44 protein-coding genes and 1 tRNA gene (2 of these 45 cut by a window edge) are annotated in these 57,671 nt (G+C 67.6%); 20 read left to right on the top strand and 25 right to left on the bottom strand.

Going from position 1 to position 57,671, the window contains the following annotated elements; all coding sequences use genetic code 11:
- On the bottom strand, nucleotides 1–621 hold the start of the coding sequence (locus AC5WJ1_RS17020; protein WP_494476236.1) for an efflux RND transporter permease subunit. The gene continues 2,532 nt to the left of window position 1, outside the view; 621 of the gene's 3,153 nt are visible here — the first part of the coding sequence; its start codon is at nucleotides 619–621; the stop codon falls past the left edge of the window.
- Nucleotides 622–692: 71 nt separating this feature from the next.
- A complete protein-coding gene (locus AC5WJ1_RS17015) occupies nucleotides 693–1,943 on the bottom strand; it encodes an efflux RND transporter periplasmic adaptor subunit (protein WP_135706182.1) in 1,251 nt (416 codons plus the stop codon).
- Nucleotides 1,944–2,511: 568 nt separating this feature from the next.
- Between AC5WJ1_RS17015 and AC5WJ1_RS17010 the strand changes: the two genes are divergently transcribed.
- Nucleotides 2,512–3,252: a TetR family transcriptional regulator gene (locus AC5WJ1_RS17010; protein WP_133096619.1), complete on the top strand. Its 741-nt coding sequence runs from the start codon at nucleotides 2,512–2,514 to the stop codon at nucleotides 3,250–3,252.
- Nucleotides 3,253–3,291: 39 nt separating this feature from the next.
- Here AC5WJ1_RS17010 and AC5WJ1_RS17005 read toward each other — a convergent pair whose 3' ends face one another.
- Entirely contained in the window at nucleotides 3,292–4,353 is a 1,062-nt protein-coding gene (locus AC5WJ1_RS17005) for an ABC transporter substrate-binding protein (RefSeq protein ID WP_205751643.1), read from the bottom strand.
- Nucleotides 4,354–4,669: 316 nt separating this feature from the next.
- On the opposite strand from AC5WJ1_RS17005, the gene AC5WJ1_RS17000 reads away from it, so the two are divergent.
- Both AC5WJ1_RS17000 and AC5WJ1_RS16995 read left to right on the top strand, forming a co-directional pair.
- Nucleotides 4,670–5,344: a response regulator gene (locus AC5WJ1_RS17000; RefSeq protein ID WP_063239986.1), complete on the top strand. Its 675-nt coding sequence runs from the start codon at nucleotides 4,670–4,672 to the stop codon at nucleotides 5,342–5,344.
- A gap of 28 nt (nucleotides 5,345–5,372) precedes the next feature.
- Nucleotides 5,373–6,836: a sensor histidine kinase gene (locus AC5WJ1_RS16995; protein WP_135706181.1), complete on the top strand. Its 1,464-nt coding sequence runs from the start codon at nucleotides 5,373–5,375 to the stop codon at nucleotides 6,834–6,836.
- A gap of 23 nt (nucleotides 6,837–6,859) precedes the next feature.
- On the opposite strand, the gene AC5WJ1_RS16990 is transcribed toward AC5WJ1_RS16995, so the two are convergent.
- The 13 genes from AC5WJ1_RS16990 to AC5WJ1_RS16930 all read right to left on the bottom strand — a co-directional run bounded on the left by AC5WJ1_RS16990 (nucleotide 6,860) and on the right by AC5WJ1_RS16930 (nucleotide 23,544).
- Complete coding sequence (locus AC5WJ1_RS16990) at nucleotides 6,860–8,341, bottom strand: dihydrolipoyl dehydrogenase family protein (RefSeq protein WP_133096616.1); 1,482 nt, start codon at nucleotides 8,339–8,341, stop codon at nucleotides 6,860–6,862.
- A 66-nt stretch (nucleotides 8,342–8,407) separates the two neighbouring features.
- A complete protein-coding gene (locus AC5WJ1_RS16985; RefSeq protein ID WP_135706179.1) occupies nucleotides 8,408–9,325 on the bottom strand; it encodes a patatin-like phospholipase family protein in 918 nt (305 codons plus the stop codon).
- Complete coding sequence (locus tag AC5WJ1_RS16980; protein ID WP_116320087.1) at nucleotides 9,325–9,747, bottom strand: PaaI family thioesterase; 423 nt, start codon at nucleotides 9,745–9,747, stop codon at nucleotides 9,325–9,327. The genes AC5WJ1_RS16985 and AC5WJ1_RS16980 overlap by 1 nt, the downstream gene beginning before the upstream one ends.
- A gap of 61 nt (nucleotides 9,748–9,808) precedes the next feature.
- Nucleotides 9,809–10,867: an AbrB family transcriptional regulator gene (locus tag AC5WJ1_RS16975; RefSeq protein ID WP_135706178.1), complete on the bottom strand. Its 1,059-nt coding sequence runs from the start codon at nucleotides 10,865–10,867 to the stop codon at nucleotides 9,809–9,811.
- 114 nt (nucleotides 10,868–10,981) lie between these two features.
- Complete coding sequence (locus AC5WJ1_RS16970; RefSeq protein WP_133096613.1) at nucleotides 10,982–12,496, bottom strand: tripartite tricarboxylate transporter permease; 1,515 nt, start codon at nucleotides 12,494–12,496, stop codon at nucleotides 10,982–10,984.
- A gap of 28 nt (nucleotides 12,497–12,524) precedes the next feature.
- On the bottom strand, nucleotides 12,525–12,998 hold the full coding sequence (locus AC5WJ1_RS16965; protein WP_135706177.1) for a tripartite tricarboxylate transporter TctB family protein: 474 nt from the start codon (nucleotides 12,996–12,998) through the stop codon (nucleotides 12,525–12,527).
- A 274-nt stretch (nucleotides 12,999–13,272) separates the two neighbouring features.
- On the bottom strand, nucleotides 13,273–14,241 hold the full coding sequence (locus tag AC5WJ1_RS16960; protein ID WP_029046453.1) for a Bug family tripartite tricarboxylate transporter substrate binding protein: 969 nt from the start codon (nucleotides 14,239–14,241) through the stop codon (nucleotides 13,273–13,275).
- A gap of 376 nt (nucleotides 14,242–14,617) precedes the next feature.
- Nucleotides 14,618–15,454, bottom strand: a complete 837-nt coding sequence (locus AC5WJ1_RS16955) for a ChaN family lipoprotein (RefSeq protein ID WP_434033285.1) — start codon at nucleotides 15,452–15,454, stop codon at nucleotides 14,618–14,620.
- A gap of 56 nt (nucleotides 15,455–15,510) precedes the next feature.
- Nucleotides 15,511–18,708 carry an efflux RND transporter permease subunit gene (locus AC5WJ1_RS16950; protein ID WP_133096610.1) on the bottom strand — a complete coding sequence of 1,066 codons (3,198 nt, stop codon included), beginning with the start codon at nucleotides 18,706–18,708 and terminating at the stop codon, nucleotides 15,511–15,513.
- A gap of 3 nt (nucleotides 18,709–18,711) precedes the next feature.
- Nucleotides 18,712–19,983: an efflux RND transporter periplasmic adaptor subunit gene (locus AC5WJ1_RS16945; protein WP_195427713.1), complete on the bottom strand. Its 1,272-nt coding sequence runs from the start codon at nucleotides 19,981–19,983 to the stop codon at nucleotides 18,712–18,714.
- Between the two features lie 262 nt (nucleotides 19,984–20,245).
- Nucleotides 20,246–20,884: an MOSC domain-containing protein gene (locus AC5WJ1_RS16940; protein WP_135706173.1), complete on the bottom strand. Its 639-nt coding sequence runs from the start codon at nucleotides 20,882–20,884 to the stop codon at nucleotides 20,246–20,248.
- 171 nt (nucleotides 20,885–21,055) lie between these two features.
- On the bottom strand, nucleotides 21,056–22,240 hold the full coding sequence (locus AC5WJ1_RS16935; RefSeq protein WP_133096607.1) for an MFS transporter: 1,185 nt from the start codon (nucleotides 22,238–22,240) through the stop codon (nucleotides 21,056–21,058).
- A gap of 278 nt (nucleotides 22,241–22,518) precedes the next feature.
- Complete coding sequence (locus tag AC5WJ1_RS16930) at nucleotides 22,519–23,544, bottom strand: D-2-hydroxyacid dehydrogenase family protein (protein WP_135706172.1); 1,026 nt, start codon at nucleotides 23,542–23,544, stop codon at nucleotides 22,519–22,521.
- A gap of 522 nt (nucleotides 23,545–24,066) precedes the next feature.
- On the opposite strand from AC5WJ1_RS16930, the gene AC5WJ1_RS16925 reads away from it, so the two are divergent.
- On the top strand, nucleotides 24,067–25,923 hold the full coding sequence (locus tag AC5WJ1_RS16925) for a phosphoenolpyruvate carboxykinase (GTP) (RefSeq protein WP_135706171.1): 1,857 nt from the start codon (nucleotides 24,067–24,069) through the stop codon (nucleotides 25,921–25,923).
- Nucleotides 25,924–26,052: 129 nt separating this feature from the next.
- On the opposite strand, the gene AC5WJ1_RS16920 is transcribed toward AC5WJ1_RS16925, so the two are convergent.
- On the bottom strand, nucleotides 26,053–26,727 hold the full coding sequence (locus AC5WJ1_RS16920; protein WP_135706170.1) for a response regulator: 675 nt from the start codon (nucleotides 26,725–26,727) through the stop codon (nucleotides 26,053–26,055).
- Complete coding sequence (locus AC5WJ1_RS16915) at nucleotides 26,724–28,142, bottom strand: cache domain-containing protein (protein ID WP_434033289.1); 1,419 nt, start codon at nucleotides 28,140–28,142, stop codon at nucleotides 26,724–26,726. The genes AC5WJ1_RS16920 and AC5WJ1_RS16915 overlap by 4 nt, the downstream gene beginning before the upstream one ends.
- A 391-nt stretch (nucleotides 28,143–28,533) precedes the next feature.
- Here AC5WJ1_RS16915 and AC5WJ1_RS16910 point away from each other — a divergent pair, with 391 nt between their 5' ends.
- The 3 genes from AC5WJ1_RS16910 to AC5WJ1_RS16900 all read left to right on the top strand — a co-directional run bounded on the left by AC5WJ1_RS16910 (nucleotide 28,534) and on the right by AC5WJ1_RS16900 (nucleotide 31,509).
- Complete coding sequence (locus AC5WJ1_RS16910) at nucleotides 28,534–30,606, top strand: carbon starvation CstA family protein (RefSeq protein WP_133096602.1); 2,073 nt, start codon at nucleotides 28,534–28,536, stop codon at nucleotides 30,604–30,606.
- Nucleotides 30,607–30,631: 25 nt separating this feature from the next.
- Nucleotides 30,632–30,826 (top strand): YbdD/YjiX family protein, encoded by a 195-nt coding sequence (locus AC5WJ1_RS16905; RefSeq protein WP_012354346.1) that lies wholly within the window; start codon nucleotides 30,632–30,634, stop codon nucleotides 30,824–30,826.
- A gap of 227 nt (nucleotides 30,827–31,053) precedes the next feature.
- The gene (locus tag AC5WJ1_RS16900) at nucleotides 31,054–31,509 is read left to right on the top strand and encodes a hypothetical protein (RefSeq protein ID WP_133096601.1); all 456 of its coding nucleotides are present in this window, start codon (nucleotides 31,054–31,056) and stop codon (nucleotides 31,507–31,509) included.
- A 294-nt stretch (nucleotides 31,510–31,803) separates the two neighbouring features.
- Here AC5WJ1_RS16900 and AC5WJ1_RS16895 read toward each other — a convergent pair whose 3' ends face one another.
- Nucleotides 31,804–32,091 (bottom strand): hypothetical protein, encoded by a 288-nt coding sequence (locus AC5WJ1_RS16895; protein WP_494476235.1) that lies wholly within the window; start codon nucleotides 32,089–32,091, stop codon nucleotides 31,804–31,806.
- Between the two features lie 202 nt (nucleotides 32,092–32,293).
- Between AC5WJ1_RS16895 and AC5WJ1_RS16890 the strand changes: the two genes are divergently transcribed.
- Nucleotides 32,294–33,235, top strand: coding sequence for a LysR family transcriptional regulator (locus AC5WJ1_RS16890; protein ID WP_133096599.1), 942 nt, complete (start codon nucleotides 32,294–32,296; stop codon nucleotides 33,233–33,235).
- A 49-nt stretch (nucleotides 33,236–33,284) separates the two neighbouring features.
- Nucleotides 33,285–34,592, top strand: a complete 1,308-nt coding sequence (locus tag AC5WJ1_RS16885) for an IS4 family transposase (protein WP_494476234.1) — start codon at nucleotides 33,285–33,287, stop codon at nucleotides 34,590–34,592.
- A gap of 39 nt (nucleotides 34,593–34,631) precedes the next feature.
- Here AC5WJ1_RS16885 and AC5WJ1_RS16880 read toward each other — a convergent pair whose 3' ends face one another.
- From AC5WJ1_RS16880 to AC5WJ1_RS16865, 4 genes are all read right to left on the bottom strand, one after another.
- Nucleotides 34,632–37,346 (bottom strand): DNA topoisomerase III, encoded by a 2,715-nt coding sequence (locus AC5WJ1_RS16880; RefSeq protein WP_195427878.1) that lies wholly within the window; start codon nucleotides 37,344–37,346, stop codon nucleotides 34,632–34,634.
- Nucleotides 37,347–37,494: 148 nt separating this feature from the next.
- Nucleotides 37,495–37,899, bottom strand: coding sequence for a thioredoxin family protein (locus AC5WJ1_RS16875; RefSeq protein ID WP_494476233.1), 405 nt, complete (start codon nucleotides 37,897–37,899; stop codon nucleotides 37,495–37,497).
- A gap of 94 nt (nucleotides 37,900–37,993) precedes the next feature.
- Nucleotides 37,994–39,154 (bottom strand): DNA-processing protein DprA, encoded by a 1,161-nt coding sequence (dprA, locus tag AC5WJ1_RS16870; RefSeq protein ID WP_243736962.1) that lies wholly within the window; start codon nucleotides 39,152–39,154, stop codon nucleotides 37,994–37,996.
- Nucleotides 39,155–39,173: 19 nt separating this feature from the next.
- Nucleotides 39,174–40,343, bottom strand: a complete 1,170-nt coding sequence (locus AC5WJ1_RS16865; RefSeq protein ID WP_135706168.1) for a LysM peptidoglycan-binding domain-containing protein — start codon at nucleotides 40,341–40,343, stop codon at nucleotides 39,174–39,176.
- Between the two features lie 161 nt (nucleotides 40,344–40,504).
- On the opposite strand from AC5WJ1_RS16865, the gene def reads away from it, so the two are divergent.
- The 9 genes from def to AC5WJ1_RS16820 all read left to right on the top strand — a co-directional run bounded on the left by def (nucleotide 40,505) and on the right by AC5WJ1_RS16820 (nucleotide 49,836).
- Nucleotides 40,505–41,011, top strand: coding sequence for a peptide deformylase (def, locus tag AC5WJ1_RS16860; protein WP_133096595.1), 507 nt, complete (start codon nucleotides 40,505–40,507; stop codon nucleotides 41,009–41,011).
- Between the two features lie 189 nt (nucleotides 41,012–41,200).
- Nucleotides 41,201–42,214 (top strand): methionyl-tRNA formyltransferase, encoded by a 1,014-nt coding sequence (fmt, locus tag AC5WJ1_RS16855; protein WP_133096594.1) that lies wholly within the window; start codon nucleotides 41,201–41,203, stop codon nucleotides 42,212–42,214.
- A gap of 175 nt (nucleotides 42,215–42,389) precedes the next feature.
- Nucleotides 42,390–43,250, top strand: a complete 861-nt coding sequence (htpX, locus tag AC5WJ1_RS16850; protein ID WP_133096694.1) for a zinc metalloprotease HtpX — start codon at nucleotides 42,390–42,392, stop codon at nucleotides 43,248–43,250.
- A 191-nt stretch (nucleotides 43,251–43,441) separates the two neighbouring features.
- On the top strand, nucleotides 43,442–44,869 hold the full coding sequence (rsmB, locus tag AC5WJ1_RS16845) for a 16S rRNA (cytosine(967)-C(5))-methyltransferase RsmB (RefSeq protein ID WP_133096593.1): 1,428 nt from the start codon (nucleotides 43,442–43,444) through the stop codon (nucleotides 44,867–44,869).
- A gap of 9 nt (nucleotides 44,870–44,878) precedes the next feature.
- Nucleotides 44,879–45,760, top strand: coding sequence for a DUF4390 domain-containing protein (locus AC5WJ1_RS16840; protein WP_494476232.1), 882 nt, complete (start codon nucleotides 44,879–44,881; stop codon nucleotides 45,758–45,760).
- Nucleotides 45,757–48,195: a sensor histidine kinase gene (locus tag AC5WJ1_RS16835; RefSeq protein WP_135706165.1), complete on the top strand. Its 2,439-nt coding sequence runs from the start codon at nucleotides 45,757–45,759 to the stop codon at nucleotides 48,193–48,195. The genes AC5WJ1_RS16840 and AC5WJ1_RS16835 overlap by 4 nt, the downstream gene beginning before the upstream one ends.
- A gap of 54 nt (nucleotides 48,196–48,249) precedes the next feature.
- Complete coding sequence (locus AC5WJ1_RS16830) at nucleotides 48,250–48,960, top strand: response regulator (RefSeq protein ID WP_135706164.1); 711 nt, start codon at nucleotides 48,250–48,252, stop codon at nucleotides 48,958–48,960.
- A gap of 60 nt (nucleotides 48,961–49,020) precedes the next feature.
- Nucleotides 49,021–49,096: transfer RNA gene (locus AC5WJ1_RS16825), tRNA-Phe, on the top strand.
- 275 nt (nucleotides 49,097–49,371) lie between these two features.
- Nucleotides 49,372–49,836 carry a hypothetical protein gene (locus tag AC5WJ1_RS16820; protein WP_135706163.1) on the top strand — a complete coding sequence of 155 codons (465 nt, stop codon included), beginning with the start codon at nucleotides 49,372–49,374 and terminating at the stop codon, nucleotides 49,834–49,836.
- 31 nt (nucleotides 49,837–49,867) lie between these two features.
- Here AC5WJ1_RS16820 and AC5WJ1_RS16815 read toward each other — a convergent pair whose 3' ends face one another.
- Nucleotides 49,868–51,649, bottom strand: coding sequence for a diguanylate cyclase (locus tag AC5WJ1_RS16815; protein WP_494476231.1), 1,782 nt, complete (start codon nucleotides 51,647–51,649; stop codon nucleotides 49,868–49,870).
- A gap of 364 nt (nucleotides 51,650–52,013) precedes the next feature.
- Between AC5WJ1_RS16815 and AC5WJ1_RS16810 the strand changes: the two genes are divergently transcribed.
- On the top strand, nucleotides 52,014–52,805 hold the full coding sequence (locus tag AC5WJ1_RS16810; protein WP_240745912.1) for an aquaporin: 792 nt from the start codon (nucleotides 52,014–52,016) through the stop codon (nucleotides 52,803–52,805).
- Here AC5WJ1_RS16810 and AC5WJ1_RS16805 read toward each other — a convergent pair.
- On the bottom strand, nucleotides 52,789–54,483 hold the full coding sequence (locus AC5WJ1_RS16805) for a carbohydrate porin (RefSeq protein ID WP_434033953.1): 1,695 nt from the start codon (nucleotides 54,481–54,483) through the stop codon (nucleotides 52,789–52,791). The genes AC5WJ1_RS16810 and AC5WJ1_RS16805 overlap by 17 nt on opposite strands.
- Nucleotides 54,484–55,972: 1,489 nt before the next feature.
- On the opposite strand from AC5WJ1_RS16805, the gene ltrA reads away from it, so the two are divergent.
- Nucleotides 55,973–57,671, top strand: partial view of a group II intron reverse transcriptase/maturase gene (gene ltrA / locus AC5WJ1_RS16800; protein ID WP_171516278.1) — the 5' portion only. Its footprint extends 14 nt past the window's final position; the window shows 1,699 of its 1,713 coding nt (coding positions 1–1,699); it begins with the start codon at nucleotides 55,973–55,975; its stop codon lies off the right edge, out of view.

The raw sequence follows: 57,671 nt of genomic DNA, 5'->3' as shown, positions 1-57,671 counted from the left end.
CACCGCGGCGGTCACGTCCAGCGGCGTCAGGTTGTAGCCGGTCAGCTTGGACGGGTCCAGCCAGATGCGCATGGCGTACTCGGTGCCGAACAGGTCGGCCTGGCCCACGCCCGGCACGCGGCGGATCGAGTCGATCACCTGCGCCGAGACATAGTTGCCGAGCTGGATCGCGCTGGCCGTGCCGGACTTGGACGACACGGTCAGGAACATCATGTAGTTGTTCCCGGCCTTGTCCACGCGCACGCCCTGCTGGCGCACCTCCGCCGGCAGGCGCGCTTCCACGCGCTTGAGGCGGTTCTGCACCTCGACCGAGTTCAGGTCGACGTTGGAACCGGGCGCGAACGCGATGGTGATCGTCGCCAGGCCGGTCGATTCGCTGGTCGAGTTGTAGTAGAGCAGGTTGGGGGCGCCGTTAAGCTCCTGCTCGATCACCGAGGTGACGGAATCCTCCAGCGTCTTGGCCGACGCACCCGGATAGGTGGCCGTGACCGAGATCGTAGGCGGCGCGATGTTCGGGTATTGCGCGATCGGCAACTGCATGATCGACAATATCCCGCCCAGCACGATGATCAGCGCGAGCACCCACGCGAACACCGGCCGGTCGATAAAAAACTTGGCCATAAGACTGGCTCCCTCTTTGTCTAGCCCTGTGTGCCGCGGCGGCTGGCTTCAGCCGCCGCGGCGCGGCGGTTTCAGCCTTGCTTGCCCTCGGCCTTCGCTTCCTGCTTCGCTTCGGCCTTGGGGGCCGAGGCCGGGGCAGCAGAAGCCGCAGCCGGCATGGCGGCCGGCGCCGAGGCACCCGCCTGCACGAACGGCACCGGCCTGGCCGGCGCGCCGACCTTGACCTTCTGCAGGCCCTCGACGATCACCTTCTCGCCGCCCTTCAGGCCTTCGGTCACGATCCAGCGGTCGCCGATGGCCTGCGGCGCCTTGACCGGCACGGAGGCGACGTTGCCGTCGTTGCCAACGACCAGCACGGTGGCGCCCTGCGCGCCGCGGATCAGCGCCCGCTGCGGCACGGTCAGCGCGTTCTCATCCACGCCCTGCTCGATCTTCACGCGCACGAAGGTGCCCGACAGCAGCTCGCGCTTCGGATTGGGGAACTGCGCGCGCAGCGTGATCGCGCCGGTGGTCGGGTCGACCGTCATGTCCGAGAACAGCAGCTTGCCGGTGTGCTCGTACTCGCGGCCGTCTTCCACGTACAGGTGCACGTTGGCGCCGCCGTTGACGCCCTTGACGGCGCCCGACTCGATGGCGCGTCGCAGGCGCGTGACTTCCGAGGCCGGCTGGGTGAAGGTGACCCACATCGGGTCGACCTGCTCCACCAGCGCCAGCTTGGTCGCCTCGCCCTTGCCCACCAGCGCGCCCTCGGTCACCAGCGCGCGGCCGGCGCGGCCGCTGATCGGCGCGGTCACGGTGGTGTAGCCCAGGTTGATCTGGGCGGTGCGCACGGCGGCCCTGGCCGATGCCACGTCGGCGTTGGCCTGGCCGGCGGCGGCCACGGCGTCGTCGTATTCCTGCTTGCTGACCGCGTTGACGGCCACCAGCGGCTTGTAGCGCTCGGCCTTCAGCCTCGCAGTGACGGCGTTGGCCTCGGCGCGCTGCAGCGCGGCCTGGGCCGACGACAGTTCGGCCTGGTAGGGCGCCGGGTCGATGCGGAACATCACCTGGCCGGCCTTCACTTCGCCGCCCTCGGTGTAGTTGCGCGACAGCACGATGCCTTCGACGCGAGCGCGCACTTCGGCCGTGCGCACGCCTTCCAGGCGGCCCGGTAGTTCATTGACGACGGCGACCGGCGACGGCGTCACGGTGACCACGCCGACTTCCGGCGGGGGCGGGGCACCGCCCTCGGCCTTCTTGTCGCCGCAGGCAGTGAGCGCCAGCGCCGACAGCGCAGCGGCTGCAAAGGTGGCAACGCGACTGATATGTTGGGACTTCCTCATCGATAACCCCATGATGGCAATTTGAGATCTGCCGCATCGCCCCGGCCTGACATCTCAGGAAAGCGAAAACGACGCAGCCCGCCGCAATATTTGCAGCGGATAAAAGCGTGATGCTAGCCACAAATCGCGTCGGCGCGGCGACGAATACGACGAACGGTGGCTTTTATATGACGACTGGATTGCCGTCCGGCTGGCCTGCGCAAGGAGTCGCCCAGGGTGCTGGCTATGTCACAGGGGGCGGCTGGCCGAAAGCCGGGCGAGCGCGTATTATATATACATTCAAGCATGTATGTTAAAGTCGATTCATCAGCAGGGGCTTTCACATCACGCCGGGCGGGTCCGATGCGAACCATCGGATCCCAGCGAAAAGCCGGCCAACCTGATCCGGTATCCGGCGCAAACCGCCGACTCGGGTTAGGATGCGCGCCGTCCTGTCGGACCCAGGGGCTTGCGACAACATAGCCATGTGACGACAACGACCCGCCGCGCACCTTGCGCGGCACCGGGGAGATTCAACACGCCGGACCGTGGACACCGTGTCCATGCGCCTCCGGCATATGAGACAGAAATGGTCAGACGCACCAAGGAAGAGGCGCTAGAGACGCGCCACCGGATTCTCGACGCGGCCGAAACCGTGTTCCACGCCCGCGGCGTGGCACGGCCGTCGCTGGCCGACATCGCCGAGGCGGCGGGGGTCACGCGCGGCGCGATTTACTGGCACTTCAAGAACAAGAGCGATGTGTTCGCCGCCATGTGCGACCGCGTGCACCTGCCCGTGGAAGCGCTGTGCGATCCGGAGCGGATCGCGCGCCAGGAGGACCCGCTCGGCGGCGTGCGCGACATCTGCGCCTACGTCATGCGCCAGACCGTGGTGAACCCACGCCTGCGCCGCGTCTTCGAGATCATCTTCCACAAGTGCGAGATGGTGCAGGACAACGGAGCCATCTTCGAGCGCCAGCGCCAGTCGCACAAGGAAGGCCTGGTCAAGATCCGCGAGCACCTGCGCCTGGCGCGCGAGCGCGGGCAGCTGCCGGCCGACCTCGACCTGGATCTCGCCGTCAATGCGTTCCACGCCTGCATCGGTGGCGTGCTGGCGCACTGGCTGTTCTCGCCCGAGGACTTCGACCTCGACGCCAACGCCGAGCGCATGGCGGATGCCTTCATCGATACCCTGAGATTGTCCCCCGCGCTGCGGCTCGGCTACGTGCCGCGCCCGATGGCGCAGCTCGACGACGAACTGTCGACGCTGTGCGAGCAGGCCTGCCAGAAGGAAGCCGCGGGCCTGGACACCAGCGATCTGGTGCCCTGATCTCCTGACTCCCCTGGCTCCCCGAAACCGGCCTGGGCGCTAGCCGCGCACCGCTTCGTGCCAGCGCGCCAGGAAGGCGCGCTTGCGCAGCGTGTCCTGCGCGGCCAGCAGGCCCGGCCCCACGCTGATCGGCTTGAGCGCGTAGCCCAGGCGCTCCGACAGCGCCGCGGCGGTGTGCACGCTGTCGGTATCGGTGCGGATGGTATAGAGCTGCGTGGTCGACTTGGCCAGCAGCGCCTGGCCCTCGCGCGACAGCAGGAAATCCAGCCACAGCCGCGCCGCATTGGGCCGCGGCGCGCGCCTGGCGATAAACGCCACCCGCGACATCACCAGCGTGTAGTCGCGCGGCGCGATCACGTCGATCGCCGCGCCGCGCTCCATCAGCGACAGCGCGTAGGAACCCAGCAGGTTGTACCCCATCACCAGCTCGCCGCTGGCGATGCGCTCGACCATCTCCGCGGTCGACGACGACAGCTGCACCCCGGCGCGCCCCAGCGCCTGCGCCAGGTACCAGAACTCGCTGCCCATGCGCGCGTCCTGCTGCGCCAGCAGGTAGCCCACGCCGGAGCGCTCCACGTCATACGTCACCACCTTGCCGCGCCAGCGCGGCGCGTTCTCCTGCAGCAGCCGCGCCAGCCCGGTGCGGCTGCGCGGCGCGCGCATGCCGGCAAAGTGGTGGCGGTTGTAGACGATCACCGCGGGCTCGAAGGTGGTGCCCCAGGCCTCGTCGCGCCACACCGCCCAGCCGGGCAGGCCGGCGCGCTCCGGCGAGGCGTAGCGCTGCGCGTTGCCGTCGTTGACCAGCTTGATCTGCAGGTCCATGGCGGTGCTCCACAGCACGTCGGCATAGCGCGCGCCCGGCGCCGGGCGGCCGCTGCCGAGCGCGGCGGTTTCGGCGAGGAAGCGCTGGTTCAGGTCGACGGTGTTCAGGTCTTCATAGCGCACCCGGATGCCGGGATAGCGCGTCTCGAACGCCGTGATCAGCGGCTGCGCCACTTCCAGGTCGGTCGAGGCATAGACCACCACCTCGCCTTCGCGCAGCGCGCGGGCAATGGTGGCGTCATACCCCGACGGATAGCCCGGCGGCGGCGCCGGCAGCATGGACTGGGCCTGCAGCGGCAATGACAGCGAAGTCCCGGCAAGCAGCGCGGCACCGGCCAGCCGGCGGCGCTGCGGTGAGGCGGGTGACGGGTGTGATGCGTGACGTGATGCGGGAAGGGCGGGCGACCCATGCGCCGCGGGCGGCATGGAAGCGGACTGCTGGGGCGGACGCTTGGGCACGGTGATCGGGAACTGGGGGGACGGCCCTGCAGCGGGCGCGCCGGGACAGGCGGGGCGGGGTTATTATAGGCGCCCGCGGCAGGCGCGCCATAGCGCTGGGGCCGCCATGCACAACCGGCAGAGGAGGAGGACCGGCATGCGCATCCTGCTGGTGGAGGATGAAGTCGAACTGGCACGCTGGGTCGCCCGCGCACTGGAGCAGGGCGGCTTCGTGATCGAGCACGTCGCCGACGGCCTGCAGGCCGAGGCACGGCTGCAGGCCGAGGAATACGACGCGGTCGTGCTCGACCTGCGCCTGCCCGGCAAGGACGGGCTGGCCGTGCTCAAGTCGATGCGCGGGCGCGACGACCGCACCCCGGTGCTGATCCTGACCGCGCAGGACACGCTCGACGAACGCGTGCGCGGCCTCAACCTCGGCGCCGACGACTACCTGCCCAAGCCCTTCGCCATCGCCGAGCTGGAAGCGCGGCTGCTGGCGCTGATCCGCCGCAGCCGCGGCCGCGCGCACCCGCGCCTGCAATGCGGCACGCTGGTGTTCGACGGCGAGACGCGCAGCTTTACGCTCGATGGCCAGCCGCTGGCGCTGACGCCGCGCGAATCGACGCTGCTGGGCGCGCTGCTGGCGCGCAGCGGCCAGCCGCTGACCAAGGCGCAGCTGCTCGACAAGGTGTTCTCGCTCGACGCCGACGTCTCCCCCGACGCGATCGAAGTGCTGGTCTACCGGCTGCGCAAAAAGCTGGCCGGGCACGGCGTCACCATCGTCACGCTGCGCGGCTTCGGCTACCTGCTGGAGCCCGAGGCCGGGCGCTGACATGCGCTGGATGGCAGGGAATATGCGCATGGGTCCGCGCCATCCCATACTGCTGTGGCGGCGCGGCAGCCTGCGCCGCCAGCTGCTGTTGCTGCTGGTGCCGGCGCTGGCGGCGATGATGGCGATCGACACCTGGCTCAGCTACGGCACGCTGCGCGACGCCGCCAACCGGGCCTACGACCGCTCGCTGTACGGCTCGATCCGCACCATCGACAACGCCATCGGCATGGCCGGCGAAAGCGTCCAGCTCACGCTGCCCGACGCCGCCATGGAAATGTTCGAGAGCGCGGCGCAGACCCATGTGTACTACCGCGTGTCGCTGGAGCGCGCCGGCAAGGTGGAGACCATCACCGGCTACGACGACCTGCCGCTGCCCGCCGGCAACCTCGTCAACAACCAGCCGCGCTTCTACGATACCGAGTACCTGGGCGAAGCGGTGCGCATCGGCGTGATGGCGCGCCCCGTGTACCGGCCCGATGCGCGCATGCGCGTGATCATCCAGGTTGCCGAGACCGCCGAGCCGCGCAGCGCGCTGATCGCCACGGTGTGGCGCAGCGCGCTGGCGCGCGACCTGATGCTGATCCTGCTGAGCGCCGCGATCCTGGTGGGCGGCGTCACTTACGTGCTGCGCCCGCTCAAGCGCGTGCGCGACGACGTCGAGGCGCGCTCGCCCGACGACCTCGCGCCGCTGTCCTTCGAGCGCGTGCCGTCCGAGGTGCGGCCGCTGGTCGACGCGGTCAACCTGCACGTGTCGCGCTCGGCGGCAATGGCGCAGGCGCAGGCGCAGTTCATCGCCGATGCCGCGCACCAGCTGCGCACGCCGCTGGCAATCCTGAAGACGCAGGCCGAATATGCCCAGCGCCAGCTGCGCGACCCCGATCCGGAAGCCGCGCGCCGCGCCGCGGGCGAGGCCGTGGGCGGCATCGTCACGCAGCTGGAGCAGGCCGCGCGGCTGACCAACCAGCTGCTGGCGCTGGCGCGGGTACGCCAGCACCATGGCGAGAATGCACAGCCGGGCGAGGCCAGCGACGCCATCGACATCATCGACGCCGTCGCCGTGGCCGAGCAGGTGGCGCTCGACTACCTGCCGCTGGCGCGCGGCAAGCAGCAGGACTTCGGCTGGGAGCCGGTGCCGGGGCTGAAGCTGCCGGTGCGCGCCGATCCCGCGCTGCTGCGCGAGGCGCTGGCCAACCTGGTGCACAACGCGATCCAGTACTCGCCGCGCGGCAGCCGGATCACCTTGTCGGCAAGCCGCAACGACGAAACGGCCTGCCTGGTCGTGGAAGACGACGGGCCGGGCATCCCGGCCGAAGAGCGCGAGAAGGTCTTCGCGCGCTTCTACCGCCGCGTGGGCAACGCCGAGCCCGGCTCGGGGCTCGGGCTGGCGATCTCGCGCGAGATGGCGTCGCGCTTCGGCGGCACGGTGGAGCTGGGCGACGGCGCGCAGGGCGTTGGCGTGCGCGCCGTGCTGAAGCTGCCGGTCGGTGATTGAACCCGAGTAGCGCTCAATAGCGCTCAGCCGAACAACTCCTCCGCCACCGTCGGATGCAGCTGCACCGTGGTCTGCAGGTGCGATTCACGCACGCCCAGGCGCAGCGCCACCGCCAGCGCCTGCACGATCTCCGGCGCGGCGTTGTCCATCAGGTGCACCCCCAGCACGCGCCCGCTGCGCGCGTTCAGCACCAGCTTGAACACGCTCTGGTACGCCGTGCCGCCGAAGCGGTTCTCCAGCGAGACAAAGCGCTTGACCACGGTGCGGATGCGCTCGGGCTTGCCGGCATCGGCGATCGCCTGCGCCTCGGTCATGCCGACTGCGCCGATGGCCGGTTCGCTGAACACCGCGGTGGGCACGAAATCGAAGTCGGCACGCTCGCCGCGCCGGCCATACAGCCGGTCGGCCAGCCAGCGGCCCTGCGCGGTCGCCACCGGCGTCAGGTGCAAGCCGTCGGTGGCATCGCCGACCGCATAGATCTTGCGCACGCTGCTGCGGTACTGCTTGTCGACATGGATGCCGCCCTTGTCGCCAAAGGCCAGGCCGAGTTCTTCCAGCCCCAGCCCCTGCACATTGGAGATGCGCCCGATCGCCGCCAGCGCGGCCTGCGCGCGCACGGCCTCGGTCTGGCCGGGGCGGTCGGTGGGGCGGTAGCAGACTTCCACCGCGCCGTTGGCCTGGCTGAGCAGGTTGACTTCGGCATTCAGATGCAGGCGCACGCCGCGCGCCGTCAGCGCCTCGGCCAGCGCAGCGCCGATCTCATGGTCGAAATGCCGCAGCAGCCGGTCGCCGGCGACGATCAGGTCGACCTTGACGCCATAGCGCGACAGGATCGATGCCAGCTCCACGCCGATATAGCCGCCGCCGATCACCGCGACCGAGGCGGGCACGGTCTGCCAGGTAAAGACATCGTCGGAGCTGGCCGCCAGTTCGCCGCCGGGCACGTCCAGCGGGCGCGGGCGCGCGCCGGTGGCGATCAGGATGCGGCGCGCATGGATGGTCTCGTCGCCGACGCGGACTTCATCGGGCGCGGTGACGCGCGCGTCGCCACGCAGTATCTCCACGCCGGATTCATGCAGGCGCTGGGTGTAGCCCGCGTTCAGCCGCGCCACCTCGGCATTGACGCGCACGATCGCGTCGCGCCAGTCCTCGTGCCCGCCGGTGTGCGACAGGCAGCCCGACAGGATCGCTGCCCACGAGGCGCCATACGACAGCATCTTCTTCGGTACGCAGCCGCGGTTGACGCAGGTGCCGCCGATGGCATCGCGCTCGACCAGGATCACGCGCGCACCGTGCGCCGCCGCGCGCCGCGCGCAGGCCACGCCGCCGGAGCCGCCGCCGATCACCACCAGGTCGGCGTCGCGCGCCTTGCCGTTGCGGCGCTTGCCTCCCTGGCCGCGGGCGCGCGGGACGCGCTCGACGGGTGGCGCAGCGCTGACCTGGCGGGCACGCCTCGGTTCGTTGGTCCCCTGCGTTGCGGTGGGGGTTGTCTTGCGCTCGGTCATCCATGCCTCCTGTCGCGGCACGCGGGCCGCATCGACAATCGATCGGGCCGGTGCCACAACACGAAGCTAGGCGGCCGGCCGCAGTTCGGTATTCAGGATCGACGGCCACTCGCGCAGGAAAGTTTCCCCGTCGCGGCGGCCGAGTTCGTAGGCGTGCGTCATGGCATCGGGCCGGGTGTAGTCCCAGCTCGAGATCGGCACGCGCTCCGAGGGCTGCAGGTACAGGCGGCGCTGGCCGCCTTGCTCGATGACGAAACGGCGCGGGCGCGGATAGAGCCGCGTCACCAGCACCAGCACATTGCCCGGCGCGGTGTCGAGCGCATCGACCGGTACGTTATCCACAAGGCCGCCGTCGAGCACCGGCCGGCCGTCGCGGCGCAGCACCGGCGTGAACGGCGGCGTCGACGCCGACTGCAGCAGCAGGTCGGCCAGCTGCTCAGGCGAGGCGCAGTCCTGCGCGCGCACGAACTCGGGCCGGAAGCCAAGCTTGCGCCCCAGCCGCGGGTGCAGCGTCTTGAGCACATGCTTGTCGATGTTGTAGGCCAGCAGGCCTGCGGCCACCGCCAGCCGCGGACCGCTCCAGCGCGGGATATGCGCCACGCCGATGCGGATCTCGGGCGCCTGTAGAAGCTGCGCCAGGCGGCCGTCGGCAAAGATCGTCAGCAGCGCGGTGCGGTAGATACCGTAGTGGGGAAACACGCGCTCGTTGCGCAGCAGGTTGCCCCAGTAGGCATTGCGGCGGTTGTTGGACAGCACCTCGCGGTAGTAATCCATGGTCTGGTGCGAGTCATGCGCATAGACCATGCACGCGGTGGCCGCGCCGGCCGAGATGGCCGCGATCACCCGCGGACGCAGCTGCAGTTCGGGCGCGACCATGTCCCACCAGCCCGCCTGCCACCAGCAGCGGTTGCCGCCGCCGGCAAAGACGACCTGGTCGAAGGGATTGGCGGGATGGGCGGGACTGGTGCCCGCGCTGGCTGGCATCAGAGCAGCGCGTAGGTGGTGGTGGCCTGCACCGCGAGCTTGCCGTCGGTGCCGGTCAGCTCGATCTCGCCGAACACCACGGTCTTGCCCAGGCGCAGCACGTTGGCGCGCACCAGCACGTCGCCGTCGATCACGGGACGCATGAAGTTGGTGGTGAGCGAGACCGTGGTCATCGGGCGGAAGCCGCCGAGCGCACTCGCGACGGCGACGATCATGGCGGTATCGGCCGCCGACATCAGCACCTGGCCGCAGACCACGCCACCCGCGTGGCGAAATGATTCGTTGAAAGGCAGGCGCAGCGTTACGCCTTTTGCATCGACGGCTTCGGCCCGCAGGCCTAGCTGGCGCACCCACGGCGCCAGCACGCGCTCCAGCGTGGCGTCGATGTCGGCAAGGGCAAGTTGCGGTGATGCTTCAGACATGGCGGTCCTCGTTCTTGTATCCATGTTCCCGGCCGCGCCCGTGGCCGACCCGTGGCCGACCTTACGCTGTCTCCCCCGGCGCGACGCGATGCTTCAGGCAATGATACAGGGGGCCGGTGGCAAGCACCACGAAGGCCATCCGGATCACATGGAAGGCCGTCACCAGCGGCACGCCCAGCTCCAGCACCTTGGCGGTGATGCACATCTCGGCAATGCCGCCGGGCGTGGAGGCCAGGATCATGGTGGCCGGGTGCGCGCCCGACAGCGCAGCCAGCGCCCAGCCGAACAGCGCCGACACCACCAGCGCCAGCACCGTGTACAGCGCCACGCCCGACAGGAAGCGCGGCGCGGTGTGCAGGAACTCGCGCGAAAAGCGCACGCCCAGCGACACCCCGATCAGCAGCTGGCCGGCGCGGCTCATCCAGGCCGGGATCGCCGACAGCTCGATGCCCGATGCCGTCAGCACCGCGGCCGCCAGCAGCGTGCCGATCACGAACGGGTTGGGCATGTTCAGGCGCCTGACCAGCAGCGCCACGCCCAGCGTGATTGCCACCAGCGCCAGCAGGCCCGGCGCGCTGACCACGCGCGGCCCGGGGATGTACGTGTCAAGCCCATGGATGCCGCCGTACTGGAAGATCGCCGGCACCGTCACCACCACCATCAGCACCCGCAGCGAATGCGCCGCCGCGACCTGGTCGATGCGCGCGCCGTTGCGCTCGGCCAGGTTGGCCATCTCGGAAGCGCCGCCGATGGCTGTGGAAAAGTAGGCGGTCTTGAAGGCGACCCCGGTGGTCCGGCGCAGCATCAGCGCGCCGCCCGCGCCCATCGCCAGCGCGAACAGCGAACCGGCGACGATGTACGGCAGGAACTCCACCAGCCGCGCCACCACGTCGGGCGTGAAATACAGCCCGAGCGAGGCGCCGATCACCCACTGCCCGGCATTGCGCGCCTGCGACGGCGCGCGCAGGTCGGCGCCCCACATGCGTGCCGAGGCGACGGCCAGCAGCGGGCCGATCATCCACGGCAGCGGGGTATGCAGGACGGTGCAAAGCAGGGCGGCGGCCAGCCCCAGTGCCAGCGTGGGCACCGCGGACAGCCAGCGGTTGGCGGCGAGACTCATCGGTCAGCGGCCTGGCGCGCAGGCGCCGGCGCTTGTTGTTTTAAGGGGATGGAAATGCAAAGGGCCCGCACGCCATGGCGCCGGGCCCCGGAAACTACCGCATGCTAACGCGCATCACGCCGCGTTGTCAGCCTGCGCATGCGCCGAGCCGCGCGCGGCATGCCAGCGCAGCAGGCGCGGGATCACCACCACCGCCACGGTCAGCGCCAGGATGGTGGCCGAGATCGGCTGGCGCACGAACAGGCTCCAGTCGCCCTGGCCGATCGACAGCGCATTGCGCAGCTGCTTCTCCGCCATCGGTCCCAGGATCATGCCGACGATCACCGGCGCGGTCGGGAAGTCGAAGCGGCGCATCACCATGCCGAGCAGGCCGACCACGAACAGCAACAGCAGGTCGAACCACGACTGGCGGATGCCGTACGCACCCAGGCCCGCGAAGATCAGGATGCCGCCGTACAGCAGCGGCGTCGGCACGCGCAGCATGCGCACCCACAGGCCGATCGCCGGCAGGTTCAGCACCAGCAGCATGACGTTGCCGATATACAGCGACGCCAGCAGGCCCCACACCAGGTCGCCCGAGGTCTGGAACAGCATCGGGCCCGGCTGCAGGTTGTAGTTCTGGAATGCGGCCAGCAGGATCGCGGTGGTGTTCGAGGTGGGGATGCCCAGCGTCAGCAGCGGGGCCAGCGTCGCGGTCACGGCCGAGTTGTTGGCCGCTTCCGGGCCGGCCACGCCTTCGATCGCACCGACCTTGCCGAACTCTTCCTTGTGGTCCGACAGCTTCTTCTCGGTCGCATACGACAGAAAGGTCGGGATCTCGGCGCCGCCCGCGGGGATCAGGCCGAACGGGAAGCCGATAAACGTGCCGCGGATCCACGCCGGCAGCGAACGCTTCCAGTCCGACTTGTTCATGTGGACCGAGCTGAGTTTGTTGAAGGTGCCGTCCGGCTGCGGGAAGAACGCATTGAACAGGGCCTCGCCCACGGCGAACAGGCCGACGGCCACCACCACGATGTCGATGCCGTCATACAGCTCCTGCACGTTCATCGAGTAGCGGGTCTGGCCCGACAGCGAATCCATGCCGATCAGCCCGATGCCCAGGCCCAGGAACAGCGCCGTCATGCCGCGCAGCAGCGACGAGCCCAGCACCGCGGAAACCGTGGTGAAGGCCAGCAGCATGATCATGAAGTACTCGCCCGGGCCGAACTGCAGCGCCACGTCGGCCGCCACCGGCGCGAACAGCGACAGCATCACGGTGGCGATGGTGCCGGCCACGAACGAGCCGATCGCCGCGGTCGCCAGCGCCGGGCCGGCGCGGCCGTTCTTGGCCATCAGGTTGCCTTCCATGGCCGTGACCATGGTGGACGATTCGCCCGGCGTGTTCATCAGGATCGACGTGGTCGAGCCGCCGTACATCGCGCCGTAGTAGATGCCGGCGAACATGATCAGCGCGGCGGTGGGTTCGACCTTGGCGGTCAGCGGCAGCAGCATCGCCACCGTCAGCGCGGGGCCGATGCCCGGCAGCACGCCGATGGCGGTGCCCAGGAAGCAGCCCACCAGCGCCCACATCAGGTTGATCGGCGTGATCGCGACGGCAAAGCCGTGCATCAGCATGTTCAGCGTTTCCATTCGAAGACTCCTTGCTGGACGGGCGGGCTCAGAAGCCGGCGATGGGGAGCAGCGGCAGGTTGATGCCGAGCAGGAATTCAAACAGCGCCCACATCGGCACCGTGATGCACAGGCCCACGATCAGGTCGCGCACGATGCGGCGGCTGCCGTAGCCGCGCGCCACGCACATCATCAGCAGCGTGGAAGAAAACACGAAGCCGAGCGTGCCGATCAGCGCCATGTTCAGCACCAGGCCGGCGGCCACCCACAGGAAGCCCTTGAAGTTGTGCGGCGCGCTGGGCAGTTCGGCATCTTCCTCCGGCATGTTGTGGAAGCCGCCGCGCACGCCCTGCCACGTCAGCAGCGCGCCGCACACCGCCAGCCCGACGGCCACCAGCGTGGGCACGAAGCGCGGCGACAGGCCGGCATAGCCCTCTTCGCCGGTAATGCCCGACAGGCCGAGAAAGAAAAACAGCGAAAGCGCCAGGACGGCAACGCCGATGGCAACGTGCGAGGGTTTCATGGAGACTCCTTGGCCTTTGTCGCCAGCAAGGGGGCTGGCGTCCGCGACGCTGGCTTAGCTAAGCTTGCGGCCCGCGCGGCAATGAGGCCCGGCGACATATGGTTGTTGTCTTCGGTATCGCAGGTGGACACCGGGCCCCATGCCGTTTTCCTGCCGCCGGGATCGCCGGCGGTGTTGGCAGGCACGACAGGTAAAGCGGTTTGATGCGGTTTTCTGATGCGGTAACGGGGGGGGGGGGTTCACAGGCCGCGCCGGCTTGGCGCGGCAGCGGGCTTTACTTGGCGACGCCCAGCTCGCGCAGCGTGCCGCCCAGGCGGGTCGATTCGCTGTCGACAAACTTGCCGAACTCATCGCCGGTCAGCAGGAACGGGGTCCAGTCGTTCTTCTGCAGCGTGTCCTTCCAGGCCTTGCTCTCGGTGGCCTTGACCACCGCATCGATCATGGCCTTGCGCTGCTCGGGCGTGGTGCCGGGCGCGCCATACACGCCGCGCCAGTTGTAGATCTCGACGTTGACGCCCTGCTCCTTCAGCGTCGGGATGTCGGCGGTGCGGTCCTTGGAGGTCACGGCCAGCGCGCGCATCTTGCCGCTCTTGATGAAGGGCAGGAATTCCGACACGCCGGCGATGCCCACCGTCACGTGGCCGCCCATGATAGAGGCCGAGGCTTCGCCGCCGCCCTGGAACGGCACGTAGTTGATCTTCTTGGGATCGACACCGCTCTCCTTGGCGACCAGGCCGGCCAGGATATGGTCGATCGAACCCTTGGAGCCGCCGCCCCAGCTGACGCTGCCCGGGTTGGCCTTGAGCTGCGTGGTCAGGTCCTTGATCGACTTGATCGGCGAGCTGGCCGGCACGGTGATGACCATGGTGTCGGCGAACAGGCGCGCGATCGGCGTGGCGTTCTTCAGCGTGACCGGCGGCTTGTTGGTCTCGATCGCGCCGACCATCACCGCACCCACCACCATCAGCGCGTTGGGGTTGCCCTTGTCGGTGTTGACGAACTGCGTCAGCGCGATGGTGCCGCCGGCGCCGCCCTTGTTGTCGTACGAAGCGGTCTTGGCCTGGCCGGCTGCGATCATCGCGGCGCCCAGCGAGCGGCCGGTCTGGTCATAGCCGCCGCCGGGGTTGGCGCCGATCATGACCTTGACGCTGTCCAGCGCGTAGGCGGGCGCGGCAACGACGGTGGCGGCAACGGCGGCCGATGCCAGCGCGGCATGGGCGAAACGGGAAATCGAACGGCGCATAGCGGTCTCCTTGGTTGTACCGGTGATCGCTTGCCAGTCACTGGCTGGCCGCGATCCGACCCGGGGGTTCCGGCGGCAGCCTGAGCGTTGCTGGGGACTGGGACACGGCTTGCCGGCGGCGCACAGGGCGCTGCCGGGCTTGTCTCCTGTCCGGGCGCAGCGGGGCGTGGCCGGGACTGTTCTTGGATTATTGGTGAACATCAGACCGGGGTTAGCGGTCATGGGGCGGATTCTAGGCGGGGGAAACTGTCAAAAGGCTGTCAAAAGTGGTGGGAAGGGGTTGGGGTTTACGTGGATGGCGGGGGATTGGCATGTGGACGGGCGGGAGAGGGCCCGCGCATCCGGGGACTGCAGCCCTGCAATAGCTCAATAGCGCTCACCCTGCAGGCACCGCCTGCAAGCAAGGATCCTTGCGCGCCACCGCCGGCACCACCACCGCCAGGTCGAACTCGCCGTCCGCCGCCGCGCTCTCCACGTAGCCCACGCTGACAACCTTGCCGGCCTCGCCAGTAAGCCAGCGCGGCACCCCCACGTCGCGCCGCACATGCCCGTTGCCCGCAATCAGCACCGCGCCGCGCTGCGCGTAAGGCCGCAGCGCCCGCGCCATCACCGCGTCGCGCGCCGCCTGTGCCGCCAGCATGCCGGGCAGCATTGCCTTGGGGAAATTGCCGCAGTGCCCGCGGTCAAGCACAGCGGTCTGCGCCGCCACCAGGTCAGGCGGCAACTCTCCCGTCAGGCCAAGCTTCTCCCGCTCGTGCGCCGGGAACAGCCCGTCCAGCCCACCGCGCACGATCTTCCCCGCATCCGCGCGCGACAGGTTAGCCGCGACCAGCGGCAGGTCGTACTGCAGCGCCAGCGCCACCACCGGCCGGTACAGCGGCCACTGCCAGGCACCACCGCCGGCCTGCGCGATCAGGTAGTCGGCATCCTTGGGCCGCTCCTTGCGGGCACGGTCGATATCGGGCTGCCGTTCGCGGTCGAACTGCTCCATGGCGATGGCCGGACGCCAGCCCTGCTCGACCGCGCGCGTCAGCGCGGCCAGCCGCTGCTGCTGTCCGGCGGCATTGTCATGGACCTCGCCCAGCAGCACGTAGGGCTTGCCGGCAAAGCCGGCGCTGACGGCAGCCGGCGAGGGGCCCGAGGCAGCACAGCCTGCGGTCAGCAAGGCGGCAGCTGCGGCCAGCATGGTCGGAACGCGCAAGCGGAATGACATCACGCGGCTTCCTTTTTTTCTTGTTTCGTTCGTTAGCATGGATCCGGCTAGCGCCCTCAGTGCTGCCGCACCGTCTCCCCAGGCACCTTCTCCGGCAGCTTGTTGCCTTCCGAGTCGATCTGCAGCGGCCCCGTGCCCGAGAACCTGTCCAGCGCCAGGTAGATCACCGGCGTGATGAACAGCGTAATCACCTGCGAGAACAGCAGCCCGCCGACCACCGCCAGGCCCAGCGGCTGGCGCAACTCGGCGCCGGCGCCGAGGCCCAGCGCCAGCGGCAGCGCGCCCATCACCGCGGCGAAGGTAGTCATCATGATCGGACGGAAGCGCAGCAGGCATGCCTGCCGGATTGCCCTGGCCGGCGTCATGCCTTGCTCGCGCTGCGCCGCCAGCGCGAAGTCGATCATCATGATCGCGTTCTTCTTGACGATGCCGATCAGCATCAGCACGCCGATGACCGCGATCAGCGACAGCTCGATATTGAAGACAAAGAGCGTCAGCAGCGCGCCGACCGCAGCCGACGGCAGTCCCGCCAGGATGGTCAGCGGGTGGATGTAGCTCTCGTACAGCACGCCCAGCAGCGTGTAGATCACCGCGATGGCCGCCACCAGCAGCACGATCTGCGTGGCCTGCGATGACTGGAACACCGCCGCGTCGCCGCCCCAGCTGGTGAAGATGGACGTCGGCATCGCGATCTCCTGCTTGTAGCGGTCGATGCGCGCCGACGCGTCGCCCAGCGCCGCGCCCGGCGCAAGGTTGAACGACACCGTCACCGACGGCAGCTGCCCCTGGTGGTTGACCGCGATCGGGCCGACGCGGCGCTCGGTGGTGGCGAACGCCGACAGCGGCACCATCTGGCCGGTCTTGCTGCGCACGTAGAGCTTGGCGAACGCGGTCTCGTCGACGCGGTCGAGGTCGGCCGCCTGCAGGATTACGTAGTAGTTGTCGATCGGCGTGTAGATGGTCGACACCTGCCGCTCGCCGAACGCCGAATACAGCGCGGTGCGCACGTCCTGCATCTGCACGCCGAGCGCGTTGGCCTTGTCGCGGTCGATCGACAGGTGCGCCTCCAGGCCCGACTGCTGCGAGTCGCTGGTGACATCGCGGAACAGGCTGTCGGCGCGCATCTTCGCCATCAGCTTGTCGGAGTAGTCCTGCAGCTGGCCGGCCTTCACGCTTTGCAGCGTGTACTGGTAGCGGCTCTTGCTCTGGCGCCCGCCGAGCTGCAGGTTCTGCACCGGCGCGAAATACACCGCCAGCCCGGGCACGCCGGCCACGTCGCGGCGCAGCGACTCGATCACCTTGGGCATCGCGTTGCGCTCGCCGCGCGGCTTGAGCTCGACGAACATGCGCCCGGTGTTGATGGCCGGCGACGGGCCGCCGCCGATCGCCACCACGATGCTCTTGACCGCGGGGTTGGCGCGCATGCGCTCGGCCGCATCGCGCAGGCGCTCGGACATGGCATCAAAGGAAATGTCCTGCGGCCCTTCGGCATTGACGCGGATCTGGCCGATGTCTTCCTCCGGGAAGAAGCCCTTGGGGATCGTGACGAACAGCACCGCGGTCAGCACGAAGGTCAGACCCGCCGCCACCAGCACCGTGCGCCGGTGCGCCAGGCACCAGTCCAGTCCGCGCGCATAACGGTGCAGCGTGAACTCGAACAGGTTCTCGAACCACTGCGTGGAGCGCATGCCGATGGTCTGCCTCTGTGGCACGGCAGGCTGCGCCAACGCGTGGTCGCCGTAAGCGTGGTGCGACTCGTCGACCGGCACGTTTTCGGCCGACAGGAAACGCGCGCACAGCATCGGGATCAGCGTCAGCGACACCGCTGCCGACACCAGGATCGACAGCGACACCACCGCGGCGAACTCGTGGAACAGCAGCCCGATCACGCCGGGCATGAAGAAGATCGGGATAAACACCGCCACCAGCGAGATCGAGATCGACAGGATGGTGAAGCCCATCTCGCGCGAGCCCACCAGCGCGGCCTTCAGCGGCGGCACGCCTTCCTCGATATGGCGCACGATGTTCTCGAGCATGACGATGGCATCGTCCACCACCAGCCCCACCGCCAGCGTGATGGCCAGCAGCGAGACGTTGTCCAGGCTGTAGCCGAACGCCTTCATCAGCGCCACCGTGCCGATCAGCGAGATCGGCAGCGACACGGTGGGGATCAGCGTGGCGGCGGCGCGGCGCAGGAACAGGAAGATCACCATCACCACCAGCGCCACCGTCAGCGCCAGCGTGAACTGCACGTCGTGGATCGATTCGCGGATCGAGCGCGAGCGGTCGTTGACCACCGCCACGTTGACCGAGCCCGGCATCTGCCCGATCAGGCGGGGCAGGGCGGCCTGGATCGCATCGACCACCGCCACGGTGTTGGCGTCGGGCTGGCGCAGCACGGCCAGCACGATCGAGCGCTCGTTGTTAAGCCAGCTGCCGGTCTTGATGGTCTCGACGCTGTCCTCGACCTCGGCCACGTCGGACAGCCGCACCAGCGCGCCGTTGGGCTGGCTGGCGACGATGATGTTGCGGAAGGCATCCGCATTGGTCATCTGCCGGTTGGCCTGGATAGTCAGCGTCTGGCGCGCGCTGTCGAGCGTGCCCACGGGGGTGTTGGCGTTGGCGCGGTTCAGCGCGGTGGCCAGCTCGTCCAGCGTCAGGCCGCGCGCTGCCAGCGCATCCGGGTGCGCGCGCACGCGCACGGCAAAGCGCTTCTGCCCGAAGATCTGCACCTGCGCCACGCCCGGCAGCGTGGCCAGCGTGGGCGAGATCAGGTTGTCGCCGAAGGCATTCAGGTCCGCCAGGCTCATCGCCGGCGAGTTGATCGCCAGCAGCAGCACCGGCGCGTCGGCCGGGTTGACCTTGCGGTACGACGGCGGCGTCGTCATCTCGATCGGCAGCGAACGCTGCGCGCGGAACAGGGCCGCCTGCACGTCCACGGCCGCGTCGTCGATATCGCGGTCGCTGTTGAATTCGATGGTGATGCTGGAGTTGCCGAGCGTGTTCGACGAGCTGATCACCGACACACCGGGGATGGTGGCGAACTGCTTTTCCAGCTGCGTCGCCACCGAAGCCGCCATGGTTTCCGGGCTCGCGCCCGGCAGCGTCGCGGTGACCTGGATCACCGGCGAGTTGAAGCTGGGTAGCGCGGCGATCGGGATGGTCGGGTACAGCACGATGCCGGTGACGATCACGGCCAGGCACAGCAGCACCGTCATCACCGGACGGCGGATGCAGAGTTCGGACAGCGTCATGGCTCAGTGCCCCGCGGCGGCATTGGCGGCATTGGCGGCAACGTTCGCGGCACTGGCTGGCCGCGCGGCGGCCGCACCGGAGGCGGCGCCGGCCGGCGCCTCGCGCACCAGCGCGCCCGGGCGCAGGTTCTGCGTGCCTTCCACCACCACGCGCGCGCCGGGCTGCACGCCTTCCACCACGGCCGCGGCGGCGGTGGTGGTGATCACCTGCACCGGCACGCGCGCGACCTTGCTGTCGGGCTGCACCACGTAGACAAAGCGGCCTTCGGGGCCGGTCACCACCGCCTGCGGCGGCACCGACAGCGCGCCCTTGAGCGTCTGCACCACCGCGCTGACGTTGGCGTAGGTGCCCGGCCACAGCCGCTGCTCTTCGTTGCCGAACTGGGCCTTGACGCGAATGGTGCCGTACTGCGGATCGACCGTGTTGTCCACGAAGGTGATCTTGCCGGTCACCGGGGTCTTGCTGCCGTCGTTGGGCTGGGCGATGACCTGTACCGGGCCGGCCTGCAGCGCCTCGCGCAGCGCCGCCAGCTGGCGCTCGGGCAGGCTGAAGGTCACTGCGATCGGCTGCACCTGTGCGATGGTGACCATCGGCACGGCGCCGGTAGGCAGCACCAGCGAGCCCGGGAAGGCGTTGATCACGCCGGTGCGGCCACTGATGGTGGCGCGGATCGAGCCATAGCTGATCGCCACGCGGCTGGCCTCGATGGCGGCCTGGTCGGCGCGCACGGTGGCTTCGGAGCCATCGACCCTGGCCTGCGCGGTATCGACTGCGCTCCTGGAAATGAAGTTGCGCTCGAGCAGTTCCTTGCTGCGCGCCAGCGTGCGGCGGGCGTCGGCCAGGTCGGCCTGGTCCTTCAGCAGCTGCGCCTGGGCCTTGGCCAGGTTGGCCTCGTCCATGCGCGTGTCGAGCGAGAACAGCAGGTCGCCCGGCTTGACCGTCTGGCCTTCCTTGATATGGACCGTGCGCACCGTGCTGGACACCTGCGGCCGCACCTCGACCGTGGACAGCGCGGTGACATTGCCGTTGGCCGTGACCTGCAGCGGCACGTCACCCTGCTGCACCAGCGCGGTGGTGACCACCGCCGCGGCGGGCGGCTTGGGCGCCGGCTTGGGCGCCAGCCACGTGCGCCAGGCAAACCAGCCCAGCCCGCCCAGCACCAGCACTGCCAAGACCAGTACCCACGGCGAAACCCGGCCGCGCCCGGTTCCCGCGGCCGCACTCCAGTTGCTGTCGACGAACCCCTTGGGCTGGTCGATCCTGTCAGTTTTCATGTTGTGTGGACCCTCTGCACCGCGTCTTGCGCTACTCCCCGTGATCCGCGCCGGCTTGTTGTGATCGAATGTCGCCGGCGCGTGCTGCGCAAAGACTCTACTAGTACCGCGCTTCGCCGGCCGGAGCCAGCGTCGCGTATTACAGTCCGTTACAGGGGTGTAAGGCGGTATCGGGAAGACGGGCGCCGGCAAGCGCCCTCCGGACCACGGAGGAAACCGGAAATGAAGTTGGCGAGGCGCTTGTATCGTTAGACAAACATTATCAGAAAAGCTGCCGCCGGCTGTCACGACGCCACTGGTTGACGCTGTCGATCGACAGTTCGCGTGGCCCCGGCTGCACAATGATGGCGTCGCCGGCGCGAACCTGGCCGGTCACCAGCACGCTCAGGTAGACGCCCGAATACCCGCTCTGCACCATGTCGCGCACCGCGTGGCGGTAGCCGAGCGCGGCATTGAACTTGTAGCAGGGCCGGCGCGGCGCCTCCACCCGCAGCAGCGCCGTCCCGGCGCGCACCAGGTCGCCGATCCACAGGTCGGACTCCAGCAGGCCTTCCAGGCTCAGGTTCTCGCCCAGAGCGCCGAACGGCAGCGGCTGTGCCGATTCGGGTTGCCCGCAAGCGCGCCGGCGCGCATTCCACCAGGGGTAGTGCTCGGACGGATAGGCGTAGACCGCCTTGTCCCGGCCGCCGTGGACGGTCAGGTCGGCCTGCTCGTCGCCGGCCATGCCCAGCGGCCGCACCTGCACCGAGAGCGGGTGCAGCAGGGTGCTGACGGGATGCTTGCGGATGCCGGACAGCACCACCGCCTCGGTGCCTGCGCCGGCCACGACCAGCGGGATCGCCTTGCCAAGGCTCACGGCCAGCACGCGTGCATTGCCTTGCCAGCGTCCGGAATCGCTCACGTGCGCCCCCGCTTGTGGTTGTGGAAAGAGATGTGGATAAGCTGCGGATATCCCTGAGGATAAGGGGGCGGATAACACTGTGGACAAGTGCTTCGTGCGGTGCCTCACAAGACGCCGCGTGCACGGCGAGGCAGGTCGCTCCCGGGGACAGGACGCCCCCGGGCCTTGGTTTCAGCCGGCGTTGGGAGCCTGCTGCGGAGCCTGCGGGCGCTGCCACTGGCAGCCCAGCGAACGGGCGCGCTGCGACACCGCCAGCGCCGCCAGCATCAGCGCCGCGGCGCCCCAGTGCAGCGAATCGACCCCGGCCAGGGTATAGATGCCGGCGCCGGCCATCGCGCCTGCAGCCTGCCCGAGGTAGATCGACGAAGAGTTCAGCGAGATCGAGGCCGAGGCGCGCTCCGGCGCCAGCAAGACCAGCCGCGCCTGCTGCGCGCTGTTGGTGGCAAACCCGCCCAGCCCCCACAGCATGAACAGCAGCACCAGCGCCACGCCGCCCAGGCCCGCCAGCGGCCACAGCACCATGGCGGTCACCGAGGTCAGCAGGGCCACCTGCACGATCCGGCTCGGGGTGACGCGATCCATGCGCGACGCCGCCAGCGCATTGCCGAACACGCCGCAGGCGCCATAGGCCAGGAACATCAGGCTGAGCGCGCCGCCGCTGATGCCGTAGACATCGCGCATCAGCGGCGCGACATAGGTAAACATGGTGAACATGCCGGCCGACGACACCATGGTGGTCAGCACCACCAGCATGACCGGCTTGTGGCGCAGCACCGCGGCCCAGGCCTCGCGCCCCACCGGCTCCACGTACAGCCCGCGCGGCAGCGCCCGCCAGACCGCCGCCGACACCAGCAGCGCCAGTGCGCCCACCAGGCCCATGCTGACGCGCCAGCCCAGCGTGGTCGAGATCCAGGTGCCCAGTGGCACGCCCACCACGCTGGCGACGCTCCAGCCCAGGAAGACAAAGCTGATGGCACGGCCGCGCGTCTGCGCATTGACCAGCAGCGGCAGCGTCGCCGCGGTCTGCGGTGTGTAGATGGCGGCGCCGATCGCCGTCAGGAAGCGGATCACCATCAGCGCCGCGAAGCTGGGCGCAAAGGCGGCCGCCAGGTGCATCACCGCATAGACCAGCAGCGACCCCGCCAGCAGCAAGCGGCGGTCGATGCGCGAACCCAGCGTGGCAAACAGCGGCGCGCCCACGCAGGTGGCCAGCGCGAATACTGAAATCAGCTGCCCGGCACTGGCCGCGCCCAGCCCGAAATCCCCGGCAATATCGTTCAACATGCCGGTCACGATCATCGCGCCGGTGCCGATGACGAAATTGCCGACGCAGAGCGTCACGAGCCTGGGATCCATGCCGGCCTTGGGAAGAGGGGGTGCGCGCGGGCGCTTGTTGTTGTCGGGGCTGCCGCCATGGCCGTTGCGGCCGGCGGTTAGGGAAGTCCCGAGTGTAGCGGGATTGGCGGATTCGCGTTGACAGCGCAATCCGCCCTGGCCATAGCCCACGCCATGTGAACCAGGCTCCCCTCTGCCGCGCTCGCTCCCGCGAAGTGGGAGAGGGGTGGGGGAGCCTCTACGAAGTGACGCGAGGCGGAATGCCAGCGCCGACCCGCCCCGGCAGCTACCGTAACGCCTCAGCGCGACAGCGCCGGTGTCAACGCCTTGGGATTGACGATGCAGCCGTGATTGCCGCCCAGCACGTCCAGGATGTTCTGGAAAGCCGTGCGGAAGTACAGCTCATAGCTGTCGCGCTCGACATAGCCCAGGTGCGGCGTGCAGATGCAGTTCTCCATGCGCAGCAGCGCGTGCCCCTGCAGGATCGGCTCGGATTCGAACACGTCGACCGCCGCCATGCCCGGGCGGCCGCGGTTAAGCGCGGTGACCAGCGCGTTCTCTTCCAGCAGCTCGGCGCGGCTGGTGTTGACGAACAGCGCGGTGGGCTTCATCCGCGTCAGGTCGGTCAGCTTGACGATGCCGCGGGTGTCGTCGTTCAGCCGCAGGTGCAGCGACAAAACGTCGCTGTCGGCAAAAAACTGGTCCTTGGAGGCGGCCACGTCCAGCCCGTCGGCGCGCGCGGCCTCCAGCGAGGCCTCGCGGCCCCACACCATCACCCGCATGCCGAAGGCCTTGCCATAGCCGGCCAGCAGGCGGCCGATCTTGCCGTAGCCCCAGATGCCCAGGGTCTGGCCGCGCAGCATCTGGCCCAGCCCGAAGTTGGGCGGCATGGTGGTCGATTTCAGCCCCGATTGCTGCCACGCGCCGTGCTTGAGGCTGGCCACGTACTGCGGAATGCGCCGCTGCGCGGCCATGATCAGCGCCCAGGTCAGCTCGGCCGGCGCCACCGGCGAGCCGACGCCTTCCAGCACCGCCACGCCGCGGTCGGTGGCGGCATCCAGGTCGATATGGCTGCCCGGACCGGCGCCGACCTTGCCGGTCTGGCTGATCAGCTTCAGTTTCGGCAGTTTTTCCAGCAGTTGCCGGGTGATACGGGTGCGTTCGCGGATCAGCACCACGGCTTCCACGTCCGACAGGCGCGCTGCCAGCTGGCCCACGCCCTTGACGGTGTTGTTGAACACCTTGACGTCGTGTCCCTCCAGCAGGCTGAAGCACGGCAGCTTGCGCACGGCGTCCTGGTAATCGTCGAGTACGGCAATCTTCATCGGCAACTCTGGTTTGTCTTCCGGCGCTTGTGCCGGTTGGTGCGCGCGGCAACCGAGCCGCGCGCCGCCCAACAGTATTGTGGATAACCCAGCGTCGGCGCCAGCATGCCGGCCCGCCGCGAGGTGGAACATCTCTTGCGAAACAACGGCGTCAATTGTTGCGCAGCAAAAAACAGGGGGGTGCGCCAGTGGTATCCTTGCCCGCTCCGGTGCCGCCGCGGATTGTCGGTCGAGCCTTGCTCCCGACACGCGGTTGCCGCCGGACAAAGCCCGCCCGGCGCGCGCAGATACCCCTGCGCGGGCGAAGCGCAACTGTAGCGCAGCCGCAGGGACCGCCGCGACCTTTTGCACAACACGGGCCGCCGCGGAGTTGTAACGGGATGTGACGATCGGGACAGGGCCATCTCCCATGCCGCGATCCCGCGATTCCGTCCCCCGCGCGAGCAACGGACCAACCGCCCGCCGGCCAGGCTTTGCAAGGTTTCCTTCCCTTCCTTCCCTTTACAAACCTGGAGTTGCAGTATGAACCACCCCTCGATGCAAGGCACGGCGCCAGTGAATGCCCCGGCCTGGGTCAAGCACCCCAAGCTGGTTGCCTGGGTCGCCGGAATCGCCGCGCTGACCAAGCCCGACAATATCTACTGGTGCGACGGCTCGCAGGAAGAATATGACCGCCTGTGCGAGCAGATGGTCGCCGCCGGCACCATGAAGCGGCTGAACCCGGCCAAGCGCAAGAACTCGTTCCTGGCGCTGTCGGATCCGTCGGACGTGGCCCGCGTTGAAGACCGCACCTTTATCTGCTCGGAACGGCAGGAAGACGCCGGCCCCACCAACAACTGGACCGCCCCGGCCGAGATGCGCCAGACGCTGAATGGCCTGTTCGAAGGCTGCATGCGCGGCCGCACGCTGTACGTGGTGCCGTTCTCGATGGGCCCGCTGGGCTCGCCGATCGCCCATATCGGCGTGGAACTGTCCGATTCGCCGTATGTGGCGGTCAATATGCGCATCATGACGCGCATGGGCCGGGCCGTGTATGACGTGCTGGGCACCGACGGCGAGTTCGTGCCGTGCGTGCACACCGTCGGCAAGCCGCTCGCCGCCGGCGAGAAGGACGTGCCGTGGCCGTGCAACCCGACCAAGTACATCGTCCATTTCCCGGAAACGCGCGAGATCTGGTCGTTCGGCTCGGGCTACGGCGGCAACGCGCTGCTGGGCAAAAAGTGTTTTGCGCTGCGCATTGCGTCGACCATGGGCCGCGATGAAGGCTGGCTCGCCGAGCACATGCTGATCCTGGGCGTAACCTCGCCCGAGGGCAAGAAGTACCACGTGGCCGCGGCGTTCCCGTCGGCCTGCGGCAAGACCAACTTCGCCATGCTGATTCCGCCCAAGGGCTTCGAGGGCTGGAAGGTCACCACCATCGGCGACGACATCGCCTGGATCAAGCCGGGCCAGGATGGCCGCCTGTACGCGATCAACCCGGAAGCCGGCTTCTTCGGCGTGGCCCCGGGCACCAGCGAGAAGACCAACTACAACGCGATGGCGACGCTGAAGGAGAACGTCATCTTCACCAACGTGGCGCTGACCGACGACGGCGACGTGTGGTGGGAAGGCATGACCAAAGAAGCGCCGGCTCACCTGATCGACTGGCAGGGCAAGGACTGGACCCCGGAAATCGCCAGGGAGACCGGCGCCAAGGCTGCCCACCCGAACTCGCGCTTCACCGCGCCGGCGTCGCAGTGCCCGTCGATCGACGAGAGCTGGGACAACCCGGCCGGCGTACCCATTGATGCGTTCATCTTCGGCGGCCGCCGCTCGACCACCGTGCCGCTGGTGACCGAGGCCCGCAACTGGACCGAAGGCGTGTACATGGCCGCCACCATGGGTTCGGAAACCACCGCCGCGGCCGCTGGCCAGCAAGGCGTGGTGCGCCGCGACCCGTTCGCCATGCTGCCGTTCTGCGGCTACAACATGAGCGACTACTTCGGCCACTGGCTGGCACTGGGCCAGAAGCTGGAAGTCGCGGGCGCGAAGCTGCCGAAGATCTACTGCGTCAACTGGTTCCGCAAGGACGCCGACGGCAACTTCGTGTGGCCGGGCTTCGGCGACAACATGCGCGTGCTGTCGTGGATGATCGATCGCGTGGAAGGCAAGGGGCAGGGCGCCGAACACATGTTTGGCACGACGCCGCGATATGAGGATCTGAACTGGAATGGGGTGGAGTTCTCCCCGGCGCAATTTGCGCAGGTGACCTCGATTGATCGCGATGCCTGGCGGGAGGAACTGGCGCTGCATGATGCGCTGTTCACGCAGCTGAATCATCGCCTGCCGCAGGCGCTGGCGGAAACGCGCGCGGCGCTGGGCAAGCGGCTGGAGGGCTAAGCCGCTGCCGGTTTGCTCCCCTCTCCCCGTGAGGTCCGTGAGGGGAGAGGGAGAACACCTTGCCAAGGCGAGTTCGGGCGGCCTGGGAGCACCCAGAACCGCACTCCTTTTCGGCGTCCTGGGGGCCTGTCAGCCCCCCTCGCTATCCCCCAGCGTCTCCACCGCATACTTCACCAACCCCGAGCGCCCTTCGATCCCCAGCTTGCGTTTCAGGTTGAGCCGGTGTGTTTCGACCGTCCGCACCGATACGCCCAGTTGCGCCGCAATCTCCTTGTTGGCCATCCCGCGCCCGATGCAGCCCAGGATGTCGCGCTCGCGCCGGGTCAGCGCATCCAGCGGTCCCGGGCTCTGCTCGGCCATGCCGCGCGCGATGCGGGCACTGTAGAACACCCGCCCCGCCAGCACCGACTGGATCGCCGCCATCAGCTCATCGGCCGGCGCATCCTTCAGCACATAGCCCCGCGCCCCCGCCCGCACTGCCTGCCGCACATACTCCAGGTTGTCGTGCATCGACACGATCAGTACCGCCAGCTCCGGATACCGGTCATGGAGCGCGGCCGCCAGCGCAATGCCGCCCATGCCGCGCATGCCGATATCGGTGATCACCAGGTCCGGCAGGTCGGCCTCGCCGGCACGGTCCAGCCACGCGAGCGCCGCCTCGCCGCCATCGGCCTCGCCGACCACGCGCAGCCCCGGCTGCAGCGCCAGGTGCATGCGCATGCCGTCGCGCACCAGCGCGTGATCGTCGATCAGCAATACGCGCGCCGGTGCGCCGGTGTGGCTCGATTCAGGGGAACGTGTCATGACTGCGAAGGTCCGGCGGAAACAGGATCATGCGAAACGGCTGCGGGCTTTGGCGCAGGCTTCGCCAGGGGCAGCGACGCCACCAGCTCGGTGCCGCCGGTGCCGGAAACAATATCGAACTGCCCGCACAACGCGGCGATGCGCTCGCCCAGGTTGCGCAGGCCGATGCCGCGCCGGGGATCGCGCTGCATGCTCGGCACGTCGAAACCGGCGCCGTCGTCGCGCACCGTGAGCCGGGTGGCGTCGGCGTCGAATGCCAGCGACACGCTGACGTGCCGGGCGTTTGCGTGGCGTTCCACGTTGGTCAGCGCCTCCTGGGCGATGCGGAACAGCGCGGTGGCCTGCTCGTCGGGCAACTCGCGCGGGGTACCTGACTGAATCACCGAGATCTGCAGCCGGCTGCCGCCCTGCATCTCGCGCGCCAGGTGCTGGAGCGCGGCAAAGAGACCGAGGTCGTCCAGCAATGCCGGCCGCAAATTGCGCGCCACCCGCCGCACTTCATTGAAAACCGTGTCGAGCCGGTTCAGCGCCATGCCCAGCACCGGCGCCACCGCGGCGCCTTCGGTCGGAGCCAGCCGCAGCCGGTTGGTAGCGGTTTCCAGCACCAGCTTGACCGACACCAGCAACTGGCTGATGCCGTCGTGCAGTTCGCGCGACAGCCGTGCCCGCTCCTCCTCCTGCGACTGCACCACCCGCTGCGCAAGCTGGCGCAGCTTGGCATCGGCCTCGCGATGCTCGCTGACATTGAGCGCGAGGCCGCTGGCCGCTACCAGCAGGATGCTGATCGCGGCGATCACGCCGATCCAGGCCATGGTCTCCCGGATATCGGTCTCGGCACGGGCATCGAGCTGGCGCAGCGTGCTTTCCACGTCGTCCAGGTAGATGCCGGTGCCGAGCATCCAGCCCCATTCGGGCACCGACACCACGTAGCCGAGCTTGGGTACCAGTTGCTGCGATGACGGCTTTTTCCACAGGTACCGCACCGCGCCGCCTCCGCCCCTGGCCGCCGCGATCAGCTGCTGGATGGTGAGCGATCCCTGCGGGTCGCGCATGGTCCACAAGTCCTGGCCGACCAGCTCGGGCTGGCGCGGGTGCATCAGGTTGCGGCCCTGCAGGTCGTACAGGAAGAAATAGCCGTCCGGCCCGTAGTCGAGCCGGGCCAGCGCCTCCATTGCCGCCTGGTGCGTGGCCAGATCAGTGCGGCCCGACCGCACCATCGGCGCGATCGCGCTCTGCGCCAGTTCTACGTAGTGGCGCAGCTCCATTTCCTTGCTTTGCAGGTAAGCGGCTTCGACCAGCGCGCGCTCATGCTGCGCGAGCTGGGTCGCCTGGTAGCGCACGGCAAGCGCGATGCCCAGCATGGCCACCGCAAGGGGCGCCACCGCGAGCAACAGGATCTTCTGGCGGAGTTTCATACAGGACCGGGGGTAAACACCGATGCCGCGCAGGCGGCATGCCACCGTCGATTTGCGTAGTACTACGCAGAAGTGCTGCGTAGTTACGCGCTTGTGCGGGGTTTGGCGGGTGTCAATACTACACGCCGGATGCGCAGGCCGCCCCAACAAGGCGCGCGTATCCACGCAGCTGGTGCACCGGCCTATCCGGATGGTGCACCGCCTGCCTGCAAGACGAGATCCGGAAACGACACGAACCGGGCGAGCAGCAGCCAGATCCCAGGAGACACCTTCACCGCCGGATTGCCCAGCTGCCCGCCCAGGCGCGCCCGCCGCCAACCCAGCCCGTTGCCAGTTACCAGTCCTTCGCCGCCGCAGGCTTTCCAAATCCCGGTCTGAGGAGACCTTCACTATGAATCGCATCGGAGAACACCTGGTGTGGCTGGCCGTCGCCGTGCTCGGCGCGTTTGCCTTCGGCACCGTCGCGCTGGCGCGCGGCGAGGCCGTCAGCGCACTGTGGATCGTGGTCGCCGCGCTCTGCATATACCTGATCGCCTACCGCTACTACAGCCGCTTTATCGCCGACAAGGTGATGCAGCTCGACCCGAAACGCATGACGCCGGCCTGGCGCCATAACGACGGCCTGGACTACGTGCCGACCAACAAGGCGGTTCTGTTCGGCCACCACTTCGCCGCGATCGCCGGGGCCGGCCCGCTGGTCGGCCCGGTGCTGGCCGCGCAGATGGGCTACATGCCCGGCATGCTGTGGCTGCTGGCCGGCGTGGTATTCGCCGGCGCGGTGCAGGACTTCATGGTGCTGTTCATCTCCACGCGCCGCGACGGCCGCTCGCTGGGCGACCTGGTCAAGTCCGAAATGGGCACGGTGCCGGGCCTGATCGCGCTGTTCGGCTGCTTCATGATCATGATCATCATCCTGGCGGTGCTGGCGCTGATCGTGGTGAAGGCGCTGGCCGATTCGCCGTGGGGCACCTTCACCGTGGCGGTGACCATCCCCATCGCCATCTTCATGGGCATCTACACCCGCTACATCCGTCCGGGCCGCATCGGCGAAGTATCCGTGATCGGCTTCGTGCTGCTGATGATGGCGATCATCGGCGGCCAGTACGTGCATGAAAGCGCGACGCTGGCCCCGCTGTTCACCTACGACGGCAAGGCGCTGACCTGGATGCTGATCATTTACGGCTTCATCGCCGCCGTGCTGCCGGTGTGGCTGCTGCTGGCCCCGCGCGACTACCTGTCGACCTTCCTGAAGATCGGCACCATCATCGCGCTGGCGGTGGGCATCGTGATCGTGGCGCCGGAGCTGAAGATGCCGGCCTTCACGCAGTTCGCCGAGGGCGGCGGCCCGGTGTGGTCGGGCAACCTGTTCCCGTTCCTGTTCATCACCATCGCCTGCGGCGCGGTGTCGGGCTTCCATGCGCTGATCTCGTCGGGCACCACGCCCAAGCTGCTGGAGAACGAGACCCACGCGCGCTTCATCGGCTACGGCGCGATGCTGGCCGAGTCCTTCGTCGCCATCATGGCGCTGGTGGCCGCCGCGGTGATCGAGCCGGGCGTGTACTTCGCCATGAACAGCCCCGCGGCCGTGATCGGCACCACGCCGGAAGCGGTGGCGCAGGCGGTCTCGACCTGGGGCTTCGTGATCACGCCTGACGTGCTGGTGCAGACCGCCAAGGACGTCGGCGAGAACACCATCATCTCGCGCGCCGGCGGCGCGCCGACGCTGGCCGTGGGCATCGCGCACATCCTGCACCAGGTGGTGGGCGGCCAGGCCATGATGGCGTTCTGGTACCACTTCGCGATCCTGTTCGAGGCACTGTTCATCCTGACCGCCGTCGACGCGGGCACCCGTGCCGGCCGCTTCATGCTGCAGGACCTGCTGGGCAGCTTTATCCCGTCGATGCGCAAGACCGACTCGCTGCCCGCCAACCTGATCGCCACCGGGCTGTGCGTGGCGGCCTGGGGCTACTTCCTGTACCAGGGCGTGGTCGATCCGCTGGGCGGCATCAACACCCTGTGGCCGCTGTTCGGCATCTCCAACCAGATGCTGGCCGCGGTGGCGCTGGTGCTGGGTACCTGCGTGCTGGTCAAGATGAAGCGCGGCCAGTACGCCTGGGTCACGCTGGTGCCGACCGTCTGGCTGCTGATCTGCACGCTGACTGCCGGCTGGCAGAAGCTGTTCCACGCCGACCCGAAGGTCAGTTTCCTGACCCACGCCGCCAAGTTCAGCGCCGCCATTGCCGAAGGCAAGGTGCTGGCCCCGGCCAAGTCGATGGAGCAGATGCACCGCATCGTCTTCAACGACTACCTGGACGCCGGCCTGTGCGCGCTGTTCATGGTGGTGGTGCTGTCGATCGTGTTCTATGGCTTCAAGACCGCGCTGCAGGCCCGCGCGGTGAACCGCCCGACCGACAAGGAAACGCCGTTCGAGCCGCTGCCAGGCGCGGCTTCGGCCCAGTCCTGACCCTGACCTCGACAAGGAGCCCGCCATGCTGGAACAACTGGGTACGATGGGGCGTTATCTCGGGCAGTCGCTGCGGCTGATGGTCGGCTTGCCCGACTACCAGACCTATGTGGCGCACATGGAGAGCACGCATCCGGACCGCGCGCCGATGAGCTACGAAGAGTTCTTCCGCGAGCGCCAGGAAGCGCGCTACGGCGGCGGGCAGGGCAAGTGCTGCTGAGCACACGGTAAAATACGCATCCGGGCCCTGGCCCGGGTGCAGACAAAGCAGACAGGCGATCACATGATCGCCTGTCTTTTTGTTAGGTGTTGTATTTTCACCGCGCTTTTATTGCCCAGTTACGCCGTTTCTGTGGGGGGTTACAGGGCTTTACAGGTAGTTACAGCAAGCGTGGGGCTCCTTCTCTACACTTGCGACACATCATGGCAATTCAAAGGACAAGACATATGACTCGCCATCCCGTTCGCAATCTGACCATTGCCCTCGCCCTGGCGGCCAGCGCGCTGCCGGCCTTCGCGGGCGACATGAACAACGCCCTGGGCGGCGCGCTCGGCGGCGTCGCCGGTGCCGCAGTGGGCGGCGCGCTCGGCGGCAGCACCGGCGCAGTGATCGGTGGTGCGGTGGGTGGCGGCGCAGGCGGCGCCGTGACGTCCAACCGCCGCGAGCGCACCGGCGCCATCATCGGCGGCGCGCTGGGCGGTGGCGCGGGTACCGCGGCGGGCAACGCCATGGGCGGCCGTACCGGCGGCCTGATTGGCGCCGGCCTGGGGGGCGGTGCCGGTGCGGCGCTGGGCGGCAATATCTCGCGCAGCAATTCGTATGCAGACGACCGTCGTTATTACAACAACGGCCACTACAAGCACAAGAAGCACAAGCATCGCCATCACCACGATCACGACTGATCTGCCGGGGTGAAGCAAAAACGGGCCGCAAGGGCCCGTTTCTTATTTGTGCCGTCTGGCATAATCGATTTCAGTGCGGCGCCCGACCTGCCGCGCACCGAAACAAAGAAGCCCGCAGCCGGACATGCCGGTTGCGGGCTTCTTCTCCAATAAAGCGGGAGAGGGCGTTTGACTCTCTCCCAAAGCCGGTTGGAGACCAGGCAGAAACAGAAGGGGCCGCTCTGGGGAGGAGCGGCCCCGGATCGCGCGTGCAGGAGCCTTGTTGCGGTAGCGGACCCCGGAGGGACGGGCCCCTTACAGCGGCGCGCGATCGGTACCGATTTCGTACTTTGCGCCGTCGGCAAAGGCGTCGAACTTGCCGGCGCGGGCGCCATTGGTGTAGGTGTCGAACTTGCCAGCCTTGGCACCGTCAGCGAACACGTCGTACTTGCCGGCCTTGGCGCCGTCCGTGTAGACGTCGTACCTGGCCGCCTTGGCACCGTCGGTGAACACATCGAACTTGCCTGCCTTGGCAAAGGCCGGCGAAGCGGACAGGGCAGCGGCGATGGTGGCGACAGCGATCAGGGCGGAGCGGTTTTTCATGATTCAGGCCTTCTTTATAGCTTGGATGCCTCCGCCAGCACTTTGGCTGAAACAGGATTGTTGCATTGCGGCATCCGATGGGTAGATATTAGGCATTTCCCTCATATCAATAAATATCAGGATCCACAATGATTAGTTCTGATTCCAACAATAAAGCAGCCTGAACGCGTAAGGATTCAGCGCAGAAACGGGAGACTATGTCATGGATCGCCTGCAATCGATGCGTGTGTTTTCCAAGGTGGTGGAACTGGGAAGCTTCGCGCGTGCAGCGCAACAGCTGGAAATGTCCAACGCCGTGGTCACCCGCTACGTCGCCGACCTGGAAAGCCACCTGGGCACCCGGCTGCTGAACCGGACCACTCGCAGCCTGTCGCTGACCGACGCCGGCGAAACCTACCTGCAGCGCTGCCAGCAGATCCTCGAGGATGTGGAAGAGGCCGAAAGCGTGGTCGCCGCGCGCAGCCAGTCGCTGTCGGGCACGCTGCGGCTGGTGACGCCGGTGATGTTCGGCCTGCACCTGCTGCCCGAACTGCTATCGCGCTTCCAGCAGCTCTATCCGGATGTGGTGTTCGACGTGCTGCTGTCCGACCGCAACGTCGACATCGTCGAGGAAGGCCGCGACGTGGCCGTAATGCTGTCAGACCTGGGACTGGGCTCGCATCTTGTGGCACGCCCGCTGCTGTCGGCCGAAGTGATCCTGTGTGCATCGCCCGGCTACGTGGCCGCGCACGCGCCGCTGCGCCATGCGCACGAGCTGAGCCACCATCGCTGCATCGCGATGCGGCTGCCCAACGCCGAACACGAATGGACGCTGCTCGGGCCCGAGGGCGAGGTGACCGTGCCGATCCGCCCTGGCCTGCTGTGCAGCAATGCCGAGCTGGCGCACCAGGCTGCGCTGGCCAATATGGGCGTGGCCATGCTGTCTTCCTACCTGGCCCGGCCGAATATCGAATCTGGCAAGCTGGTCCATGTGTTGCCGCAGTATCAGTTGCCACGGCGGGACGTCAGCGTGGTCTACCCGAGCCGGAAGTTCCTGCCGACCAAGGTCCGTGCGTTTATCGATTTCCTGCTGGAGGAAGGGCAGGTGAAGGGCAAGGCGGAGGACGCCGAGCCGCGGCACCCGGCGCATAGCGTCAGCACGTAAGTCCTGGAAGTCCTGGAAGTCCTGGGAAGGGCCGGCGGCTGATTCCGGATTGCAAAAGGGGCCCTTGCGGGCTAATGCCGTTCCGGCCAGTTTTGCCCGGCTCAGCGAGCACCTGCCGATGGCTTGGATTGAGCAAGCGCTGGCAGCCTCGGGGACAGCGTCCGTTCGCCGGCGCCGACTGCCAGCAGAGCAGGTGGTCTGGCTGGTCATCGCGCTGGCGCTCTATCGGCACCAATCGATTCCCGATGTGCTGGAGACGCTGGACCTGGCACTGCCCAACGATGCCAACGCCTGTGTCAGCAAGAGCGGGATCGCCCAAGCCCGCGAGCGGCTTGGAGACAAGCCTCTGTTGTGGCTGTTCGAGCAGACCGCACGGGCGTGGGTGGCTCAGGATGCTGCGCACTACAAATGGAAGGGCTTGGCGCTTTACGCCATGGATGGGACCACCTTCCGCACTGCCGATAGCCCTGAGAATCGCCTCCACTTTGGCGCGCAGAGCTACGCCAGCGGCAAGGTCGCCAGCTATCCACAAGTCCGCGGGGTCTCGCTCACGGCTGTTCCCACCCATCTTGTTGCCGATATCGCCTTTGGCTGCTACGGGCGCAACGAGATGCTCTATGCCAAGGAGCTCATTGAGCGGATCCCGGATCATTCGTTAACGATCTTTGACAAGGGCTTTCTGGCCGCAGAGATCCTGTGGGGCTTGCGCATGGGCGGCAGCGAGCGCCACTTCCTGATCCCCGCTAAGAAGAATCTGCAGTGGGAGTTGCTCTCAGGCAACGAGGGCGATGGCATCGTCCAGATGAAGGTCTCGCCTCAGGCTCGCCGCAAGAATCCTGCCTTGCCAGAGACTTGGACAGCTCGCGCGATCCGGGACGAGGACTCAGACCGCGTCCTGTTGACCTCGTTGACAGACCGTCGGCGCTTCAAGGCAGCCGACATCATTGGGTGCTACAAGCGCCGTTGGGAAATCGAAACCAGCTATCGGGAACTGAAGCAGACGATGCTCGGGGCCGAACTGACCTTGCGCAGCCGCCAGCCTGAGGGCGTGCATCAGGAAATCTGGGGGGCACTGATTGCGTACAACCTGGTGCGTCTGGAGATGGCCAAGGCTGCGCTCGAGGCCCGCGCCGAGCCCACCGACTTGAGCTTTGTGCTGGCCTTGCGCCTGATACAGGGCGAGTTGATCTGGGCAGCCGGCATGGCCCCAGGCAAGCTGCCGGCCCACCTGCAGCGCATGCGCGCCAAACTTCAGTTGGCGATCGTCCAAAAGCGACGGGGGCGTAAGTGCCCCCGTGAAGTCAAAGCCCTGCCTAAGCGCTACACCGTCCGGTTCCTCAGAAAGGACCTTAACTGAACGGCATTAGCCCTTGCGGGCCCCTTTGCCGTTACGGTGTCACTCGCCCGCTTCGACAGCGGTCTTGCGCGCCGCGCTCTTGGCGGGCACCTTCTTGGCCGCGGTCTTGGTGGCGGCGGTCTTCTTCGCTGCCGTCTTCGCTGCCGTCTTCGCCGCTGTCTTTGTGGCCGTCTTCGTGGCCGCGGTCTTGGCCGACGCCTTGCCCTCCGGTGCCTCCGCCGGCTCGGCATCGGCCACCTTGGCCGCGCCACGCGATCCCGTCTTTGCCGCAGTCTTGGCGCCCGGCTTGGGCTCGCGCGCCTCGAACTCGAAGCCGATCTTGCCGTCCGGCTGCTTGACCAGGAAGGCCTTGAAGTTGCGGCCGGTGCGCGACGACTTGAAGCCGGTCAGCAGGTCGGTCTTGCCGTCATTGAGCAGCTTGCCGATCTGCTCGCGGCTGATCTCCTGCTGCAGGATGATCTTGCCGGTGGTGAAGTCGCAGCTCTTGGGGCTGGCCACGCTGTTCTCGCAGACGTACTTCATGCCGTGCTCGAACACCGCGCCGCCGCACTTGGGGCAGGTGCCGACCGGCTCCTGGCCGCTGAAGTCGACCGGCTCGCCGTCGCCCTCGTCGTCATTCTGGCCGAAGTCGAACTCCATCTTGAAATTGCCTTCGTCGTCCTTGCCCAGCTTGAGGATGGCGGCGAACGGGCGGCCCATCTTGCTGCGGAAGCCCTGCAGCGGACCGATTTCCTTCTTCAGCAGCAGTTCCTCGACCTCTTCGATCTCGAACTGGCGCCCGCCGGGGATCTTGCTGATCGAGAACTCGCACGCGGTGCAGGCGAAGCGGCGATAGTTCTCCTTGACCTGCCCGCCGCACTGCGGGCAGGGCGTGTCCAGCGTGGCGTAGTCGCCCGGGATGGTGTCGCTGTCGTATTCCTTGGCGCGCTTGACGATCTGCTGCGTCATCTGCGCGATCTCGAGCATGAACTCGTCGCGCTTCAGGCGCCCGCGCTCGATCTGCGAGAGCTTGTGCTCCCACTCGCCGGTCAGTTCGGCCTGCGTCAGTTCCTGCACGCCCAGCCCGCGCAGCAGCGTCATCAGCTGGAACGCCTTGGCGGTGGGGATCAGCTCGCGGCCTTCGCGCACCAGGTACTTCTCGGTCAGCAGGCCTTCGATGATCGCCGCGCGCGTGGCCGGGGTGCCCAGGCCCTTGCCGGCCATGGCCTCGCGCAGCGCGTCGTCGTCCACCAGCTTGCCGGCGCCTTCCATGGCCGACAGCAGCGTGGCTTCGTTGTAGCGCGCGGGCGGCTTGGTGGTCAGGCCGACGCTCTCGACCTTGTCGGTCTTGACTTTCTCGTCCTTGGCCACCGGCACCAGGTTGGCGGCATCCTTGTCGCCTTGCGCCTCGCGGCCATAGATCACCAGCCAGCCGGGGTTGACCAGCACCTTGCCTTCGGTCTTGAAGTGGTGTCCGGCAACTTCGGTGATGCGGGTCGTGACCTGGAACTCGGCGGCCGGGAAGAACACCGCCAGGAAGCGGCGCACCACCAGGTCATACAGCTTCTGTTCCGGCTCCGACAGATTCTTTGGCGCCTGCAGCGTCGGGATGATGGCGAAGTGGTCGCTGATCTTGCTGTTGTCGAAGATCTTCTTGTTCGGGCGTACCCAGCCCTGCGACAGGATCTTCTTCGCGTGCGGCAGGTAGTTGGGCGAGCTGTCGGCCAGCATGTCCATGGTCTGCTTGACCGTGTCCATGTAGTCTTCGGGCAGCGCGCGGGCGTCGGTACGCGGGTAGGTCAGGACCTTGTGCTTCTCATACAGCGCCTGCGCCAGGCCCAGCGTGTTCTTGGCCGAGAAGCCGAAACGCGAGTTGGCCTCGCGCTGCAGCGTGGTCAGGTCGAACAGTGCCGGCGACTGCTGCGTCGACGGCTTGGATTCCTCGGTGACGGTGCCTGGCTTGTCGCGGCAGGCGGCAACGATGCTCTTGGCCTCGGCCTCGCTCCACAGGCGCGACTCGCGCGCCTCGGGATCGAACTCGCTCTTCTTGAACTTGGGGTCGAACCAGCGGCCTTCGTACAGGCCCGCGGCGGCGATGAACTCGGCGCGCACTTCCCAGTAGTCGCGCGGGACGAAGTGCTTGATCTTCTCTTCGCGCTCGACCACGATCGACAGCGTCGGCGTCTGCACGCGGCCCACGGTGGTCAGGAAGAAGCCGCCGCCCTTGCTGTTGAAGGCGGTCATCGCGCGCGTGCCGTTGATGCCGACCAGCCAGTCGGCCTCGGAACGGCAGCGTGCGGCGTCGGCCAGCGGCAGCATGTCCTCGTCCTCGCGCAGGCTGGCGAAGCCGTCGCGGATGGCCTGCGGCGTCATCGACTGCAGCCACAGGCGGCGGATCGGCTGTTTGGCCTTGGCCTGCTGCGCGATCAGGCGGAAGATCAGTTCACCCTCGCGCCCCGCGTCGCAGGCGTTGATCAGGCCGGTCACGTCCTTGCGCTTGATCAGGCGGTTCAGCACCTTCAGGCGCGACTCGGTCTTGGCGATCGGGCGCAGGTCAAAATGCGGCGGGATCACCGGCAGGTTGGCAAAACTCCATTTGCCGCGCTTGACCTCGTATTCGTCCGGGGCGGCAATCTCGACCAGGTGGCCAACTGCCGAAGACAGCACGTAGTCGTCGCTCTCGAAATACTCGTCGTGCTTGGTAAACCCCCCGAGGGCACGGGCGATATCCGCCGCGACCGACGGTTTTTCCGCGATGATGAGGGCTTTTGACATGGGAAAGGGTCCTTGCGAGCCGCTTCCGGCAACCCGCTAATTGCACTGCAAACGTAGTAATCAGAACGCCGGGAGGCTTTGAGGCGCCAATAATAAGCGCGGTTTCAACGACGGTGCAAGCAAGCGCCATCGTTGTCGCCGGCACCGCCTAGGCGGCGCCAGCCTCCCCGGCAAGTAGCCAGTCCAGCAACTGTGGCACATCTTCGGCGCTTGCCGGCATCGCGCCACCGCGCGTCAGCATGCGCTCCAGCACCTCGACATGCGGCAGCAGCGTGCCATAGAACTGCGGCGCGCCGCCCGACGCCGGCTGTACCAGCAGCGTCGGGAAGTTCTCGATGTCGATATCGCCGAGCGCATCGGCATGGGTCTCGATATCGATCCAGACGAAACAGTCCTGCGGATGGCGCCCGGCAAGTGTCTCCAGGGCCTTCAGGTAATCCCGGCAGGTACCGCACCACTGCGCGCACAGGCAAGCCACCAGACGGCCCTGTGGCCGCGCCGCCAGGCATTCGGCAATCGCGGCGGCGTCACGCTCGGGAAAGTAAACGGTCATGGCATCGGAGTCATGTGGCGTCCGCGACATGCGGACGCCGGCGATTGTATCGGTATCGGGGGCCATGCCCCCTTGCTGTGGCAAAACGCCTGGTTCAGCCGAGGCGCCGGAACAGGTTTCCCGGTAGACGTTCGGCCATGCCGGCCAGTTCCAGCTCCAGCAGGCGCGCCGCGACCGTCTCCGGGGGCTGGCCGCTGCGCTCGCACAGCGCGTCCAGCGTAACCGGATCGTAGCCGAGTGCCGGCAACAGGGTATCAGCCGGTTCTGAAAGCCGGGCCTTGCCGGTGACATCGTGGTCCGGAGCCGCAACGACCGGGACCGGGGGTGGGGCGGGGGCGCCAAGTTCGTCGAGCACGTCCGCTACCGATTCCACCAGCTTCGCCCCCTGGCCGATCAGCAGGTGGCAGCCGCGCGACAGCGGCGCGTGGATCGAACCGGGAATCGCGAACACCTCGCGCCCGAGGTCCGCCGCCAGCCGCGCCGTGATCAGCGAACCCGAGCGCGCTGCCGCCTCGACCACCAGCACGCCGCGCGCAAGCGCTGCGATGATGCGGTTGCGCCGCGGGAAGTTGGCCGCCAGCCCGCGCATGCCGAGGGGGAACTCGGTGACGATGGCGCCGCGCTGCGCCACCTCGCGGGCCAATGAAAGGTTCTCCGCGGGATAGACGCGGTCGGCCCCGGTGCCGATCACCGCCACCGTGCCGCCGCAGCCGCGCAGGCCGCCCGCATGGGCGGCCGCGTCGATGCCCTGCGCCAGGCCCGAAACCACCGTCAGCCCCGACTCGGACAAGCCTTGCCCGAACGTCAGCGCGTCGCGCGTGCCCTGCGCGGTGGCCGAGCGCGCGCCGACGATGGCCACGGCGGGGCGGGCCAGCATCGCGGGATCGCCCTGGATATATAGCAGCGGCGGCGGATCGGCCAGGTCGAACAGGCGTCGGGGATAGGCGTCGTCGGCGAGCGTAACGAGGTGGTTGCCGGGCGTGTCGAGCCAGCGCAGCGTCCGGCCGGCCAGCGCCGACACCGCGGCGCCGGGGGCAGCCAGCACGGCGCGCGCCAGCCTGGCCGGTACCACCGCCGACAGCGCCGCCACGCTTTGCGCCAGCACCTGCTGCGGCAGCCCGAATGCCGCCATCAGGCGCCGCATCGCCACAGGGCCGACGCCGGGTGCGTTGGCCAGCCGCAGCCACGCGAGCACGTCAGGCGGCTCGCGCGTGCTGTCCTGCCGGATCTCGCCGGCCAGGGGCAATGCCTTCACGCCATCCCCCAAGGCCGGTTCAGCGCGGCGAGGTGGCGCGGTCGCCGACCGCGATCACGTTGGAGGCGTCGGTCACCAGCGCGTACGCCACGCCGGGGAACACGCGGAAGACAAAGGCGAGCCCGTAACGCTCGTCAGGCAGGCGGATGCTGCGGTTCTGGTCGGTCCGGTCGTGTACGGTCTCGCCGGTGCGCGACAGCGCCAGCACTTGCCCGGGCTCGAGCCCGGCCTTGCTGCCGACGTTGAGCACCACCACCTGCTTGGCACCGCCGAATTCGACGCCGCCATAGACCTTGGCAACGCGGCCGTCGACCTCGACATCGGGCGCGTGCGGCACGTAGCGCACCGCTTCGCGCGCCGGCTGCGGCATCAGCATCGTGCCCACGCCCATCTCTTGCTGGGCCTGCGTGACCTGCAGCGTGGACACCGCGTCGGGGCCCTGCGCGCCGCGCGCCAGCCGGACGTTGCCCTCGTACTCGGCCTCATAGCCCAGCACGGCGTTGGTGACCGGATCGCGCACCGGCGTGACCGGCCGGTAGGCCTGCCAGTCGCTGCCGGCCGGCGCATCGGGCGCAATGCCGCGCGCGTAGGCGCTGTCGTCGCGGCCCAGGTACACGCGCGATTCGGGCACCGCGACGATCCGTGCCGAGGTTGCAAGCGTGCCTTCGTCGACCACCAGCGGCCGGATCAGGAACGGCTCGATATCGCTGGCGGAAATGCTGAGGATGGCGGCGCCGTCCACATCGCCGCCGCGCACGCGAGGTGACAGTTGCACAGTCCCGTTGCCCGCGGGGGTGGTCGACAGCCAGGCGCGGCCGTCGCGCTGGATCAGGTACAGGATCTGGCCGGGGTAAATAAGGTGCGGGTTGCGGATCTGCTGCTGGTTCATCCCCCACAACTCGGGCCAGCGCCACGGCTGGCGCAGGTATCGGCCCGAAATGCCCCACAGCGTGTCGCCGTTGCGCACGGTGTACTGCGAGGGCGCATTGGGGGCGAGATCGGCGATCGGGATGCCCTGGCGGGCAGTGCGCTGGGCCTCGGCCTGCTGCGCCGCCGTGACCGTCAGGTCGGCGGCCCTGGCGGGCAGTGTTGCCGCGGCAGTGATGCCGGCGGCACTCAGCAATGTGAGGGTGAACGCGTGCAGCCTGCGGCCCGACGCCGCCTGGTGTTCTTTGGTAAGATCGCGCATTTTCCTGAACCGGCCGGTGGTTCGGCCGGATTGACCCTGGAGAGCGTGCCTGCTTCGGCGCGCCTTGATTTTTTGTACTGGCGCCCCGATTCTGCATGTAAAGTCCCGACGCCGCAACGCGGCCGGGCCGCTCGCTCAAGCGGGCGTTGCGCCCTAGCATCATGGCAAAACTCGACATCCTGACCTACCCCGATCCCCGTCTGCACACCGTCGCGAAACCTGTCGCGGCCGTGGACGACCGTATTCGCCAGCTGGTGAAGGACATGGCCGAGACCATGTACGAAGCGCCGGGCATCGGCCTGGCCGCGACGCAGGTGAACGTCCACGAGCAGGTGGTGGTGATCGACGTTTCCGAAACGCGCGACCAGCTCCAGGTCTTTATCAATCCGGAAGTCGTCTGGGCCAGCGACAAGCGCAAGGTGTGGGAAGAGGGCTGCCTGTCGGTGCCCGAGATCTATGACCGCGTCGAGCGCCCCGACCGCGTGCGCGTGCGCGCGCTCAACGAGAAGGGCGAGACCTTCGAGCTGGACGCCGACGACCTGCTGGCCGTATGTATCCAGCATGAGATCGACCACCTGCGCGGCAAGGTCTTCGTCGAGTACCTGTCGCCGCTGAAGCTGAACCGCATCAAGAGCAAGCTGCAGAAGCGCGAACGCACGCGCATGTAAGTCGCGCGCGCGGCATCCGCGAGAAGCGCGCGAAGATGTAACAGCACGGCGGAATCCGCCGCCTGCGCTCGACACACGCGCGGGGTCTGCTATCTTTATGACTTCCGAAGAACAAACGTACCGGCCGCGATAGCGGCCGGTTGCGCTTTCAGCCCGCGCTTTCAGCCAGTATTCACCTCGGAACCTGCCATGTCCCAAGCCAAGCCCCTGCGTGTCGCCTTTGCCGGCACGCCCGAGTTCGCGCGCGTCGCGCTTGAAGCCATCCACGCCGCCGGCTTTCCCGTGGTGGCCGTGCTGACGCAGCCGGACCGGCCCGCGGGCCGCGGCATGCAGCTGCAGGCAAGCCCGGTCAAGCAGTACGCGGTGGCCAACGGGCTCGGCCCGGTGCTGCAGCCCCGTTCGCTGCGCCGGCAAGGCAAGTATCCGGAAGAGGCCGCGGCGGCCGTGGACACGCTGGCGGAACTCGCCCCCGACGTGATGGTGGTCGCCGCCTACGGCCTGATCCTGCCGGCCGAGGTGCTGGAGTTGCCGCGCCTGGGCTGCCTCAACATCCACGGCTCGCTGCTGCCGCGCTGGCGCGGCGCGGCGCCGATCCACCGCGCCATCGAGGCCGGCGATGCCGAGACCGGCATCACGCTGATGCAGATGGACGAGGGCCTGGACACCGGCGACATGCTCACGCGCGAGGCCGTGCCGATCGGCGCCGACGACACCACCGGCACGCTGCACGACAAGCTGGCCGCGCTGGGCGCGCGCATGACCGTCGCCGCGCTGCAGGAACTGGCCGCTGGCCGCGCGCTGGCGGCGACGAAACAGCCCGAAGCCGGCGTCACCTACGCCGAGAAGATCGCCAAGGACGAGGCGCCGCTGGACCTGCGCCGCCCGGCCACGGCGCTGGCCAGCCAGGTACGCGCCTTCAACCCGTTCCCCGGCGCCACCGTGCAGGTCGGCGATACCGTCATCAAGTGCTGGCAGGCAATGCCGCTGGCCGCGGCCAGCAGCCTGCCGCACCCGCCCGGGACGGTGCTGGCGGCCGATGCCGGCGGCATCATCATCGCCTGCGGCGACGGCAGCGCCCTGCAGGTGACCGAGCTGCAGAAGCCGGGCGGGCGCCGCCAGCCGGCGCAGCAGTTCCTGCAGGCCATGCCGGTGCCGCCGGGCACGCGCTGCGTGGTCCCCGGCAATGGCGCGGCGCAGGCATAATCAGTCAAGCCGGCGCGGCAAGCACTTCGTGTGCGTCATGCGCCATGGTGCGGCGGCTGGTCCCCGCAAGCAGTTGAATTTTCTGGTGTTGGCCCCTATCTAACGGTCATCGCACCGGCATGTTTTGCAACGTCTTGCAGCAGCCGGCGCGGTCCACTACATGGAGATCACCGCAATGTTCAACTGGGTCAAGACCTTCATGCTGATGGCGGCCATCACGGCGCTGTTCATCGTCATCGGCGGCATGATCGGCGGACGCAGCGGCATGATGATGGCGCTGCTGCTCGCGCTCGGCATGAACTTCTTCTCCTACTGGTTCTCGGACAAGATGGTCCTGCGCATGTACAACGCGCAGGAAGTCGACGCCAGTACCGCGCCGCAGTTCTACGGCATGGTGCAGGAGCTGGCGCAGCGCGCCAACCTGCCGATGCCGCGCGTCTACCTGATCAATGAAGACGCGCCGAACGCCTTCGCCACCGGCCGCAACCCGGAACACGCCGCGGTGGCCGCGACCACCGGCATCCTGCGCGTACTGTCCGAGCGCGAGCTGCGCGGCGTGATGGCGCATGAGCTGGCGCACGTGCGCCATCGCGACATCCTGACCTCGACCATTGCCGCGACCATGGCCGGTGCCATTTCCGCGCTGGCCAACATGGCGATGTTCTTCGGCGGCCGCGACGAGAACGGCAACCGCACCAATCCCATCGCAAGCATTGCGGTGGCAATCCTGGCGCCGCTGGCGGCCTCGCTGATCCAGATGGCGATCTCGCGCGCGCGCGAATTTGAAGCCGACCGCGGCGGCGCCGAGATCTGCGGCGACCCGCAGGCGCTGGCCAGCGCGCTCGACAAAATCCACCGCTATGCGCAGGGCATCCCGTTCCAGGCGGCCGAGGAGCACCCGGCCACGGCGCAGATGATGATCATGAACCCGCTCTCGGGCGGCGCCATCGCCAACCTGTTCTCGACCCACCCGGCGACCGAGGAACGCATCTCGCGCCTGATGCAGATGGCGCAGACCGGGACCTATCCCGCCTGATCGGGCGGGAGTTCGCGGGGTCCCTGGGGAGCCCGCCGGGGAGCCAATGTGGCTCAATTCCGGAGCGCGGCTCCCACACAAGGTAAACTGCCCGCTGGTTTAAACATGGACCAGCGGGCATTTTTCTTGCCCTCGCCCGGCTGCCCACCGATTCACGACTTACCTGCCGCCTCACCCGCTGCCTGACCGATATGCGCCTGCCTCCCGATTCGCTTGCCTTCCAGATGCTTGGCGCCGCCGCCGCGGTACGCGCCGTCAGCGAAGGCACCGCCTTGCCGCAGGCGATCGAAGACGCCGCCGCGCAGTTGCGCCTGGACCGCGTGCGCGATGCCGCCACGCGCGGTGCGCTGCAGGACATCGCTTACCGCACCATGCGCCAGTTCGGCACCGCGCGTGCGCTGGTGACGAAGCTGGTCACGCGCCCGCCCGGCGCGCAGGTGGACTCGCTGCTGGCGGTGGCGCTTGCGCTGCTGCTCGAGCAGGCACCGGGCCAGCGGCAGGACAAAGACAGCCAGGACGCGGCACAGGGCGCGACGCCGGGCACCCCGGGCCGCGCCGGCTACAGCACCTTCACGGTGGTCGATCAGGCGGTCAGCGCGGCCGCGTCGGAACCCAAGACTGCGCACGCCCGCGGCCTGGTCAACGCGGTACTGCGCCGTTTCCTGCGCGAGCGCAAGGCGCTGCTGGCCGAGGTCAACCGCGACGAACAGGCGCGCTGGAACCTGCCGCCGTGGTGGCTGCGCATGCTGCGCGAGGCGTACCCGGAGCAGTGGACCGATCTCGCCGCGAGCGTCAACGTGCGCCCGCCGATGACGCTGCGCGTCAACACCGCGCGGGTCAGCGTGAAGCAATACCAGACCGACCTGGCCAATGCCGGTCTCGCCGGCACCGTGGTCGGCCCGCAGGCCGTGCGCCTGGTGCGCGCGGTGCCGGTGACGCAATTGCCGGGCTTCGCCGAAGGCACGGTGTCGGTGCAGGACGCCGGCGCGCAACTGGCCGCGCCGCTGCTCGAGGTGGCCGACGGCATGCGCGTGCTCGATGCCTGCGCCGCGCCCGGCGGCAAGACCGGCCACCTGCTGGAGCTTGCCGACATCGACGTGACCGCGGTGGAAAGCGACCCGCAGCGCGCCACGCGCATCAACGAGAACCTCGCGCGCCTCGGCACGCAGGCCCGCATCGTGGTGGGCGATGCCAGCCGGCCCGCCGACTGGTGGGACGGCCAGCCCTTCGACCGCATCCTGGCCGACGTGCCGTGCTCGGCCTCCGGCATCGTGCGGCGCCATCCCGATATCCGCTGGCTGCGCCGTGAGACCGATATCGCCAAGCTGATCACCGAGCAGCGCCGCATCGTGTCGCAGCTGTGGCCGCTGCTCAAGCCGGGCGGCATCCTGGTCTACGTCACGTGTTCTATTTTCCCAACGGAAGGCGAGGAGCAGGCGCGCTGGTTTGGTGCACAACTGGCAGATGCGATACGATTGCAGGCGCCGGGGCAGCTGCTGCCCGGCACCCGTACGACAACGCACTCGGCCGGCGAACAAGGTGAAAAGGACCCTGGCCACGCCAGCCTGCCATCGGATCACGATGGCTTTTTCTACGCCCGCTTCCAGAAACGCGCCTGATCTGATCCGATGCCGAGCACGCCGCGCCCATCAGACTGCCGCGTTACCGTGGATTTCGCCGCGGGAATGACGCAACTGCGGACGCAACTGCGGGCGTGCATGCGTGTGCTGATGCTCGCGCTGGCTCTGCTGCTGTGGCTGCCGCCTGCCGCCCAGGCGCAGGTGATCGAGGCTACCGAGGCCCGCATCGAATACCAGGACGGTGGCTTCGAACTGGCTGCGAGCTTCGAGTTCGACCTGCCGCCCGCGCTGGAAGACGCGCTGCACAAGGGCATATCGCTATATTTCGTGGTCGATTTCGAGCTGACGCGGCCGCGCTGGTACTGGTTCGACGACAAGCCGGTCAACACCAGCCGCAGCGTGCGCTTGTCCTACCAGCCGCTGACGCGGCAATACCGCATTTCCACCGGCGGCCTGCAGCTGCCGTTCTCGCGGCTGAAGAGCGCGCTGCAGTTTGTCCAGCGGGTACGCGGCTGGCGCGTGTTCGAGCGCAACGCGGTCAAGCCCGGCGAGAGCTATCACGCGCAGGTGCGCATGCGGCTGGACCTGTCGCAACTGCCCAAGCCGTTCCAGATCAATGCGGTCAATACGCGCGACTGGAACCTGGCTTCGGACTGGCGGCGCTTTATCTACACCGTGCCGACGGACCTGAACGCGATCCCGACGCCGGTGCCGGTGCCCGCGGTTCCGGCGCCGCCGCCGGCGCCGCCGCCGCTGCCCGCTTCACCTGCCGCACCCATGCCCATGCCCATGCCGGCGCCCGCGTCTGCGCCGGGCGCACCCGCCGCCGCGGCGGAGCCGCGCAACACCGTGTTCGTGCAGGCGGTATCGAGCGCGCTGTTGCCCGCGCTGCTGGCGCAGCCGGCGCTGTCCGCCTCAAGCCAGCCATGAACACTTCGCTGTGGGACAGCCGTTTCCGGCGCGTGCTGTATCGCGTCGTGGCAGGCATCATCGTGTTCCTGGCGCTGGTGCTGGTCGGCCTGCTGGCCGGGGCATCGGCCAATACCGAATTCTTCGATCGCTATTTCACGCTGCTGTTCAAGGTGAACCTGGTGATCGGCGCGCTGCTGGTGCTGATCGTCGGCGCGCTCGCGGTGACGCTGTGGCTGCGCTACCGCCGCGGCAAGTTCGGCACGCGGCTGATGACCAAGCTCGCGGTGTTCTTCGGCGTGGTGGGCGTGCTGCCGGGCGTGCTGATCTACCTGGTGTCGCTGCAGTTCGTTTCGCGCAGCATCGAGTCCTGGTTCGACGTGCGCGTGGAAACCGCGCTCGAAGCCGGCCTCAACCTAGGCCGCTCCACCATCGACAGCGCGCTGGCCGACCTGCAGGGCAAGGCGCGGCTGATGGCCGAGCAGCTCTCCGGTTCGTCGGGCGTGTCCACGTCGCTGCAGCTGAGCCGGCTGCGCGAGCAATACGGCGTGCAGGAGGCGGCAATCTTCACCGGCAGCGGCCGCGTGCTGGCCACCGCATCGAGCAACTACGCCGCGCTGGTGCCCGACCTGCCTTCGGGCGTGCTGGCGGAGCAGGCGCGGCTGGCGGGCGGCTACGCCGCGGTCGAAGGCGGCACCGATCCGACGCAGGACAGCCAGGGCGCCGAGCGCGTCGAAGGCACCCCCCTGTACCGGCTGCGCGTGATCATCCCGCTGGGCGCGGCGCCGACCACCGCGCAGGAGCAGGTGGCCGCGAGCACGCCGCGCGCGACACCGCGCCCGCGCTGGGCCGGGTCGGGCCTGTCGGTGGAGCGCCGTCCCGAGGAAGCGCCGTCGAGCGGCTTCGGCCTGGTCGGCGAGACCGTGCGCGAGGAGCGTTACCTGCAGGTGCTGCACCCCGTGCCGGCCGTGCTCGCGCGCAATGCCGACGAGGTGCAGCGTGCCTACCAGGAGTACCAGGAGAAAGCGCTGGGCCGCACCGGCCTGCGCAAGATGTATATCGGGACGCTGACGCTGACGCTGTTCCTCGCGGTCTTTATCGCGGTAATGCTGGCCCTGCTGCTCGGCGGCCAGCTGGCGCGGCCGCTGCTGATGCTGCTGCAGGGGACCAAGGAAGTGGCCGAGGGCGACCTGTCGCCCAAGCGCGAGCTGAAGAGCCGCGACGAACTCGGCATGCTGACCCAGCAGTTCAACCAGATGACGCGGCAGCTGGCCGAGGCGCGCCTGGCGGTGGAAGAAAACCGCGCGGCGCTGGAGCAGTCAAAGGCCTACCTGGAAAGCGTGCTGCAGAACCTGACCGCGGGCGTGCTGGTATTCGACCGGCGCTTCGTGCTGATCACCGCCAACCCCGGCGCCGAGCGCATCTTCCGCCAGCCGTTCGGCGCCGTGCTGGGACTGCCGGTGGAGCAGATCCCGGGGATGGGCCCGTTCGGCGAGATCGTGCGCCAGGCGTTCTCCGACCAGAACACCAGCGAGGTGCTGGGCGGCGCCGAGCATTGGCAGAAGCAGATCGAGCTGCCGCAGGGCCACGGCGGCGGCATGGACGAACAACCGCTGACGCTGCTGGTGCGCGGCGCGCGGCTGCCCGGCGGCGAGCGCGACGAGCCCGGCTACGTCATCGTCTTCGACGATATTTCCGATGTGATTTCCGCTCAACGCTCGGTGGCCTGGGGCGAAGTGGCCCGTCGCCTCGCGCACGAGATCAAGAACCCGCTGACGCCGATCCAGCTGTCGGCCGAGCGGCTGCAGATGAAGCTCTCGCCCAAGCTGGAAGGCACCGACGTCGACGTGCTCAAGCGCGGCGCGGCCACGATCGTCAGCCAGGTGGCGGCGATGAAGCGCATGGTCGACGATTTCCGCGACTACGCGCGCACGCCGCCCGCGGTGCTGCAATCGCTGCAGCTCAACAGCCTGGTGTCAGAGGTGCTGCATCTGTATGGCATCGACGATCCCGCGCTGCACGAGCATCCGGTGATCCATCCGGCGCTGGGCGCTGCGCTGCCCGAGATCAAGGGCGACCCTACGCAACTGCGGCAGGTCATCCACAACCTGCTGCAGAACGCGCAGGATGCGGCCGCCGAGAACGTGGCGGCGGGTAGGGCGGCGCCCCATATCACTCTGAACACCGAGACTGTAGAATATAAAGATTCTGCCGGCGAAAACCGGCAGGCCGTCAAGCTCACCGTTGCGGACAATGGCCCCGGCTTTGCACCACGGATCCTGAGCCGCGCGTTCGAGCCCTACGTGACCACCAAAGCCAAGGGCACGGGTCTCGGGCTTGCGATGGTAAAGAAGATCATTGACGAACACGGTGCGCGCATCGAGCTGCGCAATCGCCTGGAAGGTGCGGAGGTCGTCGGTGCACAGATCTCGATCCTGTTCGTTAAACTGGCATAGTCAACTTTTGGCGATCCGGTCCCGGAACGCTGCGGTGGGGTTAAGAGGGGAAGTATGGCAACCATCCTCGTAGTCGATGACGAAATGGGAATCCGGGAGCTGCTCTCGGAGATCCTCAGCGACGAAGGCCACGTGGTCGAACTCGCGGAGAACGCGCAGCAGGCGCGCGAATACCGCGCGGGCGGCACACCTGACCTTGTGCTGCTCGATATCTGGATGCCCGATACCGATGGCGTCAGCCTGCTCAAGGAATGGTCCGCGCAGGGCCAGCTGAGCATGCCCGTCATCATGATGTCGGGCCATGCCACCATCGACACCGCGGTCGAGGCCACCAAGATCGGCGCGCTGAATTTCCTGGAAAAACCGATCGCGCTGCAGAAGCTGCTGTCCGCGGTGGAGCAGGGCCTGGCACGCGGCATCGAACGCCCGCGCAGCGCTCCCGCCGCCACCGCCGCGCCGGCAAGCGCTCCTTCGGCCGAATCCGCCAGCGCCACCGCCGCACCGGAAGCCGCAGCCGAGACCGCCGCCAATGGCAGCCCTGCGCGCGTGCCCGAGGCCGAGATGCAGTTCTCGTTCGACATGCCGTTGCGTGAAGCGCGTGACCTGTTCGAGCGCGCCTACTTCGAGTACCACCTGCTGCGCGAACACGGCAGCATGACTCGCGTGGCCGAGAAGACCGGGCTGGAGCGTACCCACCTGTACCGCAAGCTCAAGCAGCTCGGTGTCGAACTGGGCCGCAACAAGCCTGAACCGGCCGAGCAGTGAGCCAGTGACGCAGATGTCGCTTGACGGCGCCAAAGACAACGGTTATAGTCTCACTTCTTTGGCCCGGTAGCTCAGTCGGTAGAGCAGAGGATTGAAAATCCTTGTGTCGGCGGTTCGATTCCGTCCCAGGCCACCAGAATAAAAAAGCCCGGCTCTTGCAGCCGGGCTTTTTTGCTTTTGGAAAGCGGTGTCGGTCATGGTCCGGCCCGCTGGCATCAAGGCCAATGTCTTTGCCTGCCACGCAACACCCAATCCAGAAGTAAATATCTTCTACTTGGCACCCGTTATAGGTATCTCTAGGATTGCCTGATGCCCTGCCACCTGGCAGCGCGTCGCGCGCCGGCAAAACCGCTCTCGGCTACAGAACAATGCGGTACCCGGCGCAGGGAAGTCCTTTCTACCGGGGGTCAGATGGATACGTTGATCGGGACGGGCGGCGAGCGCGGCCTGTGGAAGAGCACCATGGCCGCGGCGAGCCAGGCACTGGGCGCGGCCGGCAAGGTCCAGCAGGCCGTGACGCAGACGCTGAAACTGCAGCGCAAGATCCGCGAGTTGCGCGACGCCTTGCACCAGGCCGAGGCGGAACGCGACGTCTATCGCGAACTCCATGCCCGCACCGTCGACGAACTGCACCAGGCGGTGGACCGCAGTCCGGCCGAGATGCGGCGGCTGCGAGCCGTGGCCGAGGCCATGCAGGTGCGCCATCGCGCCTACAAGCTGCTGGTGCAGCACTACATGCGACTGGGTACGCCGATCGATCCGGCGGTCTTCGCCGAGCAGCGCAGCCGCGTGCAGCAGCACATCCTGTTCCAGCGCCGCAAGGGCATCCAGGTGTCGGAGATCGGCGTCGACGATATCGCGTTCCTGCTGCGCTGAGGCGAACCGGGGTGCAAACTCAGGTGCGAACTCAGGTCGAGCGCTCCGATATATCCGCTTCGCCCGCATGCAGCCCGTCGTCGCTGACGACGCGGTTGCGCCCGTGCGTCTTGGCATCGTAGAGGCGCCGGTCGGCGATCGCCAGCAGCGCGTCCAGCGCGAGCGGGGCGTCGGCCGGCGATTCGGCCACGCCGATCGAGACCGTGAAGCGGATTACGCGCTCGGGGCCCGAGGTTCCCGCGTCTGCGGCATGGAGCGCGGGATCGGACTCGGGCTCGGCTTCCGGCTCGGCCGCCACCGCACAGCCGGCGATCGCCTCGCGCAGGCGCTCCGCGATCCGCACCGCATCGGCCAGGCCGGTCTGCGGCAACATCACGGCGAACTCTTCGCCGCCAAGGCGCGCGGGCAGGTCGAACCCGCGCAGCGTGCCGTGCAGGGCCTGCGCCAGCGCTCCCAGCACACGGTCGCCGCTGGCGTGCCCCCAGCGGTCGTTGACCTTCTTGAAGAAATCGATATCGATCAGCAGCACCGACAGCGCGGTACCGCCGCGTTGCTGGCGCCTGGCCTCACGCCCGAAGCTGGCGCGGAAATGCCTGCGGTTGGCCAGGCCGGTGAGCGGGTCCTGCTGCGCCAGTTCCTGCAGCTTCTCGCCCAGCGCAAGGTAGTGATCGAACAGCTGCGTGACCACGCGCATCGTGACCCACAGCAGCAGCGGCAACAGCAGCCAGACGATCAGCAGGGGTCCGCTCAATCGGCTGAACATCGCCGGTGCCAGCGAAGACAGCGGCAGCACGTCGACCACCAGCCACGGGCTTTGCCCCGCGCGCTGGAAGAACAGCAGGTCGCCGTTGTGGCCGAGCATGCCGGAGCCCCGCGCGAACAACTCCGCCACGCCATGCCCGGACCAGTCTCCGGGTATGGCCTCGGGCCACTTCCGCAGGCCGGTGAGCCCGCTGCCGGATGACGACACCACGTCGCCGTGCACATTGACCATGTAGTGCACCGTGCCCGGCTCGCTGGCGGCACCCAGCAGCTCGTGCAGGCGCTGCTGCGCGACGTCGACGGCGATCACGCCGCGGAACTGGCTGCCGGCATAGACCGGGATGCTGATCGTCGTCAGCACGCGCGAACCCTCGAATTCGGTATAGAGCGGCGCCCAATGGATTGACCGGGTCGGGTTCCGCGCCGGCATGTGGCCGCGATAGTAGTCCATGCTGTCGAATCGCTGCATCAGCCGGACGGCCTTGGCAGGATCCTGCGGCGGATAGATAGCGAAGAAGCCATTGGACGAGATGAACAGCGCATTGCCCTGGATCAGGTCGCCGCGCAGCCCCAGCCCGAGCAGCTGGCTCAGCGTGCGGCCGACCATCAGGTCGGCCTTCAGGTCGGCATCGCGGCGGGCAAAGCCTTGCAGGCCGGCAAGGCTGCGGGGACCGACGCCGATCAGTGGCGCATCGCCACGCTGCAGGGGCAATTGCCAGGCATCGTCATTGCGGGCGGCATAGGCGCGCTCGATATCGGCATCGGCCGTGCCGACATTGGCGTACAGGGCGAACAGATACTCGGAGAAGTCGCGCAGGAAAAACAGGCGGCGGCGTTCGGCGGACAGGATTGCGTCGACGCCCAGCGCGCGCAGCACCAGCGCATGCTGGCGCTCGCCGATGACGCGCTCGCGCACCAGGTACAGCTCGCGCGCGGCGACCACCAGCGTGACCAGGAACACCGCGCCGAAGCAAGCCAGCACGACCCGTTGCGGGCGCATGACGGCAAGGCGGGGCAGCCAGCGCGGCTGCGGCAGCAAACGTCGCCACATGGGGCGGGCTCCTGTCGGTGCGGTCAGGGGTCGGGCCTGGCCTGCCGGCGGGCAGGCGCGCGATATCGATGTGCTGGCCGTGCAGACTGGCTTAGTGTAGACGAGAGCCAGCCCGCGGTGTCGATTCGATACCCGGCGTCAGCACACAACAAAGCCGCCGCGCATTGACGCTCGGAGGCGCCGGCGGAACACTGTCGCGTCCGCGCGGGACCTGGCATCGCGCACGGAAAATCCCCCGCTGAATGCCACCGTATGAGGCGTCGTCTCAGGCGACGTTGCCGATCTTGCCGCTGCAAATTCCCCCCGTCTGTCCCGCACTCGTGGCCACTACCTTGCGCTTGCGCGCCGGCATGGGGGCGCAGCGATGAGTACGCGCGCCCGCCGCCTGGTGGCAGAGGGACTGGGCACCGCGCTGCTGGTGGCGATCGTGATCGGCTCGGGCATCCGTGCCGAGCGACTTGCCGCCGGCGATACCGCGCTGGCGCTGCTGGCCAATTCGCTGGCCACCGGCGCCGGGCTGGTGGCGCTGCTGGTCTCGCTGGGGCCGGTGTCGGGCGGGCACTTCAACCCGGTGGTGAGCCTGTCCGCGCTGGTGCAAGGCACGCTAACGCCGCGCGATGCGCTGCGCTACGTGGCGGTGCAGCTGGCCGGCGCCGTGTGCGGCGTGCTGGCCGCGCATGCGATGTTCGGCGAACCGGCGGTGGCGTGGTCGGGCCAGGCGCGTACCGGTGCGTCGATGTGGTGGAGCGAATGCGTGGCGACCTTCGGGCTGGTCGGCGTGGGCATCGGCACGCTGCGCAGCCGGCCGCAGCTGGTGCCGTTCGTGGTGGCGGGCTATATCACGGCGGGTTACTGGTTCACGTCGTCGACGTCGTTCGCGAACCCGGCGCTGACCATTGCCTGTGCACTGACCGATACCTTCACCGGGATCCGGCCGGTCGATGTGCCGGGCTTCGTGCTGGCGCAGCTCGGCGGCGGCCTGGCGGCGACGCTGGTGTTCCACTGGCTGTGCCGCAAGCCGCCGGCTGCGGAGGACACGGCGCATGCGTCAAACCCGGCCCAGGCCGAAAGCGCGACCACCGCCGCGATTACCGCCGCAACCACCGCCGCAACCACGCGGCGCAACTGGCAGACTGGCGCTACCAGCGCCGATTGAGCTGCACGCCGAAGATCGAACCGCTGGCCTGCGACGCCCATGCGTCGGCCGGCGCGGTATAGCCGATGCCGTCCACGTCGCTGGCGCGGCTGTAGGTATAGAACGCGCGCAGGTTGGCGTTGCCGGCCGACTTGCCCAGCGTCAGCGTGGGCGCCACCGTCAGCGCGGTGCGCTGGCCGCTGACGCCGAAGCCCGACGAAATCTGGTCGTGCGATACCTCGAAGTTCAGCCGGAACTGGTCGCTCGCCACATAGGCGGGGCGTACGCGCGTGGTGGTCCACTGCAGCGTGCCGACCGGCGATCGATCGAACTGCAGGCTCTGTTCCACCGCGCCGCCCAGACCCGAGCGGCCCCTCCATTCGATCGATTCCGCCACGCGCATGCGCGACAGCGATGGCCCCATGCCGGTGTAGCCGGTCATGGCACTGCGCGAGCCTGAGCCAAACTGCATGCCCAGGCGATTGGTGCCGTACAGCACGCCTTTCTGCTCGTGCAGCGCCGACGCCCACCATGCGCCGCCGGTGTCCTGCACCATCGGCTGGGCTTCGACGCGGGTGAAGCCGAGTTGCACCGTGCCCTTGTCGTTGGTCGGGATGGGCGCGGTGCGCAGCGAGTGGTAGCTCGGCAGGTTCTGGCCGTTCTGGTCCGCGCGCGCGGTGTACTGGTAGTTCAGGCCGATGTCGCCGATCACCCTGGCGTTGTCGATGCCGAAGCGCATCGCCGTGGAATTGGGCGGCAGCAGGCCGGACGACATCAGGAACGGCGCATTGTCGCGCCGGCCCGCCCACATGGTGGCGCCGTCCAGCACAGCCAGGCCGCTGACGGCGGTATAGAACTGCGGCACCAGCGCGTAGGGATCGATCGCGGCGGGGCGGCCGTTGACGGTGGTGGCGTCGGTGCCGCGCGCCTGGGCGATCAGCATCACCTGCGGACCGCCATCGACATCGAGCACCGACTCGCGGATTTTCACTTCGCCGGCGCTGCGGCAGGCCAGGCCGCTGCCGATGCCGGTCGACAGCGCGCCGCCCGGGCAGGCGCGCATGGTCGCCGGGCGGTCTTCGACGGCGGCGCGGCCGCTGTAGCCCAGGCGCCACACCGAGTCGCCCGCAGGATCGTCGGCGGGAAGTTGCGAGCGCAACACAGGCGGCGCCTCGGCAGGCGCTTGCGCCGTGGTGGTGGCATCGCCAGCAGCCTCCGCCAGAGCCTCGGCCCTTGCCGGGGGCGGCGCGGCAGGCGGATCGGCCTGGAACTCACCCAGACGCGGCGGGAACAGCACTAGCGGCGGCGGTGCCGGCGCCGGCGGCTCCGGCGGTCCTACGAAAGCCGGATCCGCGGCGCCGGTGGCGGCAACGGTCGCGGGGGCGCTGCCTTCGGACGGCGCGGCCGCCGCTGCAGGCGCCACAACCGGGACGGTCCCGCTGGGAGCCGTGGACGCATCGCCCGCGATCAGCGCCGCCAGCGGGTCGTCCTGGCCCGCGGTGGCTGCCGGCGCGGTCGCGGCTTGCGCGACAGGCGCTGCAGGCGCGGCCAGTACCACCGGCGGCACCGCCGGCCGCTGCGCAATGCGCGGAGGCTGCGTGCCGTCGTCAGGGGCGACAGCCAACGGGGCGACCGTCTGCGCGCACGCCGCCAACCCCCAGGCTGCCAGCACGGCAAAGCCGATGCGGCGCAGGGGCAAGCCGCCCAGGCCGGCGGCAGCGCGCAGGCAGGAGGGTTCGGCGGCAAGCCGGCAGGAGGAGGTCAGCAAGGCGGAGGGCACGACGACAACAAGGCGAAACGACGATTCCAGCGGCCTGAGCACGCGGCTGGATCGAACAAAACCCGCCGAAGGCGGGGACTGTTTTTTATCAGCCGGTCCATTTGACCGCAAGCCGGGTTACAAAATCCCTCACAGTGTTGCCCGTCTCACAATGCGAAAATCACACGCTTCCTGTCGCAATCGACTAGCGAAAACCCGCATTGGCACGATGCTCCGTGCCGAAAGGGCCACCGCTATAATCGGCTGGCTTGGTGCGACACGCATTCTCGTGTCCGGGTAGCTCCAACGTAAGGAGCATCGACCTTTGTCGAGACAAGGGGAGGGCCTTGGCCTGAACCGTCCAATCTCGACCATTACTTGCTTAGACGAACCCGGCCGAACAGCCAGAGGGGAGTCCGATGTGTTGTGAGGAAGCCGGAACACTGGCCGACTTGCAGCTTGCTTTTTGCTGGATGGATTTCCAGCCATTGCCCAAGGGCGGGGACGCTCGCCTTTGGGCGAGTTCTCTGTAGACATCCCCCTAACGGAGGGTGTATGCGGCCAAACAGCGGAGATTCCGTTGTATCGCCGCAACATAGCATTCAAACCGTTCTGGATAGAACGGCGCTACGTTCTTTGGGACGGCAGCCAGCGCTCGCAAGAGCGACCGATGCCGTCAGGCGCTCGCTTGCATAGGAGCACAGTGGTAGGTAAGTGAGGTCCCGGAGCGGTAGCTCTGTGCATTATGGTTCGGTCGGATATGCCCGAAAGGGTTACACGATAGAGAACCTGCTATGCGACTAGCAGTAGCCTAGGGAGACATGCGTCACTGGTAACGGTGGGGTGTGAAGCTCTCCTGACAATGTAGCCCCCGAAAGGGTGCCATCAGGTCGCGAGACAGGATGGTGGAGGCTCCGAGCAGCAACGGGGTTGAGGCGCTAGGCTGACTGGTATGGGTAACGTAAGTGAACTGCTGATAAACGTCGTAACGATTGAGATGCCAAAGCTGCTGCTAGGCATTAACCAAAAGGTGTGTGGTCGGTTGTCCTACTCAAGCCTTGGGACACGTCGCCACGATGACCACCGGCGGAAAGGCAGACCCTAACCCAGTCGTGTAATGCGCAGGGAACGTGGTAAGCCCGTATGGCTGCCGGAGCGCAGTTTGGCTCAGGCAGGCGAACCGCAAGGAACGCTGTTGGCTGTGCGGGTATGGGAGGTTGGAAAAAGCGAATGCCGGGCTGTAATGGTCCGGATAGGGGTTGAGACATCATCCCACGCGAAAGCGGGCAGACTTCCAACTGGTCAATCGTCGCAGGACGGCTGACTGATCTCGCTTGTTTAAATTTTTCTTCCCTTGAGGGGCAACACGTCCCTCAAGGGGCGTGCTGTCTCTTGATGTTGGGGGAGATCCTCAAGATTGGAGAGCAGCATGGAAGCATTGATCCGCAAGGATGAATCTGCGCTCTCCGGCGTGCCGCAAACCTGGGGCGCCATTAATTGGCGCCGCGTGGAGCGGAACGTTCGAGAAATGCAGATTCGAATTGCGAAGGCGACACAGGAAGGGGACTGGCGTAGGGTGAAAGCCCTGCAACGGTCTCTGACCCGCTCGTTCTCCGCCAAAGCACTGGCGGTACGACGAGTGACGATGAACCAAGGTAAGCGAACGGCAGGCGTCGATCGCGAAAAGTGGACAACGCCTGAAGCCCGGTGGGAAGCCATTGGGAGGTTGAAGCGCCGGGGGTACAGACCTTTGCCATTACGGAGGGTTTTCATCCCCAAGGCCAATGGGAAGGAGCGCCCTCTGGGCATTCCAACCATGTTGGACCGAGCCATGCAAGCGCTGTATTTGCTGGCACTGGAACCGGTGTCCGAAGGAACGAGCGATCCGAACTCCTATGGGTTCAGGACCAACCGATCCACCGCGGATGCCATGTCCCAGCTGTTTGTTTCCTTATCCCAGAAGGCCTCGGCTCAATGGGTGCTGGAAGCTGACATAAAAGGATGCTTTGACCATATCAGTCACGACTGGCTGGAGCGCAATGTCCCGATGGACAAAGCAATCCTTCGGAAGTGGTTGAAGGCTGGCGTGGTATTTCAGGGTCAGTTTCAGGCGACCGAAGCCGGAACACCGCAGGGAGGCATCATTTCCCCGACTCTGGCAAATGTGGCGCTGAACGGCTTGGAAACACAACTGACCAAGTTCCTCGGAACGAAGTTGGGAGCGACCAAGACGAAAAGGCTCAAAGTGAACGTTGTGCGTTACGCGGACGACTTCGTCATCACCGGTGATACGCCGGAGGTCCTAGAGAACGAAGTGAAGCCGTGGGTAGAACAGTTCCTTGCAGTACGGGGGCTGTCGCTGTCGACGGAGAAAACGCGGATCGTCAGCATCACTGACGGCTTTGACTTCCTAGGGTGGAATTTCCGGAAGTACTCGGGAACACTGCTCATAAAGCCAAGCAAGAAAAACGCGCAAGCGTTCTATCGCAAGGTAAAGGCGGTTATCAGCACCAACAAGACGGTGGAGCAGTCGGTCTTAATTCGACTGTTAAACCCGATGCTACGGGGCTGGGCGCAGTATCACAGTCCGGTGGTGGCGAAAGCGGTGTTCGCCCGTGTGGAGCATGAAATCTTTAATGCTCTACGACGGTGGGCAAAGCGGCGACATCCACATAAGTCCGTCGAATGGGTGCGTAGGAAATACTTTGCGACCGTCGGCGAACGAAACTGGGTGTTTGGAACCAAGTTCGTGAGCGGCAACGGCAGTGTAGGTTGGACGGAGTTGTACTCGCTCGCGGGTACGCCTATCCGGCGGCACAAGAAGATTCGGGGGGATTACAATCCTTTCGATCCAACGCAGGAACGGTACGGCGAGAAGCTGCGACAGGAGCGTATGTTGGAAAACATGGCGCACCGGAAGCAGTGGATCAAGCTGTATCTATCCCAGCAAGGCTTGTGCGCAGTGTGTCAGTGCAAGATAACCAAGGAAACAGGATGGGAAGATCATCACATCGAACCTCGCATACGCGGGGGCTCCGATGCGCTAGGGAATCGAGTGCTGCTGCATCCGAACTGTCACAAGCAAGTGCATCACCAAGGTAGAACTGTTGTGAAGCCGGTGTCCGAAG

This window comes from Cupriavidus sp. MEYA8 (genome assembly GCF_059278825.1).
The sequence above is the reverse complement of the archived record's forward strand: the minus strand, read 5'-3'. Positions and strand labels throughout refer to the sequence as shown.

Bases quoted from the DNA above. Each gene is read 5' to 3' on its own strand.
- AC5WJ1_RS16865 (WP_135706168.1), bottom strand. From the start codon at position 40,343: ATGCGCGATCTTACCAAAGAACACCAGGCGGCGTCGGGCCGCAGGCTG.
- rsmB (WP_133096593.1), top strand. From the start codon at position 43,442: ATGCGCCTGCCTCCCGATTCGCTTGCCTTCCAGATGCTTGGCGCCGCC.
- AC5WJ1_RS16830 (WP_135706164.1), top strand. From the start codon at position 48,250: ATGGCAACCATCCTCGTAGTCGATGACGAAATGGGAATCCGGGAGCTG.
- AC5WJ1_RS17010 (WP_133096619.1), top strand. From the start codon at position 2,512: ATGGTCAGACGCACCAAGGAAGAGGCGCTAGAGACGCGCCACCGGATT.
- AC5WJ1_RS16990 (WP_133096616.1), bottom strand. From the start codon at position 8,341: ATGACCGAGCGCAAGACAACCCCCACCGCAACGCAGGGGACCAACGAA.
- AC5WJ1_RS16910 (WP_133096602.1), top strand. From the start codon at position 28,534: ATGAATCGCATCGGAGAACACCTGGTGTGGCTGGCCGTCGCCGTGCTC.
- AC5WJ1_RS16925 (WP_135706171.1), top strand. From the start codon at position 24,067: ATGAACCACCCCTCGATGCAAGGCACGGCGCCAGTGAATGCCCCGGCC.
- AC5WJ1_RS16950 (WP_133096610.1), bottom strand. From the start codon at position 18,708: ATGACGCTGTCCGAACTCTGCATCCGCCGTCCGGTGATGACGGTGCTG.
- AC5WJ1_RS16945 (WP_195427713.1), bottom strand. From the start codon at position 19,983: ATGAAAACTGACAGGATCGACCAGCCCAAGGGGTTCGTCGACAGCAAC.
- AC5WJ1_RS16820 (WP_135706163.1), top strand. From the start codon at position 49,372: ATGGATACGTTGATCGGGACGGGCGGCGAGCGCGGCCTGTGGAAGAGC.
- AC5WJ1_RS16915 (WP_434033289.1), bottom strand. From the start codon at position 28,142: ATGAAACTCCGCCAGAAGATCCTGTTGCTCGCGGTGGCGCCCCTTGCG.
- htpX (WP_133096694.1), top strand. From the start codon at position 42,390: ATGTTCAACTGGGTCAAGACCTTCATGCTGATGGCGGCCATCACGGCG.
- AC5WJ1_RS17000 (WP_063239986.1), top strand. From the start codon at position 4,670: ATGCGCATCCTGCTGGTGGAGGATGAAGTCGAACTGGCACGCTGGGTC.
- AC5WJ1_RS16900 (WP_133096601.1), top strand. From the start codon at position 31,054: ATGACTCGCCATCCCGTTCGCAATCTGACCATTGCCCTCGCCCTGGCG.
- AC5WJ1_RS17005 (WP_205751643.1), bottom strand. From the start codon at position 4,353: ATGCTGCCGGCGCCGCCGCCGGGCTATCCGTCGGGGTATGACGCCACC.
- fmt (WP_133096594.1), top strand. From the start codon at position 41,201: ATGTCCCAAGCCAAGCCCCTGCGTGTCGCCTTTGCCGGCACGCCCGAG.
- AC5WJ1_RS16815 (WP_494476231.1), bottom strand. From the start codon at position 51,649: ATGTGGCGACGTTTGCTGCCGCAGCCGCGCTGGCTGCCCCGCCTTGCC.
- AC5WJ1_RS16965 (WP_135706177.1), bottom strand. From the start codon at position 12,998: ATGAAACCCTCGCACGTTGCCATCGGCGTTGCCGTCCTGGCGCTTTCG.
- AC5WJ1_RS16980 (WP_116320087.1), bottom strand. From the start codon at position 9,747: ATGTCTGAAGCATCACCGCAACTTGCCCTTGCCGACATCGACGCCACG.
- AC5WJ1_RS16975 (WP_135706178.1), bottom strand. From the start codon at position 10,867: ATGAGTCTCGCCGCCAACCGCTGGCTGTCCGCGGTGCCCACGCTGGCA.
- AC5WJ1_RS16985 (WP_135706179.1), bottom strand. From the start codon at position 9,325: ATGCCAGCCAGCGCGGGCACCAGTCCCGCCCATCCCGCCAATCCCTTC.
- AC5WJ1_RS16920 (WP_135706170.1), bottom strand. From the start codon at position 26,727: ATGACACGTTCCCCTGAATCGAGCCACACCGGCGCACCGGCGCGCGTA.
- AC5WJ1_RS16810 (WP_240745912.1), top strand. From the start codon at position 52,014: ATGAGTACGCGCGCCCGCCGCCTGGTGGCAGAGGGACTGGGCACCGCG.
- AC5WJ1_RS16890 (WP_133096599.1), top strand. From the start codon at position 32,294: ATGGATCGCCTGCAATCGATGCGTGTGTTTTCCAAGGTGGTGGAACTG.
- AC5WJ1_RS16995 (WP_135706181.1), top strand. From the start codon at position 5,373: ATGGGTCCGCGCCATCCCATACTGCTGTGGCGGCGCGGCAGCCTGCGC.
- AC5WJ1_RS16935 (WP_133096607.1), bottom strand. From the start codon at position 22,240: ATGGATCCCAGGCTCGTGACGCTCTGCGTCGGCAATTTCGTCATCGGC.
- AC5WJ1_RS16875 (WP_494476233.1), bottom strand. From the start codon at position 37,899: ATGACCGTTTACTTTCCCGAGCGTGACGCCGCCGCGATTGCCGAATGC.
- AC5WJ1_RS16840 (WP_494476232.1), top strand. From the start codon at position 44,879: ATGCCGAGCACGCCGCGCCCATCAGACTGCCGCGTTACCGTGGATTTC.
- AC5WJ1_RS17015 (WP_135706182.1), bottom strand. From the start codon at position 1,943: ATGAGGAAGTCCCAACATATCAGTCGCGTTGCCACCTTTGCAGCCGCT.
- AC5WJ1_RS16960 (WP_029046453.1), bottom strand. From the start codon at position 14,241: ATGCGCCGTTCGATTTCCCGTTTCGCCCATGCCGCGCTGGCATCGGCC.
- AC5WJ1_RS16970 (WP_133096613.1), bottom strand. From the start codon at position 12,496: ATGGAAACGCTGAACATGCTGATGCACGGCTTTGCCGTCGCGATCACG.
- AC5WJ1_RS16905 (WP_012354346.1), top strand. From the start codon at position 30,632: ATGCTGGAACAACTGGGTACGATGGGGCGTTATCTCGGGCAGTCGCTG.
- AC5WJ1_RS16835 (WP_135706165.1), top strand. From the start codon at position 45,757: ATGAACACTTCGCTGTGGGACAGCCGTTTCCGGCGCGTGCTGTATCGC.
- AC5WJ1_RS16895 (WP_494476235.1), bottom strand. From the start codon at position 32,091: ATGAAAAACCGCTCCGCCCTGATCGCTGTCGCCACCATCGCCGCTGCC.
- AC5WJ1_RS16930 (WP_135706172.1), bottom strand. From the start codon at position 23,544: ATGAAGATTGCCGTACTCGACGATTACCAGGACGCCGTGCGCAAGCTG.
- AC5WJ1_RS16880 (WP_195427878.1), bottom strand. From the start codon at position 37,346: ATGTCAAAAGCCCTCATCATCGCGGAAAAACCGTCGGTCGCGGCGGAT.
- def (WP_133096595.1), top strand. From the start codon at position 40,505: ATGGCAAAACTCGACATCCTGACCTACCCCGATCCCCGTCTGCACACC.
- AC5WJ1_RS16955 (WP_434033285.1), bottom strand. From the start codon at position 15,454: ATGTCATTCCGCTTGCGCGTTCCGACCATGCTGGCCGCAGCTGCCGCC.